The sequence below is a fragment of the Streptomyces sp. NPDC042346 genome (assembly GCF_055581845.1).
The window spans coordinates 1-55,964 of sequence record NZ_JBVJEH010000016.1 but is presented as its reverse complement, the minus strand read 5'-3'; the positions used below and the strand labels follow the sequence as shown (position 1 = coordinate 55,964).

At 69.2% G+C, this 55,964-nt stretch carries 50 protein-coding genes, 1 tRNA gene and 8 pseudogenes (1 of these 59 running past the window's edge); 26 read left to right on the top strand and 33 right to left on the bottom strand.

What is annotated here, in order from left to right; translation table 11 throughout:
- Positions 1–286: the 5' portion of an HIT domain-containing protein gene (locus tag ACZ6K0_RS41655; RefSeq protein WP_469235833.1), read on the bottom strand. It extends 104 nt beyond the left edge of the window; only the first 286 of its 390 coding nucleotides appear in the window; its start codon is at positions 284–286; its stop codon lies off the left edge, out of view.
- A 255-nt stretch (positions 287–541) separates the two neighbouring features.
- Positions 542–1,102: an NUDIX hydrolase gene (locus tag ACZ6K0_RS41650; protein ID WP_469235831.1), complete on the bottom strand. Its 561-nt coding sequence runs from the start codon at positions 1,100–1,102 to the stop codon at positions 542–544.
- Positions 1,103–1,584: 482 nt separating this feature from the next.
- On the opposite strand from ACZ6K0_RS41650, the gene ACZ6K0_RS41645 reads away from it, so the two are divergent.
- The 4 genes from ACZ6K0_RS41645 to ACZ6K0_RS41630 all read left to right on the top strand — a co-directional run bounded on the left by ACZ6K0_RS41645 (position 1,585) and on the right by ACZ6K0_RS41630 (position 5,873).
- Positions 1,585–3,414: an ATP-binding cassette domain-containing protein gene (locus ACZ6K0_RS41645; protein ID WP_469235968.1), complete on the top strand. Its 1,830-nt coding sequence runs from the start codon at positions 1,585–1,587 to the stop codon at positions 3,412–3,414.
- Between the two features lie 165 nt (positions 3,415–3,579).
- Positions 3,580–4,023: an NUDIX domain-containing protein gene (locus tag ACZ6K0_RS41640; RefSeq protein ID WP_469235966.1), complete on the top strand. Its 444-nt coding sequence runs from the start codon at positions 3,580–3,582 to the stop codon at positions 4,021–4,023.
- Between the two features lie 178 nt (positions 4,024–4,201).
- Positions 4,202–4,792, top strand: coding sequence for a class I SAM-dependent methyltransferase (locus ACZ6K0_RS41635; RefSeq protein WP_469235829.1), 591 nt, complete (start codon positions 4,202–4,204; stop codon positions 4,790–4,792).
- Between the two features lie 31 nt (positions 4,793–4,823).
- Complete coding sequence (locus ACZ6K0_RS41630) at positions 4,824–5,873, top strand: bifunctional class I SAM-dependent methyltransferase/NUDIX hydrolase (protein ID WP_469235827.1); 1,050 nt, start codon at positions 4,824–4,826, stop codon at positions 5,871–5,873.
- Positions 5,874–6,153: 280 nt separating this feature from the next.
- Here the strand turns inward: ACZ6K0_RS41630 and ACZ6K0_RS41625 are convergent, their stop codons facing one another.
- The 7 genes from ACZ6K0_RS41625 to ACZ6K0_RS41595 all read right to left on the bottom strand — a co-directional run bounded on the left by ACZ6K0_RS41625 (position 6,154) and on the right by ACZ6K0_RS41595 (position 13,685).
- Positions 6,154–6,387 carry a DUF7683 domain-containing protein gene (locus tag ACZ6K0_RS41625; RefSeq protein WP_469235825.1) on the bottom strand — a complete coding sequence of 78 codons (234 nt, stop codon included), beginning with the start codon at positions 6,385–6,387 and terminating at the stop codon, positions 6,154–6,156.
- The gene (locus tag ACZ6K0_RS41620) at positions 6,384–6,596 is read right to left on the bottom strand and encodes a colicin E3/pyocin S6 family cytotoxin (RefSeq protein WP_469235964.1); all 213 of its coding nucleotides are present in this window, start codon (positions 6,594–6,596) and stop codon (positions 6,384–6,386) included. Before ACZ6K0_RS41620 ends, ACZ6K0_RS41625 begins: the two co-directional genes overlap by 4 nt.
- A gap of 487 nt (positions 6,597–7,083) precedes the next feature.
- Complete coding sequence (locus ACZ6K0_RS41615) at positions 7,084–8,844, bottom strand: ABC transporter ATP-binding protein (RefSeq protein ID WP_469235823.1); 1,761 nt, start codon at positions 8,842–8,844, stop codon at positions 7,084–7,086.
- Entirely contained in the window at positions 8,841–10,457 is a 1,617-nt protein-coding gene (locus ACZ6K0_RS41610; RefSeq protein ID WP_469235821.1) for an ABC transporter transmembrane domain-containing protein, read from the bottom strand. The genes ACZ6K0_RS41615 and ACZ6K0_RS41610 overlap by 4 nt, the downstream gene beginning before the upstream one ends.
- Positions 10,458–11,689: 1,232 nt before the next feature.
- Entirely contained in the window at positions 11,690–12,307 is a 618-nt protein-coding gene (locus tag ACZ6K0_RS41605) for a transposase (RefSeq protein WP_469235819.1), read from the bottom strand.
- Between the two features lie 151 nt (positions 12,308–12,458).
- The gene (locus tag ACZ6K0_RS41600; RefSeq protein ID WP_376410806.1) at positions 12,459–12,806 is read right to left on the bottom strand and encodes a VOC family protein; all 348 of its coding nucleotides are present in this window, start codon (positions 12,804–12,806) and stop codon (positions 12,459–12,461) included.
- Positions 12,807–13,058: 252 nt separating this feature from the next.
- Positions 13,059–13,685, bottom strand: coding sequence for a class I SAM-dependent methyltransferase (locus tag ACZ6K0_RS41595; RefSeq protein WP_376410801.1), 627 nt, complete (start codon positions 13,683–13,685; stop codon positions 13,059–13,061).
- Between the two features lie 604 nt (positions 13,686–14,289).
- Here ACZ6K0_RS41595 and ACZ6K0_RS41590 point away from each other — a divergent pair.
- The gene (locus tag ACZ6K0_RS41590) at positions 14,290–15,090 is read left to right on the top strand and encodes a maleylpyruvate isomerase family mycothiol-dependent enzyme (protein WP_469235817.1); all 801 of its coding nucleotides are present in this window, start codon (positions 14,290–14,292) and stop codon (positions 15,088–15,090) included.
- 432 nt (positions 15,091–15,522) lie between these two features.
- Positions 15,523–16,314 carry an IS5 family transposase gene (locus tag ACZ6K0_RS41585; protein ID WP_469235815.1) on the top strand — a complete coding sequence of 264 codons (792 nt, stop codon included), beginning with the start codon at positions 15,523–15,525 and terminating at the stop codon, positions 16,312–16,314.
- Here ACZ6K0_RS41585 and ACZ6K0_RS41580 read toward each other — a convergent pair.
- Together ACZ6K0_RS41580 and ACZ6K0_RS41575 are read right to left on the bottom strand one after the other, a co-directional pair.
- A pseudogene (locus ACZ6K0_RS41580) lies at positions 16,271–16,816 on the bottom strand (hypothetical protein). The gene ACZ6K0_RS41585 and the pseudogene ACZ6K0_RS41580 overlap by 44 nt on opposite strands.
- A 497-nt stretch (positions 16,817–17,313) precedes the next feature.
- Positions 17,314–18,453 (bottom strand): PucR family transcriptional regulator, encoded by a 1,140-nt coding sequence (locus tag ACZ6K0_RS41575; protein WP_469235813.1) that lies wholly within the window; start codon positions 18,451–18,453, stop codon positions 17,314–17,316.
- 87 nt (positions 18,454–18,540) lie between these two features.
- On the opposite strand from ACZ6K0_RS41575, the gene ACZ6K0_RS41570 reads away from it, so the two are divergent.
- The gene (locus ACZ6K0_RS41570; RefSeq protein ID WP_376410793.1) at positions 18,541–19,596 is read left to right on the top strand and encodes a ferredoxin reductase; all 1,056 of its coding nucleotides are present in this window, start codon (positions 18,541–18,543) and stop codon (positions 19,594–19,596) included.
- 7 nt (positions 19,597–19,603) lie between these two features.
- Positions 19,604–20,722: a fatty acid desaturase family protein gene (locus ACZ6K0_RS41565; RefSeq protein ID WP_376410790.1), complete on the top strand. Its 1,119-nt coding sequence runs from the start codon at positions 19,604–19,606 to the stop codon at positions 20,720–20,722.
- Between the two features lie 98 nt (positions 20,723–20,820).
- On the opposite strand, the gene ACZ6K0_RS41560 is transcribed toward ACZ6K0_RS41565, so the two are convergent.
- From ACZ6K0_RS41560 to ACZ6K0_RS41550, 3 genes are all read right to left on the bottom strand, one after another.
- Complete coding sequence (locus ACZ6K0_RS41560) at positions 20,821–21,180, bottom strand: hypothetical protein (RefSeq protein ID WP_376410787.1); 360 nt, start codon at positions 21,178–21,180, stop codon at positions 20,821–20,823.
- Positions 21,174–21,359, bottom strand: coding sequence for a hypothetical protein (locus ACZ6K0_RS41555; protein WP_376410784.1), 186 nt, complete (start codon positions 21,357–21,359; stop codon positions 21,174–21,176). The genes ACZ6K0_RS41560 and ACZ6K0_RS41555 overlap by 7 nt, the downstream gene beginning before the upstream one ends.
- Positions 21,360–21,608: 249 nt before the next feature.
- Positions 21,609–22,040, bottom strand: coding sequence for a hypothetical protein (locus ACZ6K0_RS41550; protein ID WP_469235962.1), 432 nt, complete (start codon positions 22,038–22,040; stop codon positions 21,609–21,611).
- Here ACZ6K0_RS41550 and ACZ6K0_RS41545 point away from each other — a divergent pair.
- Together ACZ6K0_RS41545 and ACZ6K0_RS41540 are read left to right on the top strand one after the other, a co-directional pair.
- Positions 21,960–22,454: pseudogene (locus tag ACZ6K0_RS41545) on the top strand (ATP-binding protein); the annotation flags it as partial. The gene ACZ6K0_RS41550 and the pseudogene ACZ6K0_RS41545 overlap by 81 nt on opposite strands.
- A gap of 23 nt (positions 22,455–22,477) precedes the next feature.
- On the top strand, positions 22,478–22,801 hold the full coding sequence (locus ACZ6K0_RS41540; protein ID WP_469235811.1) for a hypothetical protein: 324 nt from the start codon (positions 22,478–22,480) through the stop codon (positions 22,799–22,801).
- 534 nt (positions 22,802–23,335) lie between these two features.
- Here the strand turns inward: ACZ6K0_RS41540 and ACZ6K0_RS41535 are convergent.
- Positions 23,336–23,512: an HD domain-containing protein gene (locus tag ACZ6K0_RS41535; RefSeq protein ID WP_469235809.1), complete on the bottom strand. Its 177-nt coding sequence runs from the start codon at positions 23,510–23,512 to the stop codon at positions 23,336–23,338.
- Positions 23,513–23,807: 295 nt separating this feature from the next.
- Here ACZ6K0_RS41535 and ACZ6K0_RS41530 point away from each other — a divergent pair, with 295 nt between their 5' ends.
- Together ACZ6K0_RS41530 and ACZ6K0_RS41525 are read left to right on the top strand one after the other, a co-directional pair.
- Positions 23,808–25,037 (top strand): FUSC family protein, encoded by a 1,230-nt coding sequence (locus ACZ6K0_RS41530; RefSeq protein ID WP_469235807.1) that lies wholly within the window; start codon positions 23,808–23,810, stop codon positions 25,035–25,037.
- 277 nt (positions 25,038–25,314) lie between these two features.
- Complete coding sequence (locus tag ACZ6K0_RS41525; RefSeq protein ID WP_469235805.1) at positions 25,315–25,521, top strand: hypothetical protein; 207 nt, start codon at positions 25,315–25,317, stop codon at positions 25,519–25,521.
- A 153-nt stretch (positions 25,522–25,674) separates the two neighbouring features.
- Here ACZ6K0_RS41525 and ACZ6K0_RS41520 read toward each other — a convergent pair whose 3' ends face one another.
- Positions 25,675–25,953 carry a hypothetical protein gene (locus ACZ6K0_RS41520; RefSeq protein WP_469235803.1) on the bottom strand — a complete coding sequence of 93 codons (279 nt, stop codon included), beginning with the start codon at positions 25,951–25,953 and terminating at the stop codon, positions 25,675–25,677.
- 404 nt (positions 25,954–26,357) lie between these two features.
- On the opposite strand from ACZ6K0_RS41520, the pseudogene ACZ6K0_RS41515 reads away from it, so the two are divergent.
- Positions 26,358–27,233 (top strand): annotated as a pseudogene (locus ACZ6K0_RS41515) (IS5 family transposase).
- A gap of 10 nt (positions 27,234–27,243) precedes the next feature.
- Here the strand turns inward: ACZ6K0_RS41515 and ACZ6K0_RS41510 are convergent.
- Both ACZ6K0_RS41510 and ACZ6K0_RS41505 read right to left on the bottom strand, forming a co-directional pair.
- Positions 27,244–27,708 (bottom strand): hypothetical protein, encoded by a 465-nt coding sequence (locus ACZ6K0_RS41510; protein ID WP_376410766.1) that lies wholly within the window; start codon positions 27,706–27,708, stop codon positions 27,244–27,246.
- A 105-nt stretch (positions 27,709–27,813) separates the two neighbouring features.
- On the bottom strand, positions 27,814–28,092 hold the full coding sequence (locus ACZ6K0_RS41505; protein ID WP_376410763.1) for a hypothetical protein: 279 nt from the start codon (positions 28,090–28,092) through the stop codon (positions 27,814–27,816).
- A 266-nt stretch (positions 28,093–28,358) separates the two neighbouring features.
- Here ACZ6K0_RS41505 and ACZ6K0_RS41500 point away from each other — a divergent pair, with 266 nt between their 5' ends.
- The 3 genes from ACZ6K0_RS41500 to ACZ6K0_RS41490 all read left to right on the top strand — a co-directional run bounded on the left by ACZ6K0_RS41500 (position 28,359) and on the right by ACZ6K0_RS41490 (position 31,996).
- The gene (locus ACZ6K0_RS41500) at positions 28,359–29,327 is read left to right on the top strand and encodes an AraC-like ligand-binding domain-containing protein (RefSeq protein WP_469235801.1); all 969 of its coding nucleotides are present in this window, start codon (positions 28,359–28,361) and stop codon (positions 29,325–29,327) included.
- A gap of 456 nt (positions 29,328–29,783) precedes the next feature.
- Positions 29,784–30,380 (top strand): DUF485 domain-containing protein, encoded by a 597-nt coding sequence (locus ACZ6K0_RS41495; RefSeq protein WP_469235799.1) that lies wholly within the window; start codon positions 29,784–29,786, stop codon positions 30,378–30,380.
- Positions 30,377–31,996 carry a sodium/solute symporter gene (locus tag ACZ6K0_RS41490; protein WP_469235797.1) on the top strand — a complete coding sequence of 540 codons (1,620 nt, stop codon included), beginning with the start codon at positions 30,377–30,379 and terminating at the stop codon, positions 31,994–31,996. Before ACZ6K0_RS41495 ends, ACZ6K0_RS41490 begins: the two co-directional genes overlap by 4 nt.
- A gap of 43 nt (positions 31,997–32,039) precedes the next feature.
- On the opposite strand, the gene ACZ6K0_RS41485 is transcribed toward ACZ6K0_RS41490, so the two are convergent.
- The 6 genes and pseudogenes from ACZ6K0_RS41485 to ACZ6K0_RS41460 all read right to left on the bottom strand — a co-directional run.
- Positions 32,040–32,615: a zinc-binding dehydrogenase gene (locus tag ACZ6K0_RS41485; protein ID WP_469235795.1), complete on the bottom strand. Its 576-nt coding sequence runs from the start codon at positions 32,613–32,615 to the stop codon at positions 32,040–32,042.
- A gap of 32 nt (positions 32,616–32,647) precedes the next feature.
- Positions 32,648–32,899: a hypothetical protein gene (locus ACZ6K0_RS41480; protein WP_469235793.1), complete on the bottom strand. Its 252-nt coding sequence runs from the start codon at positions 32,897–32,899 to the stop codon at positions 32,648–32,650.
- 812 nt (positions 32,900–33,711) lie between these two features.
- A complete protein-coding gene (xdhC, locus tag ACZ6K0_RS41475; RefSeq protein ID WP_469235791.1) occupies positions 33,712–34,521 on the bottom strand; it encodes a xanthine dehydrogenase accessory protein XdhC in 810 nt (269 codons plus the stop codon).
- Between the two features lies 1 nt (position 34,522).
- Positions 34,523–36,950, bottom strand: a pseudogene (gene xdhB / locus ACZ6K0_RS41470) (xanthine dehydrogenase molybdopterin binding subunit).
- A complete protein-coding gene (locus ACZ6K0_RS41465; protein ID WP_469235789.1) occupies positions 36,947–38,410 on the bottom strand; it encodes a xanthine dehydrogenase small subunit in 1,464 nt (487 codons plus the stop codon). Before ACZ6K0_RS41465 ends, xdhB begins: the two are co-directional and overlap by 4 nt.
- A gap of 463 nt (positions 38,411–38,873) precedes the next feature.
- Positions 38,874–39,147 (bottom strand): annotated as a pseudogene (locus ACZ6K0_RS41460) (hypothetical protein); the annotation flags it as partial.
- Between the two features lie 93 nt (positions 39,148–39,240).
- Here ACZ6K0_RS41460 and ACZ6K0_RS41455 point away from each other — a divergent pair.
- Positions 39,241–39,534, top strand: a complete 294-nt coding sequence (locus ACZ6K0_RS41455) for a hypothetical protein (protein ID WP_469235787.1) — start codon at positions 39,241–39,243, stop codon at positions 39,532–39,534.
- Positions 39,535–39,734: 200 nt separating this feature from the next.
- Here ACZ6K0_RS41455 and ACZ6K0_RS41450 read toward each other — a convergent pair whose 3' ends face one another.
- Positions 39,735–40,964 (bottom strand): alpha/beta hydrolase family protein, encoded by a 1,230-nt coding sequence (locus ACZ6K0_RS41450; protein ID WP_469235785.1) that lies wholly within the window; start codon positions 40,962–40,964, stop codon positions 39,735–39,737.
- Positions 40,965–41,283: 319 nt separating this feature from the next.
- Positions 41,284–41,718 (bottom strand): DUF6892 domain-containing protein, encoded by a 435-nt coding sequence (locus ACZ6K0_RS41445; RefSeq protein ID WP_469235783.1) that lies wholly within the window; start codon positions 41,716–41,718, stop codon positions 41,284–41,286.
- Between the two features lie 512 nt (positions 41,719–42,230).
- Here ACZ6K0_RS41445 and ACZ6K0_RS41440 point away from each other — a divergent pair.
- The 3 genes from ACZ6K0_RS41440 to ACZ6K0_RS41430 all read left to right on the top strand — a co-directional run bounded on the left by ACZ6K0_RS41440 (position 42,231) and on the right by ACZ6K0_RS41430 (position 44,118).
- A complete protein-coding gene (locus ACZ6K0_RS41440) occupies positions 42,231–42,989 on the top strand; it encodes a hypothetical protein (protein WP_469578679.1) in 759 nt (252 codons plus the stop codon).
- Between the two features lie 274 nt (positions 42,990–43,263).
- Positions 43,264–43,500, top strand: coding sequence for a hypothetical protein (locus ACZ6K0_RS41435; protein ID WP_469235779.1), 237 nt, complete (start codon positions 43,264–43,266; stop codon positions 43,498–43,500).
- A 540-nt stretch (positions 43,501–44,040) separates the two neighbouring features.
- Positions 44,041–44,118: transfer RNA gene (locus tag ACZ6K0_RS41430), tRNA-OTHER, on the top strand.
- Positions 44,119–44,638: 520 nt separating this feature from the next.
- Here the strand turns inward: ACZ6K0_RS41430 and ACZ6K0_RS41425 are convergent.
- From ACZ6K0_RS41425 to ACZ6K0_RS41415, 3 genes are read right to left on the bottom strand one after another with little or no spacing between them, the layout of a single operon-like run.
- A complete protein-coding gene (locus tag ACZ6K0_RS41425; protein WP_469235777.1) occupies positions 44,639–45,418 on the bottom strand; it encodes an SDR family NAD(P)-dependent oxidoreductase in 780 nt (259 codons plus the stop codon).
- Positions 45,419–45,430: 12 nt separating this feature from the next.
- Entirely contained in the window at positions 45,431–46,003 is a 573-nt protein-coding gene (locus tag ACZ6K0_RS41420) for an SgcJ/EcaC family oxidoreductase (protein WP_469235775.1), read from the bottom strand.
- Positions 46,000–46,719 carry an SgcJ/EcaC family oxidoreductase gene (locus tag ACZ6K0_RS41415; protein WP_469235773.1) on the bottom strand — a complete coding sequence of 240 codons (720 nt, stop codon included), beginning with the start codon at positions 46,717–46,719 and terminating at the stop codon, positions 46,000–46,002. The genes ACZ6K0_RS41420 and ACZ6K0_RS41415 overlap by 4 nt, the downstream gene beginning before the upstream one ends.
- Positions 46,720–46,809: 90 nt before the next feature.
- On the opposite strand from ACZ6K0_RS41415, the gene ACZ6K0_RS41410 reads away from it, so the two are divergent.
- A complete protein-coding gene (locus ACZ6K0_RS41410) occupies positions 46,810–47,271 on the top strand; it encodes a MarR family winged helix-turn-helix transcriptional regulator (protein ID WP_469235771.1) in 462 nt (153 codons plus the stop codon).
- A 348-nt stretch (positions 47,272–47,619) separates the two neighbouring features.
- Positions 47,620–48,129, top strand: coding sequence for a GNAT family N-acetyltransferase (locus ACZ6K0_RS41405; RefSeq protein ID WP_469235769.1), 510 nt, complete (start codon positions 47,620–47,622; stop codon positions 48,127–48,129).
- Here ACZ6K0_RS41405 and ACZ6K0_RS41400 read toward each other — a convergent pair.
- Together ACZ6K0_RS41400 and ACZ6K0_RS41395 are read right to left on the bottom strand one after the other, a co-directional pair.
- Positions 48,101–48,300, bottom strand: a pseudogene (locus ACZ6K0_RS41400) (transposase); the annotation flags it as partial. The gene ACZ6K0_RS41405 and the pseudogene ACZ6K0_RS41400 overlap by 29 nt on opposite strands.
- 19 nt (positions 48,301–48,319) lie before the next feature.
- Positions 48,320–49,540: an FG-GAP repeat domain-containing protein gene (locus ACZ6K0_RS41395; protein ID WP_469235767.1), complete on the bottom strand. Its 1,221-nt coding sequence runs from the start codon at positions 49,538–49,540 to the stop codon at positions 48,320–48,322.
- A gap of 844 nt (positions 49,541–50,384) precedes the next feature.
- On the opposite strand from ACZ6K0_RS41395, the pseudogene ACZ6K0_RS41390 reads away from it, so the two are divergent.
- A pseudogene (locus ACZ6K0_RS41390) lies at positions 50,385–51,151 on the top strand (hypothetical protein); the annotation flags it as partial.
- Positions 51,152–51,191: 40 nt separating this feature from the next.
- On the opposite strand, the gene ACZ6K0_RS41385 reads toward ACZ6K0_RS41390, so the two are convergent.
- On the bottom strand, positions 51,192–51,497 hold the full coding sequence (locus ACZ6K0_RS41385; protein ID WP_376410703.1) for a DUF7677 family protein: 306 nt from the start codon (positions 51,495–51,497) through the stop codon (positions 51,192–51,194).
- A 147-nt stretch (positions 51,498–51,644) separates the two neighbouring features.
- Between ACZ6K0_RS41385 and ACZ6K0_RS41380 the strand changes: the two genes are divergently transcribed.
- A complete protein-coding gene (locus tag ACZ6K0_RS41380; protein ID WP_469235765.1) occupies positions 51,645–53,009 on the top strand; it encodes an outer membrane protein assembly factor BamB family protein in 1,365 nt (454 codons plus the stop codon).
- Positions 53,010–53,404: 395 nt separating this feature from the next.
- Here ACZ6K0_RS41380 and ACZ6K0_RS41375 read toward each other — a convergent pair whose 3' ends face one another.
- Complete coding sequence (locus tag ACZ6K0_RS41375; protein WP_469235763.1) at positions 53,405–53,701, bottom strand: hypothetical protein; 297 nt, start codon at positions 53,699–53,701, stop codon at positions 53,405–53,407.
- Positions 53,702–53,862: 161 nt separating this feature from the next.
- Here ACZ6K0_RS41375 and ku point away from each other — a divergent pair.
- Positions 53,863–54,858, top strand: a pseudogene (ku, locus tag ACZ6K0_RS41370) (non-homologous end joining protein Ku); the annotation flags it as partial.
- A 92-nt stretch (positions 54,859–54,950) separates the two neighbouring features.
- Positions 54,951–55,145 (top strand): hypothetical protein, encoded by a 195-nt coding sequence (locus tag ACZ6K0_RS41365; protein WP_469235975.1) that lies wholly within the window; start codon positions 54,951–54,953, stop codon positions 55,143–55,145.
- Positions 55,146–55,964 lie beyond the last annotated feature (819 nt).

Below are 55,964 nucleotides of genomic sequence, written 5' to 3'. Positions count from 1 at the left end.
TCGTGGTCACCGAGCACGATCCATGCTCCTTCTCGACGTCGGCGGCCACCTCGCGCACCAGGGCGAAGACCTCCGTCAGGAGACCCGGGTCAGCACCGCCCAGATTCGTCAGCGACGATACGTGCTCCTTCGGAATCACCACGATGTGCACCGGGTGCGACGCGTTGGTGTGGTGGAAGGCGAGGGCCCGGTCCGTCTCGGCGACGATCTCGATCGGCACCAGGCCGGACAGCGCCTGGTGGCAGTAGAAATCGGAGACGGCAGCATCATCGGTCGTCACAGTCATTCGCCTTCTGTTTGCGTCGGACGGATCGGACGCCGACCTGCGTGGCGCGGCTCACCGTCCCTCGGGAATCCACTGCACCCGATCACGACCGAACTCACGATAAGCAACGGGTTGTTGCTGGCGGGTCCGATTTCCCAAGCCACCCTCGAACCCGCGCTAACCCCCACCCGATCAGGTGACGCGGCGCAGACGCAGGACCGCTGGCGCCCGGCCCGGCACAAGGCGGGTGGAAGAACGCCGGGCATCGCCTCCGAGTCAGTCGGCCTGTACTGGCGCGCCAATCGCTCGGGCGATACGGCGGCCGACAAGGCGCTCGGCAACGTCCAGCGCATACCAGCCGGCCCCGGTCACCTCGGATTCCTGGATGCGTCCGACCTCACCGCGGATCGTGGTGCAGGCGTATCCGATGTCCAGGTGGTAGCGCTCCGGCTCGTTCTTCTGGGGTCGGGCCGGCACCTTGCCGTACTCGACGTAGACGGGCGTCGGCGAGACCACGGAGACCTGGCGGGGGTCGATGCCGGTCTCCTCCGTCAGCTCGCGGACCGCCGCCTCGACCAGCGCGGCATCGGTCGGCTCAAGGTGGCCGCCGGGCCGATGGGTGATCCCGTAGGCGAGGTGCTCGATGAGCAGGATCTCGGCGTCGTCGCGGACAAGCAGGGTACCGACGGTCACGTGCATGGGGAAGCTACACCGGGAGGCGAAGCCTCGGCCCTGCTCCAGGAGTCGCAGGGCCTCGGACATCTGCTCGGCATCGTCCGGGTAGCGCTGCAGATAGGCATCAAGGGCGTCCGGGATATCGGAATCAGTGATCGCCATGAGTCACCTCCACGATGGCCAGGGAGGAACACTCCTGATGAGCAACTGCCCAGATTCGGGAAACCAGCACGTGCACCGTCAGCTCCGGTGAAGGTGCGCGGTGTACGGGGAAGCCCGCAGCCTACAAGCCGGGCCGGAGTCGCTCCACGCCAACGCGCCCACCGCGACCTCCGTAGCGGCATCGTCGGCGTTTCGGCCAACCACCCTTCAGTGCACTCCTGTTGCGGGAAGCGGGTCGATGCATCGCTCACGCTCCTTCGCCCGCACCATCCCGGGATTTCATGCCCGACCGAAATACACACGTTCGATATCCCGGCCGGCTCGTTGAGCCTCACGAACCGGCCCCGACCACGAGACTGGGGGACAGCTTGACCGTGGAAAGCACATCCAAACAGGCGCACGCAGGCGAAGCTGGGGGAACTCACCCGGAAAACACGAGCAGCGCCCAGGAGGAGGAGTTCCAGTTCCGGGACGAGTCCCGGCTGGGGGCCGGCGCGCAGATGACAGCCGCCACGATGGCACGGCGCCTGCCCTCGTTGGTACGGCGGTCGCTGACGATGGCCTGGCAGGTGGACCGGGGCGCGACGGCCGGGCTGCTCGCGTGCCAGATCGGCTCCGGCGTGCTGGCCGCCCTGGGGCTGTTCGCCGTCACCGGGACGCTCACCGCGCTGATCTCCTCCGGCGACATCACCGAACGACTAAGGGAGGCGGCTCCGCAGCTGGCAGTCGTCGCCGCGGCCACCGGGCTGCGTGCCCTGCTGGGAATCACGGTGACGTGGCTGACCGGTCGGCTGCGGCCCGTGCTGGCCCGGGCCGCGGAGGTGAGCATGGTCGAGGCGGCGCTCGGCGCCGAGGCCGCGGCGAACAACAAGCCCGGCTACAACGACTCCTACGACATCGCCGACCGCGGCGCCCAGGTCACCCCCGACCTCGTCGAGGAAGCCCAGGACGTCCTGGCCTCCACCGCGACCCTCGCCGCCGGAGCGACCGTCCTCGCCGTGATCCACCCCCTTCTCCTTCCCCTCCTGCTCTTGGCGTGCCTGCCGCAGGCCGCCGCGTACGTGCGAGCCGCGCGGGTGGTGTATCTGGCGGGACTGGAGACGTCGGGGCGCCGGCGGATGCTGCACAAACTGCGCTGGCACATGTCCTACATGGAGTCCAGCGAGGAGATGAGAGCCTGCCTCGCGGGCCCCTTCCTCCTCGGCCGCTACCGGCGCCTCGCCGCGGTGGTCAACGCCGCCGAGCGCAAGGCCGCCAGCACCGGGGCCTGGATGGGTCTGGTCGGGGCGGCGGCTGGCGGCGTCGCCTCGGCGGCGGTCTGGGCGACGCTGCTGTGGCTCCTGGTCTCCGGCCGGATGGACCTGGCCGCCGGAGGCGGCGCGGTGTTAGCTCTACAGACGGCGACCAGCTCCGTGCGCGGCATCATCAACGGCGGAGCCCGGCTGGTCCGCACCGGCTGGTACGTGCAGGACTGGCAGCATTTCCTCGACAACGCCCATGGGCAGGCAATGTCAGCCTCGCGCGGTTCCGAGTTGCTGCCGGGGGCGCCGGAGCGGTTCGAGGTCCGCGACGTGACCTACCGGTACGACGGTGCGCAGAAGGACAGTCTCACCGGGGTGTCGCTGCAGGTGCGGCGCGGGGAGATCGTGGCGCTGGTCGGGGAGAACGGATCGGGGAAGACGACGCTGTCCCGGCTGATCTGCGGCCTGCTGCTGCCGACCTCGGGGGAAGTCGCCTGGGACCATGCGACGACTGCGCGGATGGATCCGTGGGAGGCGTGGAAGCACGTCGCGCTGGCGCCGCAGCGGTTCACCTACCTGCCGCTGACCCTCCGCGACAACGTCAGCCTCGGGCAGGGCGACACCAGCGACGCCGCCCTCATGGCTGCCTGCGAGGCGTCCGGCGCCGCGGACATGCTGCCCGACCTGCGGTCCGGGCTCGACACCCTCTTGACGTCCGAGTGGTTCGGGGGCCATCAGCTGTCCGGCGGGCAGTGGCAGCGCGTCGTCCTGACCCGGGCGTTCCACCGGCAGGCGGCCCTGCTCGTGATGGACGAGCCCACGGCCGCCCTCGACGCCCGTGCTGAGCATCATGTCTTCACCGGCCTGCGGCAGTTGGCCAAGGACCGGGCCATCCTCCTGATCACCCACCGGCTCGCCAATGTCGCCGTCGCCGACCGGATCGTCGTCCTCGACCGGGGACGCCTCGTGCAGGAGGGAACGTACGAACAGCTCACTGCTGAACCCGGGCTGTTCCGGACCCTGTGGGAGCTGGAGCAGCGCACCGGCCATGAGGTGAACCGTCCCGCCTGACTCGGTGCCGTCGCCCTGGGCCGCCCCGGCCGGCAACAGCCGGGGCGGCTACCCCGTATCCGCCGATCCGCCGCCTCACCGAGAGGGCTCCCGATGGACGAAGAACCGACCGCCAGCCGGGGCACTACCCCGCCGCAAACGACGTACCGGAGCATCTGCCACGTGATGGTCTTGCTCCAGCGTCCCGGTGATGGCCGGGTGCTCACCCTCCGGCACCAGCTCAGCTCCTGGCACTCGCCCGACTTGCTCACCGTCGTCGGAGGCCGGCTCGAAGCCGGCGAGTTCTTCGACGAGGGCTCGGCGCGCGAACTCGTCGAGGAGACCGGCATCCGTGTTCCACCGGCCCGGCTCGAGTTCTGCCAGCTGGTCCACCTGCACGCCGCGGACGGAGAGCGGGTGGCCGGCGTCGTGTTCCTGGCGCGGGAGTGGGAGGGTGATCCGTACAACCGGGAGCCGGACACGCACACCGAGCTGGTCTGGGTCGATCCCGCCAGCCCGCCGAAGGGCTGTCACCCCTTCACCCATGAGGTCCTGCGCCGCTTCGCCGCCGGGGACCGGTACGCCAACGTGACCGCCCCCGAACTGGCCGGCGGGGGTGGGTCCCGGTGACGGTCGCCGCCGGGGTGCGGAAGTCCACGGCCTGGACGGTCCCGGGCTACCGGTGCCTGCTCGGGAGCGAGGTCGTTCCTCCAGGTCCTGCCGGTCCTCCTGCTTCTGGCGTCCCCCGTACGCGCTCTGCGGACCATGCCCCCCGCCCGGCTGTGCCGCCCGTCCGAGAGGGAGCATCATGACCACCACCACGTCCACCGCGAGCCCCGCCTACTGGGAACCGCTCTGGGCCGACGGCCGCCGCTACCGGAAGCTGTGTGAGACCGAGAAGCAGCTGATGGCCGAGCACCTCGACCTCGGCTGCGGCCGGCCCGCCCTCGACGTCGGTAGCGGCGACGGCGCCCTGGCCCGCTACTTGCAGCACAAACTCGGCTACCGCACGGCGGGGATCGACTGCTCCCCCAGCGCCATCGCGCTCGCCGCCGCCCAGGACACCGGGCCCGGACCGGTGCCGGCCTGGCAGTGCCTGGACTTCGCCACCAGCGACCTCACCACCCTGCCGGATCCTGCCTACGCTCTCATCGCCTGCCGCCTGGTCTACCGGTGGATGGACGACAAGCGGTCCTTCCTCGACCGAGTCCACCGACTCCTCGCACCTGGCGGCACCTTCTGGGTCGTCACCGAGATCGCCGGCCGCCGTACGACCACCGACCCGGCCCTCCTCGGGCTCGGGATCTCGCCCGCGGACGCCGAACTGCTCACGACCGGCTGGTCCGTCGTGCGAACCGCCGACCTCGGCGTCCTGCGCTGCTACGCCCTGCACCCCTGACCACCGCTCTGCGAACGGAAGGAAACCTCTCGTGCTGGACATCGAAAAGCACGCCGGCGAGATCTGGAACCTCTACGGCCTCCACCAGCTCGGCCGGACCTTCGACCTGCCGGAACTGGACGGCTGGGCCTGGGACATCCTGCAGGCCGGCCCCGGCATCGACGTGCTCGGCGAGGTGGCCGGTATGCGCGTCCTGGACCTCGGGGCCGGAGTCGGCCGGCACGCCGCACGTCTCGCCGCCCTCGGCGCCGACGTCACTGCCATTGACGCCTCTTCCATGCAGCACCAGCGTGCCCTCGCCCGCTACCCCGACACCCCCGGCCTGCGCCTGGTATGCGCAGACGCGGTCGACCACCTGCTGGAAGCCGCCCCGTACGACCTGGTCTACTCCGTCAGCGGCGTACCGTTCATGGACCCGCACCGCCTCCTGCCTGCCCTGGCCACCGGCCTCAAGCCAGGCGGGCGGCTGCTGTTCAGCGCGCTGCACACCAACTCGGCCGGCGACGGGCCGTCCGACTCCGTCACCGCGCGCCCCGAGATCCTGCGGCTGCCCGGCACGGATGCCGAGCACCAGATGCACATGTGGGTCCTCGAACCCCAGCTGTGGGAGGACCTCCTCGTCGACCACGGCCTGGTCGTGGACACCGTGACGGCCATGGACTCGCCGCAGGCCGGCCAGCCGCTGTCGTACCGGCTCTACACGGCCCGCCGTCCGGAACGGGTGCCGAGCCGGCCCCGCTCGAACAACCCGCCCCTGCCTCACGCCGCCGTCGGGGTGGGTGTGATCGTGCATGGTCCGGACGGTCTCCTGCTGGGGAAGCATCGACGTGGTACCTGGGAGCTCCCCGGCGGCTCCGTGGAGCCGGGCGAGACCTTCGCCGAGGCCGCGGTACGGGAACTTGCCGAAGAAGCCGGTCTCGTCGCCGTTCCCACCGACGTGCGGGTGCTGGGCACGCTCCTTGACCGCGTCGGCGACGTCGTCCGAGTGACGGTGCCCGTCCTCGTCACCCGGTGGTCCGGCGTCCCGCAGCAGCACGAGGACGCCATCGGCCCCGGCCGAGTGCCGTCGCTGGAGGCGTGAGTCGTAGATCGAGGACGTCGAACTCGACCACGGCGCCTACCGCTTCGAGCTGTCCTGCTGGTGCCACGAGGCGGAGTGGACGAAGGACGTCACCGTCGCCGAGACCTGGACGCTCGCACAGGAACGTGCTCTTGGCCGAGTGCGCTGGCGCGGTATGGGCTGCAGCGCGGCAGTGGGGGCGGGCGCGGTGCGGGTGGGGGCACAGACAGGACGCACATGGCCCGGCGCGGTGCAGGCGACGACGCCGGGCCGTGTGTCGGTGAACTAGTGACTGCTTCGGTCAGTCGGCGGTGGGCTCGAGAAAGTACTCGTAGGTGTCGAGGTCGAAGGTGAGACCGGTGAGCACCGCGAGCTTGGTGGCCTGCTCTTCGGTGACCAGGTATGTGTCCCCGAGATGGTCAGGATGTGCGATGCGGAAGATCTTCGCCAGGGTTTCCTCGCAGAGCGAGCTCACGTCCCACCGGTCGTCGGTGAAGTCCTCGGTCTTGCGATACTGGGCGATTCGGTAGATCACTTCTCCACCTCTCGTGTGGGGTCGCGCGGCGTGGTCTGCTTCCCGGTGCGGTAGTCGTACACCCCGATATGCTTGCCGTTCTTGCTGTACTTCTCGACCGTGTCGTGCTGACGCTCGTGCTCGTAGATGTTGCCCTTGGAATCCTTCCAGCGGGCACGCCCCCCTGGACGGGCGTCTTCGACTTGGTGCGCTGGGTTCCAGGAAGGCAGGCAGGTCCTTCGGGGTAGGCGCGGGACCGGTCTGCACCTTCTGGGAGGCGTTCGTCCTGCCCGTGCGTTGCGGAGCGCGACGTTGAGGCCTTCGTCGATCCGGGGATTGCCGTCCGCGGGCCACGACGGCGCCGCCGACGATCAGTCCGGCGCCAACGGCGATTGCGGGAGCCCCGGCCAGACAGCCGAAGCTGGTGAGGCAGACCGCTCCGCCGCCGACGATGCCGCCGACGCCGGCTTCCATGGCGTAAGTGTTCAGGGCGGTCTCGAAGGCTGCGGTCAGAACGTCGGTGTTGGTGAAGATCTCGGTGGCGTAGATGCCGACCGTGTTGGCCTTCTCCTCCAGCCAGTCGGGGACCCAGCCTTCGTCGACCTCCTGCTCCTCGGCTCCGGCCTCGGCCTCCGCCTCACGCCGGAGCAGGCGGGGAGCAGAAGCGGGTACGCCCCCGGGGAGCGGACTCCCAGGGGCGTGCGCCGTGCCGAAGACTCAGCTTTCGCCGTTCCACGACCGCCACAGGTCCGAGTACGGTCCGCCCGCGCCGACCAACTCGTCGTGGGTGCCCAGCTCGACGATGCGGCCGGACTCCATGACGGCGATGCGATCGGCGTCGTGCGCGGTCTGCAGCCGGTGGGCGATGGCGATGACGGTGCGGTCCGACCGGACGGCGGCCACTGCCCGCTCCGCCTGCCGGGCCGTCGTCGGGTCGAGCAGTGACGTGGCCTCGTCCAGGATCAGGGTGTGCGGGTCCGCCAGATGCACCCTGGCCAGGGTGAGCTGCTGTGCCTGGGCGGCCTCCAGTTCGACTCCGCCTGAGCCCAGCGGGGTGTCCAGGCCCTCCGGCAGTTCGGCCACCCAGTCCGCTTCCACCGACCTCAGGGCCGCGAGGACGGCCTCGTCGTCGGCTTCGGGCGCGGCCATGGTCATGTTGTCGCGAAGGGTGCCCATGAACACGTGGTGTTGTTGCGTGATGAGGACGATGCGGTTGCCCAGTTCGCCCGCCGCGGCCTGGTCGGCGACGGGCACGCCGCCGACCAGGACGTGGCCGGTGTCAGGGACGTCCACACCGGACAGCAACTTGGCGAGGGTGGACTTGCCGGCTCCTGACCGGCCGACCACCGCCAGCCGTTCACCGGGACGGACCAGCAGCTCCACGTCCTTGAGGATCTCGTGCCCGGGGACGTAGGAATACCCCACGCCCTTGACCTCAATGAGGTCGTCCACGGGGGCCGACACAGGAGCGTCAGCTGTGTGCGACACCAGCCCGACACCCTTGATGCGGGCGAACGAGGCGCCGCTGCGCTGCAGTTGTTCGACCCAGATGAGCATCTGGTTGAGCGGTTCGACCAGCTGCCACATGTACAGGCTGCCCGCCACCACGACTCCCAGGGAGATCGCGCCGTTGAGGTAGCCGAACCCGCCCACGAGCAGGATGAGCGCCATGGGCAGCGTGTGCGCGAACTCGGTGACCGGGAACAGCACCGTCCGTAGGGAGAGCGTGCGCATGCCGGCGCGGTAGGTGGTGTCGATGGCCTTGTCGAGGGTGCTGTTCCGCAGTTCGCGCAGCCCGTAGGCCTCGACGGTACGGGCGCCGTGCGCGGTGGAGTTGAGGATCTCGGAGACATCGCCGGCGGCCGCTCCCTCGGCGAGATAGGCGTCGCGGGAGCGCGCGAGGTACCAGCGGCTCACGCCCCACACGAGTGGCAGTCCCACGACCGAGCAGAGACCGAGCAGCGGGTCGAGGAGGAAGACCGCGGCGAAGATGAACACGACCTGGATGCCGGAGATGAACATGTCCGGAGCCGCATTGCGCAGCGTGGCCGCGACGGTCGAGACGTCCAGGGTGGTACGGGTGACCAGATCACCGGTGCTCACCTCGTCCGCGACACGCCCCGGCAGCGAGAGGGTGCGGTCGACGACCTCCTCGCGGAGCCTGGCGAGCGCGCGCTCGCCGAAGCGATGGGAGAGACCTCGCGCATAGCGCGACAACACCAATCGGGCCGCCGAGAAGCCCAGAACCGCCGCGGCCAGTCCGTCGACCGCGGAGACGGACAGGTCACCGGACTCGACCCTGGTCACGATGCGGCCGAGGAGCCAGGGACCGGCCGCGCCGGCAAGCGCGGCAAGGCACGTCAGCAGCAGCATCGCGCAGACGGCGCCCGAGTCGTCCCTCAACAGCTGCCAGCCGGCCTGGCGAACCGTCCTGGCATCGGCGATCGGCAGGCGGGGCGTCTTGTCGGACCTGCTCATCGGGACTGTCCTTCCACGGGCTGTGCCACGGCGGCTTCGCCAGGGATCTCGGAGCTGCCGCGGAACACCAGTGCCGCGTATCCCGGCTGGTCGGCGAGGAGCTCTCCGTGCGAACCGGTCGCCTGCACCCTTCCGTTCACGAGGTAGGCGACTTCGTCGGCCTGGCCGAGCACGAGCGGCGATGTGCTGACGACGAGGGTGGTCCGCCCGTGCCGGTGCGTTGCCACCCGAGCGGCAACGGTTGCCTCCGTGTGCGCGTCCAGTGCCGACGTCGGTTCTACGAGCAGGAGCACTGCCGGATCCGCGAGCAGGGCCCGCGTCAGCTGCAGCCGCTGGCGCTGTCCTCCCGAGACGTTGCGGGCCTGATTCTCCAGGCGGGTGTCGAGCCTGTCGGGGAGCGCGTCGATGATGTCCTCCGCTGCGGCGGCGTGCAGCGCCCGCCGGATGTCCTCGTCGCAGCGGCCGGTGCTGCCGGAGACGACGGAACGCAGGGGGCCCGGGAACATATAGGCATCGTTGTCCGTGAGCAGAATGTGCCGCCTGAGAGCCGTGCGGTCCCAGTCGGACAGCTTGAGGTCCCCCCAGGAGGCCTCGGAGTCCGTGTAGCCGGCCAGCCGGTCCACCACGGCGCGCGGCTCGTCGGGACGGGCACCGACCAGAGCCGTCACTTTCCCCGGGGCCACCACCAGGCCCGATACAGGGTCGTGCAGCAGGCCGGGAGCGGCTGGGGGGTCGAGCCGGGTCCGGTGCTCCTCGGGAGCCGGCGCGAGCGCCAGGATGTCGACCACCCTCCGTGCGGAGACGAGCCCGCGCGGCAGGTCATCCGCCCCTTCGAACAAGGATGAGACGGGTACCAGCAGAGCCGCAACATATCCGTAGACCGCCACCAGCTCACCTACGGTGATGGCCCCACTGGCCGCCATCCGCGCGCTGATCCACGTCACCACGGCAAGGAAGACCATGGGCAGGCACGCGGTGAGTGCCTGGACCCAGCTGGTGATGGCAGCGACGCGGTATCCGAGGGGGACCAGAGCCTGGGAGCGTTCCCGGTACCGCCCGGCGAACAGGGGCTTGCCGCCGATCCCGTTGAGGACGCTCAGGCCGGCCACCATGTCGCCTGCGAGAGAGGTCAGAGCACCCTGGTCCTCCCGGTAGCGGCTTTCGGCGCCGTGCAGCTTTCCCAGCAGAGGGCCGACGGTCAGGGCCAGGGCCGGGACGCCGAGAAGGACCACCACAGCGATGACGGCCGAGATCCGGACCAGCAGGACAGCAGTTGCGGCATACGCGATGCCCGCACCTACGCCGGGTCCGGTGATGGTCAGTGTCTGGGCGATCCTGCTGATGTCGCCGACTTGGAGGTGTGTGAGCTCACCCGCAGACACCTGTCGGGGTAGCGCCGACCCCAGCCGGGTGACGTGGCGCGTGACGACCTGGACCGTCCGGTAGGCCGCGTCCACACGGATGCGCGTCATGGTGCGGTGCCGCAGGATGCCGAGGATCGCTGTCCCGGCCCCGGTGACGACCACGGCTCCGATCCAGAGGAGCAGCATCCCGGTGTCCCGCGCCTTGAGCCCCTCGTCGATCGTCTTCGACAACAGGTACGGCGGAAGCATGAGCGCACACATCCACGTACTGCCCCATAGGGTGCCGACCAGTACCCGCCTGTACTGACTTGTCGTCAGCCACCACAGGAACCGTAGCGGGCTCCGATGATCCGGCAGGCCCGGGGACTCGTAAGGAACCCGGCGCGCGCCTTCGGGCAGGTCTGGTCCATGTATCATCTCGGCCGTCCTTGCGTGGGATCGAGGGGCGTCAGCGAATGATCCGGCTGCGGTACTGCATGCGCCGTACGCAAGAAAATGCCATACGGCCGAAGGGCCATACGCCGTGAGGTCGCAATGCGCCAACGAAGGTGACAACGTCGAGCCCTTCGCCTCGGCGTATCGCCATCCGCTCGGCCTCATCGGGTAAGCCGGAGCGAGGTTCCTGGCCTAGTGCGCCGACTGACTGCAGTCTGTTGGGGAACGATCACTCGCCCCACGGGAAAAGATCTTCAAAGGGGCGAGTAGCTCCTGGTCAGACACACTTCTCCTGGTCAGACACACTCGTGAACGCCCCCGAGCAAGGCCGAAACCGATCACGGCCGGGCGGCGGGGGGCTCACCGCAATTCGGACCCGTGCCGGCAACGGTCCGCGTGCCCCGCATCGGGCCGGCCGCGCGTCCGTCCCGATCGCGTGCGCGCCGGCAAGGCGTACGCCTCCCGCAAAAACCGCGCCTACCTGCGCCGCCGGCGGGATCCGCCACGCACCTCGGCCCTAGCCTCTGCCCCGCCTTGTCCCTCAGGCTGCGTGATTCACATCGTTCGGGGGATCATGAACTTCACGCGATATCGCAGGCCGTCGGCCTTCCTGCTGCTGACGGTGGCAGTCGTCCTCGGCGTCGCGGCCGTAGCCGGACTCGAGTCGGGAGAGGAGGGCGCGCTGATCCTGCTTCTCCGGCTCCGCGAGTATGTCCCTTTGCTGGGATGCCTCTCCCTGGCGGCACTGACGGGCGGTCCTCCTGGGGCTGGCAAAGACCTCGCTACGCGTGCCCCTGGCCATCCTGCTGCTCGTCATCGGGTCCCGACACTGCTAATCGGAGGCTGGGCCTCGGCGGTGTTCGGCGGCTCGGACGAGGCGGTGAAGACCGAGTCGGCCCCCCGCCGCGGCGACCGCCAACTGGTTGTGATGGCACGCAGCGGCTCCCTCGACCCGGTTTGGTGCGTCTACGTCCACCAGGGAAACCCACCACTGGAACGCCGTTGGACCGTCGACTGCTTCAATGGCGACTCCGAAGACAACGCACTCAGCGAAACCGTGTGGACGGCTCCCGACCGGATTCGCAGGACCACCGAGGGAGGCGTAGCCCACCACGTAACCGTTGCCCCAGGTGGACGACCCGACCGGATAATTTCCGTGAGGTGGGTGCCCCGATGCCGGCGCCCTCGGCGAAGACCGGGGCGCGATCGCGGCAGACGACCTCGATCTCCGGGTGCTCGGCCAGCCAGGCCGCGACAGTGGCTGCCTCGCGATCCGGCAGTAGGTCAACCGGCTTGCGGGTCTCGACGTCGACCAGCACGGTCCCGTAGACACGGCCCTTGCGCATCGCGTACTCGTCGACGCCGGCCACACCCGGGACCTGTGGCTGGGGCGCCGGGAGAGCGTCGATCAACCGCAGGACCGCGTTCCGGCTGACTCTCGCCCCGAAGACATCGGCCGGCCGGGCACCAGCGGGACCGGCCAAGTTGAGGCCGACCTCGGCCGGCACCGACCGCATTCGTTCGGTCCGCTGGCTGTATCGCCGGGTCAGACTCGCGACCTGCTCGACGAGAATCCGCCGCCCGCAGGAGCCGTCTTCGCACGTGAAGCGCCGGACACCCCGCCACAGGAAGGTCAGCGGAAACCGCAGGTAGGAACCATGCACGCGCCCGGACCAGCTTCCGTCGAAGTAGCGCGCGACGGCGCGGGCGTCCGCTGTGTGCGCTTCGGGGTGCAGTGCTCTTTCCCACCGCCCTCGTCGCGGCCATCAGCGAGTGGCTGTGATCATCGCTTTTACCAGGGACACGGAAAAGCCGTCAGCGGTGACCCAGCACGTTGACCACCTGCCCGCTCGGGTCACGGACGAAGAACCGCCGCACGCCCCACTCCTCATCCTGCAAAGGGTGAATGATCTCCGCGCCACTCGCCCGTATGACTGCATAAGCCGCATCCACGTCGTCCACCTCGACGCTCATATCGGGGGCGACAGGCGCAGTCTTGTCATTGGTCATGACGCTGATCTGCGCTGCCGGACTGGACGGGGATGCGAGCGTCATGATCCAACCGTGGTTCATGACCTCTTCGAAGCCCAGCAGGCCATAGAATTCCCGGCTCTCCTGCGCTGCCGGCGACTGGATGTTGGGCACCACACGGCGAACGGCCATCGACGACTCCAAACAAGAAGGTGTCTCTGTCTCCCAGGAGTACTACGACACGCCAACCGCCGCACGCACTTTCGACACACGCTTCAGCCCGGGGCGGGGGTCGCCAGAGCCTTCTGTCCCGCCGGGATCGGATTCCGGATCGGATGCGTGGTCGGGTCCGACACCCTGCCGCCCGTCATGGGGCGCAGACGATCAACTCATGAGATCACTCGGGAGCCTGCCCGGGCCGGACCGTCGTACGAAGGCGCGGACTCACGTGGCGGGGCGACAGTGCACGCTGACGGCGTAGCCGCAGCCTTGGTAGTAGGGCTCACCACTCCAGGTGGCGTAGCGCTGCCGCAGGGTCAGTCCGGCCTGGGTGCACCAGTGGTCGAACTCTGTCAGGGTCACTGTGGGTTCCGGCAGCGGCAGGTGTGCTGCGTCCAGTCCCATGCCCGTGACCAGTAGACCGCCAGGGCGCAGTGCGGCGGCCAGCTGCCGAACAACCATGGGTTCGGTGCCCGGGGCCAGCAGGGGGATGACGTTTCCGGCGGCGAGCGCCATGTCAAAACCCTGATCCAGGCCGAGGGTGTCCAGGCGGACCAGGTCACCGAAGAGCCATTCCTGCGTGGGGGCGTCTCGGCGGGCCACCGCGAGCATCGAGGGGTCGACGTCCACGCCGGTGCAGTGGTGGCCTAGCTCCGCGAGTCGGATCGCGATCCGACCGGTGCCGCAGCCGGCATCTAGCACCCGGGCGGCAGGCTTCAGCAATGCGGTGCAGAAGGTGGCCTCGCCGTGGATGTCGTGGCCTGAATCGGCGAGCTGCGCGAAACGCTCAGCGTAGTCCTCTCCGGATTGTCCGCCGGTCAGTTCCGCCCAACGGTCGCGTTGCCCAGTCATGTTCCCAGCGCCTTCCGGTCAGCCTCGCCCAGCAAGCAGGAGCGAAGACGGTGGCATCACCCTACGTGCGGCCGTAGGTGCGCACATCGCGAGGCACCCCGTTCGTCACCCTCGAGCAGTACGCCGGCTCGATGGCGGGAAGGGCTCTGTTGGTGTGGATGTGCGGGCTGGTAGCAGCCGATGCGCCAGCGCGCAGTCGCTCCTGGGCAGCCAGTTGGTCACCCCGTGACAGAGCAGCCAATCCGGTGCTCTCTCTAAGTGGCTGTTGTTGTTCCGAACTTGAGGAGTGCTGGTCGAACGGGAGTCACCTGAACTCCCGACCCGACCGGTCCTCCCCCGCCGTCGTGACCTCCGCGGCCATCACATCGAGCGGCAGCATGACCGCGCGCACCGGGTGGACGTCACGTCGCCGAGGCGCCCGGCCGCACGGCGAGGCCAGAGCACCCACAGGCACGACGCCTGGCGTACCGCCACCACCAGCGTCCTCGCAGCAGTGCGCAGCTTGTCACCCGAGCGGGGGAGGCGAGGACGTCCGCAATGGCCAACCTGCGGCGACTGTGAAAATCGCTGTCCGATCATCGGAGCACGGTGATAGACATCCGGCGTGGAAAAGAATCTTGAGTTCCCTGACCTGTTGCGACTGATCGATGAACGGTCGACCGCCTTCCGCGCCGTGGTCGCCGCCGCGCCCGGTCTCGACGCGCAGGTGCCGACCTGCCCCGGGTGGACGCTGTTCGATCTGGTGAAGCACCTGGGTGGGGGAGACCGTTTCTGGGCCGCCATCGTCGGCGCGGGGTCTGCCGGCGCTCCCCCGGCCGAGGCCGTCGCCGCGCGCGCCGCGCTGGAAGTGCCGCAGGAGCGTGAGGCCCTGCTGGCCTGGCTGGACGCGTCGACGCAGCTTCTGCTGGACGCCCTGCGCGCGGCGGGACCGGAGAGCGGTTGCTGGACGTGGTGGCCCGCGTCGCAGTCACCGCAGACCGCCGGCGGCACCGCCCGGCACCGGGTCCAGGAGACCGCGGTGCACACCTACGACGCCCAGCTCGCCGGGGGCGTCCCGCAGCCGCTGCCGGTCGAGCTGGCACTCGACGGTGTGGAGGAGTTCCTGTTCACCGTCTGCGGAACGCCGAGTGCCTGGCCGCACAAGCCCACGGCCTTCGACTTCCACTCCACCGAGGGCCGCTCCTGGCGCCTCACCGTCGACGGCGACGGCGCACGCACCACCCGCATCCCCGCGCCCACCGCCGCGACCGGCGAAGACTCGGACGCAGCCGGCGCCTCCGTCCACGGCACGGCCAGTGAGCTGGTCCTCTACCTGTACGACCGGATCCAGGCCGACTCCTTGCACGTTGACGGAGACGCAGGGCTGCTCGACCTGCTCCGCGCCTGGGAGCCGGAGGAGAAGTAGGACGTAGCGGGGGCTGTTCGCCGCGCCTCGAGCCGGTAGGACACGACTCTTCGCCAGGTTCGTCAGTCGCGGCACCGGACTCAAACCCGCGAGGCGGCCTCGGGGCGTCACCAAGCCGACCGTCTACCTGGATGGCAGTGCGAATTTGTCCGTCCCAGCGATCACGAGAAGCGACGCGACTGCCGTCGTCCCGATCTCGTCGAGAAGTCAGTCGATCGGGTGACTGCGGCGGCTGCCGTGCATGAGAGCAGGGCCTCTTGGTAACTCGAAGGGTGTCAAAGCCAACGTGCGGTCCAGGAGGCCCTGTTGTCGTATTTCTACGGCAACGCGGGAGTGGGATCCAGTTCAGCCACTCTCGCGTGTGACTGTCTGGCTCACAGGTTCGGGAACGCCAGAGAGCACGGGGCGCGCGAGCGTCGGTATCCCACCGACATGTCGGACGCCGAGTGGGCGGTGGTCCGGCCACTGCTGCCGGTGCCGGGCTGGCTGCGGGGCCGGGGCGGGCAACCGGAGGCTTATTGCCACCGCGCGATGCTGGACGCGATCCGCTACCTGGTCGACAACGGCACGAAGTGGCGGGCCATGCCTGCCGACTTCCCACCGTGGGACCGGGTCTACGCGTTCTTCCGGCGCTGGCGCAACCACGATCTGGTCCGCGAGTTCCACGACCGGCTCCGCCGCCTGGTCCGCGAGCGGGCCGGGTGGGACTCGGAGCCGGGCGCGGGCGTGATCGACTCGCAGTCGGTCAAAGCGGACGCGGTCGTCGGCTCTGACAGCCGCGGCTTCGACGGTGGCAAGCTGATCAACGGGCGCAAGCGGCACGTCGTGGTCGACACCCTTGGCCTGCTGCTCGCGGTGATGGTCACCGCAGCGGATGTGGGCGACCGCGCCGCGGCCCAGGTCCTGCTCACCCAGGTCACTGCCGCGCACCACCTGCTGGCCTTGGTCTGGGCCGACGGCGGATACACCGGCAGCCTCGTCGAGTACTGCCTCGCGGCCCTCGCCCTGGTCCTCGCCATCGTCAAACGCAGCGACGACATGCGCGGCTTCGTCGTGCTGCCCAAGCGGTGGATCGTCGAGCGGTTCTTCGCCCACCTGATGCGAAGTCGCCGTCTCGTGCGCGACTTCGAGCGTTCCATCGCCAGCGCGGAGGCGATGGTCTGCTGGTCGATGACGATGCTCATGACCCGCCGCGTTGCCCGGCCACGTCCTTCGCGAGCGTGAATCGGCCAGGTGCCGGCTCAATCAGCCAGCCGCGCGCCGTCAGCCGCTTGGCCTTCGATCGCAGTGCCTCCACCTTTCCCGGTACGGGGTCCAGGCCGAAGCAGGCGGCCATCTCCTGGCACGTCGACGCTCCTTGACCGAGTCGGTTACGGTCGCTGAGGGCCTACAGGATGCGCTGGTAGTCCACCGACAGCGCCGACCAGGCCAGCCCCGCGCGCCACACCGGCACCACTGTTTTCGGCTTCGCCGCCTCCGCCGGTTCGGGCCGCGCCGGTTGCACACCGGGAGCCGGCAGACCCTCGGAGGCGGCGGGGCCGACGACGGCGTCGTTGCCCGGGGCCAGTACCTCGCCAACGCGTGAGCGGGCGATGACCCACTCGTTCCACTCCCGCTCAGCCAAGGCCGGCTCCGCCTGGAGGCGGTCGGCCTCCTCCCGCAGATCGTCGACACGACGGCGAGCGGTGAGCTCACGACGTTCCAGTAGTCCCACGACCGACGGCATCCTCGACCTCCACCAAAGCAACGACACGACACGTCACCACTGCCACGAGACCGCCGACCTTACGTCTGACCAGCGAGAACGCAGTCCTCAAGCCCGGAAAGACAACAACCTCTAAGAGCCGACCTGAGGGAACCGTCGACCTTGCCCAGGGACGCCGCCTGTTCACGCACCCACGGCGGTGACAGCTGATGCTCGCGCGTGGTGAGGAAGATCGTTCTCGCCTCGTTAGTAGGGCGTTGGTGACGCAGGGCCTCTATGCGGCTTGGGTCAGAGTAGTTGCTGCTGGTTGGAGGTCGTTCTCGTAGGTGATCGGAGACCGCTTGCCGACGCAGGCACTCCGCCAACGGCCACCTCAGCCCCAACGAATACGAACGACGACACCACACCGCTGGGCTCACGCTCGCCGCGTGACCAATATCCGCGTGTCCGCCATCACGGGTGAAGCCCCTCACCCAAGCCGCATAGGCGCGTGTTCAAAGTCCGGGGTCAAGGGCCCTTCAGTCGACCCGAAGACCGACCGCCAGCGTCAGTTCAAGGACCCGGTGTGGCGATGCGAGATCCGGAAACAGCTCCCGCAGCTGCGACATCCGGTACCGGACCGTCTGGGGATGGACGAACAACGCCGCCGCCGCCTCGTCCCGCCTGCCCTGGTGCAGCAGCCACGCCCGCAACGTCTCCTCCAGCCGCCGTGCGGTCGCGACAGGCAAGGTCCGCAGCGGTGCGAGGGCTCGGGCACGCAGGTCTGCGAACGCATCCATGTCGGCGCTCAGCACCAGCTCGGGCAGGTGGTCCTCGGTGTCGCGAATATCAGAGGAGAGGGAGCGCGCGCGTACGGCTCGTGCGTACGAGGCGTACGCGCGCGTCCATGGCCGGGCCGGGCCGACCACGGGGGTGCGGTCGGTGAGCTGCCGCAAGAGATGTGATCGGTCGGCGTCGGGGACGAGCAGCACACCGGTGGCGTCCGGCAGATCGTCGAGGACAAGGGTGCCCGGGTCGAGCGAGCGGTAGGCAGGCCGGGCCTGGGCGGCGGGCAGCAGGACCGCGGTCAGCGAAACCGGGGGCTGCCACCCGGCCCGTTGCACAGAGGCCAGCAGCACGTCCGGGCTCGCGCCGGCGAGGAGGTCGCGGGCCAGGTGTTCCAGGTGACGCTCGTGGGCCCTGCCCCGGGCGGCCAGTTCGTCGGCGTGGCCCGCGGCGCTCGCAGCGGAGAGCTCGTCGATGTAGGCGAAGGTCAGCTCGGCGAACTTGGCGACCTCGGCGGCGGGCAGACCTGCCGGTACGGCACCCGCTGCCAGGCATCGCCAGGCTACACGGGCGCCGACGCGGTAGGCGCTGAGCAGGGCGTCCATCGAACGGCCATCGCGCACTTCGCCGCGGCCCAGCTCGTAAGCCGCGTCGTCGCCGTCGCCGCCCGTGGCGTTCCCGCTCGCGAGGTCCAGGTAGTGCCCCAGGGCGGTGCGGACGGCTCGGCGGATGGTGCCGCCCATGCGGCCCGAAAGGGCGTTGGCGTAGGACGGGACCTCGTCGATGATCGCCTGGACTACCTCGTCGGCGGTGGTCTTCAGCGCGGCCCGAAGTACTGTGACCGTTGTCTCATCCAGGGCCAGCTCGGTGGCCCTTCGGATTGCATGGCTCATATTTTTGTTCCTTGCGAACAATTCGGCCGACCAGATTCACGTCCTACGGACAGGACTTTACGTCCTGAGGCGCATCAAGCTGGAGTCATGACGAGTGCAGCCCTCCGCAGTAGGGCGTGGAAACTGCTGGAGATGGTCACGACGCCGCTGCTGCCGTCGGATTACCTCGACCTGATCAGCCCGCTGCGTGCGAGTGCTGACCTGCGTGGGCGCATCGAGTCCGTGCACCCCGAGACGGGTGACGCCGCGACCATCGTGATCAGGCCGGGGCGGGGCTGGCGCGGCCACACGGCGGGTCAGTACGTGCGGATCGGGGTCGACGTCGACGGGGTGCGCCTGTGGCGTGCCTACTCGGTCACCTCGCCGACAAACCGCCAGGACGGCCGCGTCACGATCACCGTGAAGGCGATCCCGGACGGAAAGGTCAGCAACCACCTGGTCCGCAGGGCGAAACCGGGCACGCTGATCCAGCTCGACCAGCCGACCGGTGACTTCGTGCTGCCGCAAGCCAAGCCCGCCAAAGTGCTCTACCTGACGGCCGGCAGCGGCATCACGCCCGTGATGGGCATGCTGCGCGACGTCGAGTTCGACGACGTCGTCATGGTCCACTCCGCGCCACAGCCGCAAGACGTGATCTTCCGCAGGGAACTGCACGACCTGGTCGCGGACAAGAAGCTGCGTCTCACCGAGTTGCACACCGACACAGACGGCATGCTCGACATCGCCCGTCTCGCCGAACTCGTGCCCGACTGGGCCGAGCGCGAGACCTGGGCCTGCGGGCCCGCGGGCCTGCTCGACGCCGCCGAAGAGCACTGGACCGGGCACGGCGTACGAGAGCGCCTGCACACCGAACGCTTCCGCCCCAGCATCGTCGTCGCCGGCGACGGCGGCGAGGTCACGTTCAGCGCCACCGGCAAGACCGTCGACGCGGACGGCGCCACGCCGTTGCTGGACATCGGCGAGGAGGCCGGCGTGCTCATGCCCTCCGGGTGCCGCATGGGCATCTGCTTCGGCTGCGTCACGCCGCTCAAGGCGGGCGCCGTCCGCGACCTGCGCACCGGCGAGATCACCGAAGCCGAGCCGGGCGTCCTCATCCAGACCTGCGTGTCCGCCGCGGCGGGCCCCTGCGACATCGAACGGTAGGAGCACCTTGACCGCCATCGACCCCACCGCCCACCTGACCGCGGAGCAGATCGAGGAGCTGGGCCGCGAGCTGGACGCGATCCGCGACGAGGTGATCGCCGACCGCGGCGAAAAAGACGCCGCCTACATCCGTAAGGTCATCTCGGCGCAGCGCAAGCTCGAGCTGGTCAGCAGGGGCGTGCTGCTGTTCTCGATCTTCCCGCCCGCGTGGCTGATCGGCACCGCCGGTCTGTCCGTGGCGAAGATCATGGACAACATGGAGATCGGTCACAACATCCTGCATGGCCAGTGGGACTGGATGCGGGACCCGAAGATCCACTCCACCACCTGGGAGTGGGATCACGTCTCGCCGGCCGAGCAGTGGAAGCACTCGCACAACGAGCTGCACCACACGTACACCAACGTGATCGGCAAGGACAACGACCTCGGCTACGGCATCATGCGCGTCGACGAGGACCAGAGGTGGCACCCGTTCCACCTCGGCCAGCCGCTGTGGAACTTCATCAACGCCTGCTTCTTCGAGTACGGCATCGCAGCGTACGACCTGGAGCTCGGCAAGAACCTGCACAAGCGCCGCCGCAAGAACCCGGAATTCCGCGCGCGGGCCAAGGCAGTGGGCCGCAAAATCCGCAAGCAGGTCCTCAAGGACTACGTGATCCACCCGCTGCTGTCCGGCCCGTCATTCCTCACCACGCTCGCCGCCACGTTCACCGCGAACCTGGTCCGCAACATCTGGTCTCACTCGGTGATCATGTGCGGGCATTTCCCCGAGGGCGTGCAGGTCTTCGAGCGCCGGTCGATCAAGGGCGAGACGCGCGGCCAGTGGTACCTGCGCCAGATGATGGGCTCGGCGAACATCAGCGGCAGCAGGGCCATGCACTTCATGACCGGCAACCTGTCACACCAGATCGAGCACCACCTGTTCCCGGACCTGCCGAGCAACCGGTACGCCGAGGTCGCAGTGAAAGTGCGCGCGCTGTTCGAGAAGTACGAGCTGGAGTACGTCACCGGACCGCTGCCCAAGCAGGTGTTCTCCGCGTGGCGCAAGGTCTTCCGGCTCTCGCTGCCGAACAAGAAGCCCAAGGTCAAGAGGCCGGACCGCGAGCAGGAGCTCGTCGCGGCCTGAATCCCGGTATTAAGACGTCGCACCGGTCCACGGACGGCCGGTGCCGGGCGGGGTGAGGTGCTCGGCGAGCACGCGGGCGGCGTCGGCAGGCCGGGGCCTCAGGCTGCGAACCGGTCGGTGTGGCCGGGCAACTGCTGCCCCGGGCGCAGGAACCGCTGGCCGCCCTGTTCGTCACGCACCGCGAGGAACCCGGCGTCCGTCAGGCGCTGTGCGATCTTCCCGCGGCGGATCGCGCCCACCTTGAACGCCACGGTGAAGAGCAGCGCGACCGCCCCGCCTGAGGCGACCGCTTCGACCGACGACCTGTCGATGAGCAGGAGGACGGGCAGGACCACGCAGGCGAGGTAGCCCGTTACCTTCTGTCTCCGGTCGGCGACGTACTGGGCCATGACGTCGAAGGTAATGAGGTCTTTCAGCACGGCCACGGCACCGACCGCTTCGGGCAGCGGCTTCAGCAAGCCCTGCTCCAGCCTGGCACTGTCCCGCCATTGCCCGCCGGCGGATGGGCGGTGATGGTTGCCGCCTCGCGGACGCGCGCGTCGGGCTGCGGGTCCCGGTACATCCGGACCTGGACGAGCGAGTTCTTGAACCCGGTCCTGTACGCCGTGCCGTACGTGTAGCCGTACTGCTCCGCCACGCGCGCCAGGGCGGCCGCCTTCGGCGTGGAGCCCTGGGGGGGCGATCTCGACGATGTCCTGCTGGCGGGCGGTTCGAGAAGAGCGACTCGCTTCTCCTGGGGTGTTGCTCTGATGCGTGGCGTGGCAGCGCGACGGGCGAAGGGGCGGGCATACAGGCATTTCTTGTACGGCCATCCGGCGGCGCGTGCTGAACCGGCGGGAGTGAACGGTGCTGTCGCCAGAGGGCAACCTCTTCAACAAACCCGCAGTCAGCCTTGTCCAGGTGCCCCGTCGGCTGGAAGGGACTCCGCCATGGCTTTGGAGCTGATCCGGCCGACCCACGAATTTGATGTCAGGGGGAACCACACGATGTCGATCTCGACACCATGAAAGGTGTGGGTGAGGTCTGCCAGCGACGTGAAGACTGCAGACTGCACGTCCTCAGGGACCGAGTCGGCGGGCATCCGGATCTTGCCGCATCCGCCACCCGCGTCGTCGGCGATGAACGTGTAGGGCCACTCGTCCCGGCCCGTCAACAGGATGATCTCCCTGGGTATGCCGAAGGGCGGCTTTTTCTTCGTGCTACGTCGTCTAGCCACCACGTCATTCAACCCCACGGACACAACCTCGCCACCTGCGAGTGGATCCGCAAGGGCGAACCTCTCTGCCTGATCGGCGACTCCCGCACCGGCAAGTCCCACCTGGTGATCGGCCTGTGCACAGCCGCCGCCATGGCCGGCTACCTCGTCCGATACGCGCTGGCGGCCAATCTCGTCAACGAGCTCGTGGAGGCAGCCGACGACAAACAGCTGACCAAGACCATCGCCCGATACGGACGCGTCGATCTTTTGTGCATCGATGAGCTGGGCTACCTGGAACTCGACCGGCGGGGCGCCGAGATGCTCTTCCAGGTTTTGACCGAGAGGGAGGAAAAGAACAGTGTGGCCATCGCCTCGAACGAATCGTTCGGAGGCTGGACCAGGACCTTCACCGATCCCCGGCTCTGCGCGGCCATCGTCGAGGGTCTCACCTTCAACGGCGCGATCATCGAGACCGGCACTGAGTCATACCGCCTCGCTCACACCAAGGCCCAGCAGCAGCTCAAGGCAGTCTGAACCAGGTCCGCCAGCGTTTCCAGGTGGGGACGACGGGCCTCGGCGTGATCACGGGCGCCAGCAGCCCCGACGGTCTCACCGGGGCGCTCGCCGCTCCCCGGCTCGTCAGCCGCTACCGGACCGACCCTGTTCCCCTCTGCGCGTGGACCGTGCACGCGCAGATGCACCTACTCGCGCTGCTCACCCGGCCGGGCCCGCCTGGCCGCCTGCGCCTCACAGCGCTCATCAGCGTCCGCGCCGTGATGGACATCGGCGTGATCTTCCTCCTACAACCCGCAGCCATACTGTGGCGCTCACCCGTCCGCCGCCTGACGGCCAAGGACGACTGGGGCGCTCGATGGACCTGACGCACGGCGAGAACCGGCAGGCCCACTGTTCTGAGGCGGAGGCTGCCCCGCGTCGCCGCCACCCGGGGGAGGATTCCGATGGTGTACCGGCGGAAGGGGCTGTGCCAGTCGAGGGCGGGTCAGTGTACGGCCGGTGCACTGAGCAGCGTGCGCTGCCACTGGGCCGGATCCATCGCGGTGGCGGCGTCCGCGAGGCTGCGGGCGGAGTCGGTCTTCAGCGCGGCCCGGCACCTCTCGATCTTGCCGTCAGTGCGGTAGCCGATCGTCCGGTACTCCAGAGCCCGGTAGAGGCAGTCCAGCTTGTCGACGTCGCGGGCACATCTGGCTTCGAGGGTCTCACGTTTCGAACTCCTCGACGGCCGCCGTCACGGCGCTCCCGACGGCCGGGTGGGCGTCGGCTAACTGGTCGACTGTCACCTTGCGCGGGTCTGCGGTCGTGACGTAGCGGCGGGTGACAGGCGTCTGGTCTCCGATACGGGTCTCGTGAAGGTCGTGGAGCGCGCAGAGCAGGGCCGTGTGGGCGGGATCGGCGCCCTACATCGCGGCCAGCGTGACGCCGATGACCGTAGTGCGGTGGCTGTGCTCGGCGACGGTCTCGGTGGCAGAGACGGGAACGCCGTCGTAGGGCCAGCCGGTGCGCGTCTGGTTCCGCAGGGCGCCGGTCTCAAAGAGCAGCGCGGCTGTGGCGGCGGTCTCGGAGTCTGTGGGCATGTGTCCGGGCACATCGTTGCTCCTGGCGGTACGTCAGTTCGTCTGCTGGAGACGGTAGTGGACCGATTCGATGTCTCGCCGCGATACCGGGGACAGAACCCGAGCGTCGAGGAGTTCGACGGCTCGCTCCCGCAGGTGCCGGGCGGCGGAGGGCTCGTCCCTTACGGGGCTGCCTGTCCCCGAAGCGGGGGTGATCCCTCGTCCGCCCGGACGTACCCACGCATGAGGTTGGGGCCGTCCGGGCAGGCAGTCGTCCAGACGGCCCTTGCGGGGCGGCGACGGGACGAGGTGCAGCGTGGCACGCGGCAAAGCACGGCACGACCGGGGCGCCGGGCTGCTCACGCGTCTCCGGCGCGACCCCTTCGCCGTCCAGACAGTACGGTCCACGGCGGCTGCCACCCTCAGCTACGTCGTCGCCCTCAGGCTCAGCAGGGAACCGGTCCCCCTCACCGCACCCCTCACCGCCCTCCTCGTCGTCCAGGTCACGCTCTACTCCACCGTGACCACCAGTCTGCGCCGGGTGACCTCGGTCGTCGTCGGCGTCCTCATCGCCATCGCGTTCAGCGTCGTCGTCGGCCTCTCCTGGTGGAGCCTCGCCCTCGTGATCCTCGCCTCGCTGCTCGTCGGCCGGCTCGTCAGGGTCGAGGAGTTCATCCCCGAGGTCGCGATCAGCGCCATGCTCGTCCTCGGCGTCACCCAGGTCTCCGACACCGCCTGGGACCGCGTCCTGGAGACCCTCATCGGCGCCGTCGTCGGCATGCTCTTCAACTTGCTTCTCGCCCCGCCCGTCTGGGTCGACACCGCAGGCGACTCCATCGAGGACCTCGCCCGACGGATGCGACTGCTGCTCCTCGACGTGGCGGAGGAGTTCACCGGCGCACCCCCCGTCGAGCAGGCCGCCACCCGTCTCCACGAGGCCCGCCGCCTCGACAACGACGTCGCCGGCGTCGACGGGGCACTGCGCACCGCCGAGGACAGCCTGCGGTTCAACCCCCGCATCAAGGAGGGCCTCCTGCACCGGGTGGTGTTGCGCACCGGCCTCGACACCCTGGAGATCTGCGCCGTCGTCCTGCGGGTCCTCGCCCGCACCCTCACCGACCTGGCGAAACATCGTGGTGGGCAACAGCTGCTGCCCGAGGGGGCCGCCCCGGCCATCCGGGAGACCGCCCAGTACACCGCCGACGCCCTCGTCAGCTTCGCCGTCCTGGTCACCACGCGGGGCAGCGAGGGCGCCCAGGCGGCGGAAACCCGGCTTGCCGCCGAGCTGCGGGCGGCCAGGGCCTGCAGGGACCGCGCCGCCGACAGGCTCCTCGCCCTCGCCCTCGCCGATCCCAGCAGTTGGCAGCTGTACGGGGCACTGCTCACGGAGGTCGACCGAATCCTCGACGAACTCGACCCCGAGCACCGGGGCCATCGGCTGATGGAGGAGCTGGACCGGCGGGTCCGCGAGCGCAGTGACCGTCGGCGTCTTCCCGCCCTCCGTGACCGGTGGGACACGCGGCGGACCACCCGCGGCGACGGATGACCGCTCGCGACGGGGTACCGGCACCGGCGGGCCTCTACCTCGCCTGCCTCGACCCGATCGGCAACCGGCTGCTGGACGCCATCCGCGCCGCCATGGCCGGACACGACACCGACGCGCCGCCCACCCCCCTGCGCGTCCGGTACGCCCCTTTCACCGCACTCGACGGGCAGCGCAGGGCCTGGTTCGTCCTCTACGACCCCGCAGTGCCTCCCGGCAGCGACGCCGCCCAACGCGCCGCGCACTACCGCGACGCCATCGACGGCCTCGCCGCGACCCGGTGCCGCCGAACTCCTGCGCACGGCCGGGAACCACCAACCCACTGGACGCCGATGCCCTCAAACACGCCTGGCGCGGCCTGTGCACCGCTCTGGTCCGCTGGTGGATCGACAACCCCGACCAGTCGCCCGAGGCCATGACCCGGCGCTGCACCCGGCTCACCGAGGCCGCCCACACCATCTTCGCCGCTGGCGACGACAACACGTGAGCCGGACCGACGCCCACCTTCTGCTGTCGCATCCCGCATTCCGGAATCCTCGCGAACGGAGTCCGCAGGTTCGCCGCCGGCACCGAGACCGGGGTGAAGACCGTCCAGCAGCACTCCGGCTCACGGCAGACAGCCAGGCCGACTGCCGGGTCGTCAGGGACGATCGCTCCGCTGCTCCCCAATGGTCCTCAGGTCACAGCCGCCCGGTTGTGGCCACAGGGTAGCGACGGCCTCGATGACGGGAAGGTCGGCTTCCCGGACGGCCTTCGGGACCAGGCGGCGCCCCGCGGCGGGTCTGCGGAACCGGTTCTCGGTGCCGTCGATGATCCTGGTCTGCCCGCTCGCGCCGAGATGGTCAATGGCCTCGGCAAGGGTGCGGAGCTGGATGCCGGGCGGGATGGTGCAGCCTCGTTCGGAGAGCAGCGGCCGCACCTCACCGATCGCACGCGTGATGGTGGACCGGTCGGCACCGAACCAGCAGGCAGTACGTCATGGGTGGCACCGTGGCGAAGCTGGACGACAGTGGCCAGCAGCCGATCGACGAAGACCAGCTTGTGCTTCGCCCGGCGCCCACTGCCCGGTGCCGAGCCCGCGAGGCAAGCACGGACTGATGCCGTTCGTGCCATAACGGGCCGACCACGGCAACGAGTTCAGCAATCAACTCGGGCAACAGCCCCGTGATCTGCCGACTCCGGATGATCAGTGCACGTGCCCGGTTCCCCACCATGCAGACGATGCTCAACGATCAGAGGTCCGACGCACCAGCGGCCAATCATGCACGACCTCGTTAGGGCGTGTATCGAAAGTGGATCTTGGGCTGTGAATGATCACGGTTCATGGGTCGGGGAGATCTCACGGACGAGCAGTGGGCAACGCTGGAACCGTTGTTGCCGAGGAGGACGAAAGCAGGGCGGCCGCCCGTCTGGCCTCGGCGGCAACTGATCGACGGCATCCGGTTCCGGGTCCGGACCGGTGTTCCGTGGCGGGACGTGCCCGTCGAGTACGGGCCGTGAGGCCGGGTCTACGACCTGTTCCGCCGGTGGCAGCGGAACGGCACTTGGGGCCGCATCCTCACCCGGCTTCAGGCTCTGGCCGACGCGAAGGGCGCGATCGCGTGGGACCTGAGCGTCGACTCCACGGTGTGCCGCGCCCATCAGCATGCCGCCGGAGCCCGCAAGCGGGGCGATCTGCAGAAGGAACCACCGGGCGGTGTGTTCATCGAGCCCGGAGATCACGCACTGGGGCGCTCGCGCGGCGGGTTCACGACCAAGCTGCACCTGGCTATCGAGCAAGGCCAGAAGCTCATGTCGATCGTGGTCACGGCTGGGCAGCGCGGCGACTCGCCGCAGTTCGAGCCCGTGCTTGAGAAAGTCCGCGTGCCTCGCATCGGGCGGGGCCGGCCACGTGTCCGCCCCAATCGGGTCCGCGCGGACAAGGCGTACGCCTCCCGCAAGAACCGTGCCTACCTGCGTCGCCGCGGAATACGCTGCACCATCCCTGACAAGGCTGATCAGGCCCGCAATCGCCAAAAGCTCGGATCTTACGGCGGCCGGCCACCGCGCTTCGACCCGATTGACTACCGCGAGCGTCACGCGGTCGAGTGCGGGATCAACCGCCTCAAGAGAAACCGCGCTGTCGCCACGAGGTACGACACGCTGGCTGTGCGCTACGAGGCGACTGTACTGGTCGCTGCGATCAACGAGTGGCTGTGAGCCTGCGACGTCAGGCCAGGCTGCGGCGTGCCAGGGCGAGGAACTCCGCCTTGAATGGCTCGAGGCGCTCGGACAGGTTCCCCTCATCACGCTCCTGCCAGACCGCTTGATTGAGAGCGCGGGCGTAGGCGGTCGTCGGTGAGTGAAGGCCAGGAGCACTCAGCAACTCGATGCTCTTCTCGGCTATTCGAAGACCGTCCATCGCGGGCCTGGCCGTCACATACCAGTCATCACCAACCTCCCATTGAGGCGGCCGCGCATGCGCCACGCCCTCGGCCTCCAGCGCGCACCGGATGAACTCCAGCACGGTCCTGATCTGCTCGGTACGACGCTCCTCCGCCCACGCCGCAGCCCGTCTTTGTTCTTCAGCCCGGTCGGCTGCCCGCTGCGTCGTGCGCTGGGTCAGATACGTCAACGCACCACCTACAGCCACACCGACCATCGAAATCACTGGGGTCCACAGGTCTACGGCCACGGCCGACTACTACCAGTACCTGCCCACCGACCGCTACCGATCTTGCGAGAGAGGCATGCCTTCCCAGATACCGAGCCGCTCTAAGACACACTTCCGATACACGCTCTAGTCCCTTTTGCCTCGGCGTACGAGAGCGACGATCGCGCCGGGTGCCAGGACGATCGCCGCGACGAGCATCACGAGGAAGGTGGGGGACTCGCCCTGGTAGGAGTCGCTGACCTCCACCTGCGAGGCGAAGAGGCCGGCAACCAGAACGAGGACAACCGAGACACCCAGAACGATCATGCCCCACGCCCTGCCGGCCGGGATGCTGCGCATCGGGATGAGCGAGATCGACAACCAGACCACCGCGACGACCAACAGCACGGTCAGTGAACCAAACATCGGCACTCCCAAATCATCGTTAAGCCACCTCACATGGCTTCGATGAACTTAGGACGGATGCAGCACGCGCAATGTGTCATGCGTGCAGGGAACCTTGTTGCCTGTGCACTGTTGAATGCAGTCTCTGCGCCTCGACCTCGTTGCGTGGCATGACTGGCCTCTGTCATCCTGGTGCCTGGCTGACTGCGCTGGGGGCGACTTGTGAGGTTAGGAGCCGCGGCGTCACACCGCAGGGCCGACAGCGGGTCCCGACCCGTGCCTGTCCGGTGAGCCCCATCCTGGACACCACCTCTGTTCCACCGCGAGACCGGGAAGAGGTGGTCCGGTACGCCGTGTGGGAGTCCGTCGTTCGGATCGACATCGAACACCATCTGCCGCCCGATGACCTAGCGGTGCACATCGGGCTGGATACCGTAGGGCCCATCGGGGTCTGCTCGGCGCGAGCGACTGCGCTCACTATTCAGCGGACTCCGCGGCTGGCGCGAGAGGACGTTGAGCCGGCCGTCTTCCTTGGCCTTCAGGTGACCGGGACCAGTGTGGTGGTGCAGAACGATCGCGAAGCCCTGCTGAAGCCGGGAGACTTCGCCCTCTACGACACGTCCGCCCCCTACACCCTCCTCTTCAACGAGGGGGTCGACCAGCACTTCCTCCGTTTTCCCCGCGCGGCACTCGCGCTGCCTGAGAGGTCGCTCCGGGATATCACCGCGGTAGCCCTCGCCTCCGACAACCCTCTTGCGCGTCTGGCCTCTGCCTACTTTCGCCAACTGGCCGTCAGTGAGGAGCTGCACCGGGGCCGGCCCGCCGAAGCGGTCGTGCAGCCTAGTGTCGAACTCGTCCGGGCCGTCGTGGCAGCCCAGGCCGGAAAGGGGGACCTGGCCCGGGGACCATTGGCGGAAACACTCGGCCTGCGCATCACGCAATACATACGGGCACACCTCGCAGATCCTGACCTGTCGGCGGCGCGGATCGCAGCCGCGCACGGCATTTCGGTCCGTCATCTCTACACCGTTCTGGCCCGGTCGGGTATCAGCCTCGGAGACTGGATCCGCACGCACCGGCTGGCGGAATGCAAGCGGGAGCTGGCCACCCCACAGGGTCGGCACAAGACCATTGCGGCGATAGGTCGAAGCTGGGGCTTTGCCGACGCGACCCACTTCAGCAAGATGTTCAAACAGGCCTATGGTATCTCGCCCCGGGCCTGGCGCGACCACAACCGCCCCCACCCCTCCGCCTGAAGAAAGGCGTCGTTCCGCCCGTCGCCACACGAATACGTCGTCATCTCCCGCTGGCCCCGGCTCGATCACGCCGCGGGGTGCCGGACGGTGCTGCAGGCGGGCGGAGACCTGGGCGGAGGCGTTCCTGCCGCCGGCGGCAGGCCAGGCCGATCCGGGCCGGAGGGCATCCGAGGGCATCCACCCGACCACATCGTCGGCCCGCCCCGGCACATTCGCCGGACCTGTCGTGCCGAGCGGCCTGCCCGGCCCCAGGGGCGGCCCGAGACTCACCCGTGACCTGCGGAAAGATCCACGACGGGGTTTCCGCCGGTTTAGTCGCCACGCGCACAGGATCGTCACCGAACCGACATACCAAGCGGTCGGAAACCCCCTTACGCAGGAGCTATACCCATGAGTAACGTACGCGGACCACCAGCGCCACCCGCCCGTTTCCCGGGGCGGCAAGGAGCAAGATCGATGTCGTACCACCAGCCTTTCCCCGGCCCACCGCCCGTACCCCAGCACCGGAACGCCGGGCGGCACCGCCAAGAGGCGGCGTCGCAGTCCTGGGAGGGTGGATCGCCGTCCTGGAACACCGATCCACAGGCAGCCTGGGACTCGTCCCCGCGAGCGTGGGACTCCTCGCCACAGGCCCGGGACTCCGCGCAGCAGCCCTGGGACGCGTCCCCGCAGCCGCCCGCCGCCACCGACGATCGTGATGATCTGCACCGGCTCGGATCGGCTTACCGCAGGCTCCGCCGCGTCGCCACCTTCACCGCGCTCGGCTACTTCGTCATCTTCCTTTTCCTGTCCGGCTACGCCCCCTCGATGATGACCAGCAACATCACCGGTGGTCTCACCACCGGTCTGGTCCTGGGGCTCCTCCAGCTGCCCGTGGCACTGGCTGCGATCGCGCTGTACGAGCGGATCGCACGCAAAACCGTCGACCCGCTCGCCGCGGCGATCCGCGAACGCGCCGAGCAGGCGGCCGCGGCAGCCGCGCCCCGGCCAGAACGCCAGAGCCGCTCCGGACGTCCCGTGTGGCAGCAGCCCACCGGAGGTGCGCGCGCATGACCAGCTTCAGCTCCGAGGCCCAGACCATGTCGCTGATGGCGTTCATCGCGGTCATCACTGTCACGCTGCTGCTGTGCGTGATGACCGGACCCGATCGTGACAACCTGGGCGATTTCTACACCGGCTACCGCTCGCTCTCCCCCGTGCAGAGCGGCCTCGCGATCGCCGGCGACTACATCTCCGCCGGCACCGTGCTCGGCACCATCGGCATCATCGCGCTCGTCGGCTACGACGGCGTCACCCTCGCCCTGAGCACCGCGCTCTCGCTGGTCCTGATGATGTTCCTGCTCGCCGAACCGCTGCGTAACGCCGGCCGGTTCACGATCGGCGACGTCTTCACCCGGCGTCTACCCGGCCCCGCCGTGCGGATCACCACGGCCGCGGTCACCCTCGCCGCACTGCTGCCGCTCGTGATCTTCCAGCTCGCGGGCGCCGGCGATCTCCTCTCCGTCGTCCTCGGATTCGACTCCGACGGCTTCAAGACCGGGGCGATCGTGTTCCTGGGCCTGCTCATGATCGCGTACGCGGCGATCGGCGGCATGAAGGGCACCGCCTTCATCCAGATCGTCAAGACCGTCACCCTGCTCGGCGCGTCCCTCGCGATCGCCGCGCTCATTCTCAACCGCTTCGACTTCAGCCTGCCCTCCCTGCTGGACGCCGCCAAGCGCGGCAGCGGGGCGGGAGACGCCTATCTCGCCTCCAGTCTGCAGTTCGGCGGCAACGAGCTCGACATGATCAGCACTCAGTTGACGGTCGTACTCGGCGCCGCGGTGCTGCCGCAGATCACCATGCGCATGTTCACCGCGCGCAGCGCGGCAGCCGTGCGGCGCTCGATGTCCTGGGCCGTGTCCATCGTCGTCGTGACCTGTCTGCTGATCGCCGTCATCGGCTTCGGCGCGGCAGCGATCGTCGGCCACCAGGGGATCGTCGCCGGCGACCCGCAGGGCAAGACAGCGTTCCTCATGGTCAGCCAGGCCGTCATGGGCACCGACCAGACGACCGTCGAGACACTTCTGTTCACGGCTGTGGCAACAGCCATCTTCCTCACCCTGTTGGCCTCGGTCGCCGGGATCACCCTCGCCTGCGCCAACACCCTGGCGCACGACCTCATCACGCACGGGTTGGGCCGCAAGGCGCAACTGAAGGACTCCACAGAGATGGCCATCGCCCGGACCGCCGCGGCGGGCGTCGGGTTCGTGGCGATCGCAATCGCCGCCGGTACACGGCATCTGAACCTTCAGGCACTGCTCACCCTGTCGTTCTGCATCGGCGCGTCCGCGGTCGCACCGGCCCTCGTCTACAGCCTCTTCTGGCGCCGCTACTCCCGTACGGGACTGCTCTGCACCCTCATCGTGGGCAGCGCCTCCGCGTTCATCCTCATGACCGGCAGCAACCTGGTGTCCGGATCGCCCCAGGCGATCTTCCCGGACCAGGACTTCAACTGGTTCCCCTTCACCACATCGGGCATCCTCTCGGCCCCACTGGGCTTCCTCGCAGGCTGGCTCGGCACGGTGCTCCACGAACGCGACCCGGCCGACCAGCGCATGCGATACGAAGCGGTGGAGGAGACGATCCTGGCCGGCACACCCGCGGCAACCAGCGCCTCCGCGTCCTGATCCGCACGCCCTTTCAGCTGTCCCTAGGTGCCTATACCTTGTTTCAACCTCCCGAGTTCGAACGCATGGCGGCATGGCTCTCGAAGGGCGGCCACGTGGGGCTCGTGCACGGGGTGCGCTCCATTCCGAGGACCGGGGTGCACGGGAAGTGGATGTCTCCGGCCCGCAGCCAGTGCCCGAAGCAGGTGTCCCACTCGGCCTCAACGTCCGGGCGGTCCACGCCGTTGTAGCCGGCGATCGTGATGCCTCTGGTCAGCAGACGGTAGGTGTCGAGCACGGCAGGTGCACTCCCACCCGCTCGGTCCGGGGACAGCTGACCGTCCGACGCGCCTACCAGGGCGATCCGGGCGCCACGGTTCGCTGCGTGGACAGCGGCCGTCAGCAACTCACCGCCCACGGTATCCAGGACGACGTCGATGCCGTCCGGCGCCGCCTGGGCGAGTTGCTGGCCGAGAAAACCCGCTCCGCGCAGCAAGGTGGCGTCATAGCCCAGCTCCCGCTCAAGTCGCTGAGCCTTCTGCGGTGAGCCGGCACCGCCGATCACCCGGGTGGCGCCCAACAGTCGGGCGATCTGGCCCGCCATGGTGCCCACGGCTCCGGCGGCGCCGGTCACGAACACGGTGTCTCCCTCCTCGACCTCGGCCAGCCGGGTCAGCGCGCGCCGTACGCCGCGGAGCCCTGGGCGAGATGGGCCACCGGGTCAGGCAGGGCGCCGTCCAGCAGCCGGCACTCGGTGGCGGCGGGCGTCGCGTACTCCCGCCACCCCTGAAGGTGCAGTACCAGCCGCCCCTTCTCCAGCGGCCCGTCGACCACTTCGCCGATCGCGGGGCCGAACAGGGTGTCGCCAGGGCGCAGGGGCGGCAGCGGGACATCGCGTGTCTCGCCCCCGATTAGGGTGCGCAAGCCCGGGAAGACGAGAAAATGGGTGTTCCGGACGAGTACCTGGCCGGCGCTCCCGCAGTGATACCGCGGCACTGGCCGGCAGACGTGTCGCTGACCGTCTACCTGAAAGGGAGATCATCCAACGCTATGCGGCTGTGAGTCGCTGACCGCTCTGGGGCTGCGCTATGGGGTTCACTCCCCGACCATCCGACGGCGCATCCCGCAGGACGTGATCCGTCCCCGCGGGCGGATCTCCCCCCTCGCAGCGCAGAGGGCCACGAGATCTACCGACGGAAGAGATCCGTCAGCGCTACCGAAAGGGCGAGAGCGCCTACAGCCTCGCCAAAGCCTTCGCGGCGTCCCAGACAGCCATTCGCTGCGGATTCCCGATGACCAGTGGCGCGGCCTCCCACTCCGGAAATCCGCCCCACCGCCGCCGCAACCAAACCCCGCACGTCGTTCCCCGGCACGCAGGACGATGTACGCGCCACTGGGCGCGTTGCCGCGCGTCCTGGGCAAGTCACTCGCACCGAATGAGGCGGCCGCGCTGGTGGTGGCCCACCTGCTGCACGACTGTGGGCCGTCATTCGAAGGGCCGTGGCCCCCAGCGGAGAGGCCAACCCCCTGCCCGCCGACGAGGCGAAGCCGGCGGAGGAGATTCTTCGTGCACCCCGAGCTGAACGGCGAGCCGGCGGAACGCTCCGTCTCCGCACTCGTCGCCTGGGCCGCCCCGCCGGACGCCGAGCCCAAGAAGCGAGACCAAAGGGACTGACGGGTGACACGCCGAGCAGACCGGGCTCGCGACGCCCGGCACCGCCCCTCTCCCCCTACCGTCAGTCCCCCTCGGCCTCGAAGGTGCGCAGCAGATCGGCGGCGACGCTCACGGCGATCGTCGCGGGTTCCTTGCTGGTGATGTCGCCCAGCCCGATCGGCGTCTTGATCCGGTCGATGGTGGCGTCGTCGTGACCGCCCTCGGTGACCAGGCGCTTGCGGAACCGCACCCACTTGGCCGCCGAGCCGATCAGCCCGACCGAGCCGAGACGGGATGTGCGCAGGGCGGCGTCGCACAGAGCGGCGTCCTCGGCGTGGTCATGGGTCATGATCAGGACGTGGGTGCCGTGCGGCAGCTCCTCCAGTACCTCCTCGGGCAGCAGCGGCGTGTGATGCACGTGTACCTGCGCCACAGCGTCCGCCAGCACGGCGAGCCGGTCCTTGGTGAGCATGCCGGCGCGGGTGTCGATCAGATGGAGGTCGAGGTCCTGGCGTGCCAGGATGCGCGCCAGTTCCAGCCCGACATGCCCGACGCCGAAGATCGCCACTGCCTGTACCACCGGCAGCGGTTCGAGTAGCACCAGGACCGTCCCGCCGCAGCACTGCACGCCGTGCCGGTTGACCACCTTGTCGTTCAGCGCGAAGTCGATCAGTTCCGGTTCCGGCCCGGCCGCGGCGATCATCTCCCGGGCCCGGTCGATCGCGACGGCCTCGACATTTCCGCCACCGATCGAGCCCCAGGTCTCGGTCTGTCCGACGACGAGTTTCGCACCGGCGTCGCGCGGGGCGTGGCCGCGCACGGTCGCGACGGTCACCAGCACGCCGGACTCCCGGCGTGCCCGCAACCGCGCGACCGCGGCGACCCACGTCATGTCAGGCACCGCTCAGCGCTTCCGCGTCGGTGCGGAGCCGGCCGTCGGCGGCCTGCTCGTCCCCGGTCGGCAGGTCCCCGGCGTGCCCGTTGCGGGACGGATCGCCGTGCCGAGCCGCCTGGATCGCCCAGTACACCGCCTCCGGCGTCGCGGGCGACGCCAGCTCGACACCGACCCCGCCCGGCCCGAACGCGGCCGCGGCCTGCCGCAGTGCCTCGCGCACACAGAACGCGAGCATCAGCGGAGGCTCACCGACCGCCTTGGACCCGTAGACCGCGCCCTCTTCGGTGGCGTTCTCCAGCAGCGTGACGTTGAACTCCTCGGGCATCTCCGAGAAACTCGGCAGCTTGTAAGTGCTCGCGGCCTGGGTCAGCAGCCGGCCGCGGTGCGGGCCATCACCGGAGTCCCAGCGCAGGTCCTCCAGCGTGAGCCAGCCCGCGCCCTGCACGAAACCGCCCTCGACCTGACCGATGTCGATCATCGGGGACAGGCTGTCGCCGACGTCCTGCACGATGTCCACCCGCCGGATGCGGTAGGCGCCCGTGAAACCGTCCACCTCCACCTCGGCTGCGGCAGCCCCATGGGCGAAGTACTTGAACGGTGAGCCCCGGAACGTCTTCGCGTCCCAGTGCAGCCCTTCGGTCCGGTAGAAACCGGCCGCCGACAGCTGGACCCGCTGGAAGTACGCGGTGCGCACCAGGTCGTCCCAGGCCAGCTCCGCGTCGCTGCCCAGAGCGCGCGCGACGCCCTCGACGATCCGGATGTCGGAGGCACTCGTCCCCAACTGGGTGGCGGCCACCTGCAGCAGCCGCTGGCGCAACTGCTCACAGGCGTTCTTCACCGCCGCACCGTTCAGATCGGCCCCTGCACTGGCCGCGGTGGCGGAGGTGTTGGGCACCTTGTCGGTGCGCGTCGGGGCGAGCCGCACCTTGTGCAGCGGGATGCCCAGCGAGGTCGCCGCCACCTGCAGCATCTTGGTGTGAAGGCCCTGGCCCATCTCGGTGCCGCCGTGGTTGATCAGGACCGAGCCGTCCTTGTAGATCAGCACCAGCGCGCCGGCCTGGTTGAAGGCCGTGAGATTGAACGAGATCCCGAACTTGAGGCCGGTGACGGCGAGCGCCCGCTTGGTGTGCGGGTGCTCGCCGTTGAAGGCGGCGATCTCACGCTCGCGCTCGGAGACGCGTGCGTCCGCCTTGACCTGGTCCCAGACGGCGGAGATCCGCTCCGGGTGAACGACCGGCTGTCCGTACGGCGTGGACTGACCCCGCCGGTAGAAGTTGCGCTCGCGGAGCTCTGCCGGGTCCAGGCCGAGCAGCGGCGCGCACCGGCCCATGATGTCCTCGATCACCAGCATGCCCTGCGGGCCGCCGAAGCCGCGGAAGGCGGTGTTGGAGACCTTGTTGGTCCTGGCGATGCGTCCGGTGACGCGCGCGTGCGGAATCCAGTAGGTGTTGTCGATGTGGCACAGCGCACGGGCCACCACCGGCTCGGACAGATCGAGGCTCCAGCCGCCGTCCGCGGTCAGGGTGGCGTCCAGGGCCTGGATGCGGCCGTCGGCGTCGAAACCGATCTTCCAGGCGGCGTGGAAACCGTGCCGCTTACCGGACATGGTCAGATCCTGGGTCCGGTTGAGCCGCAGCCGAACCGGCCGGCCGGTCAGCTTGGCACCGAGCGCGGCGACGGCAGCGAACCCGTGGGGCTGCATCTCCTTGCCGCCGAAGCCGCCACCCATCCGCAGACACTGCACGGTCACCTCGTGACTGCGCAGGCCGAGCACGTGCGCCACGATCTCCTGGGTCTCGGAGGGGTGCTGGGTGCTGCTCTGGACGAACACCTGATCGGCCTCGTCGACATGGGCCAGCGCCGCGTGTGTCTCAAGGTAGAAGTGCTCCTGATCGGAGAACTGGAACTCGCCGGTGAACACGTGGGCGGAGTCGGCGAAGCCGGCGTCCACGTCGCCGGTCACCATCACGGGCCGGGCACCGTGGAAACTGTCCGCCGCGATCGCGTCCCGCAGACTGATCAGGGAGGGCCGCTCGTCGATCTCCACCTCGACGGCCGCCGCACCGAGCCGGGCCCCCTCCAGGGTCTCGGCGAGCACCCAGGCGACCGCGTGGCCGTAGAACATGACCTCGTCGGGGAAGAGCGGTTCATCGTGCTTCATCCCGGCGTCGTTGACGCCGGGCACGTCGGCGCCGGTCAGCACGCGGACCACGCCGGGCACGGCGAGGGCCGGCTCGGTGCGCAGCGCGGTGATCCTTCCATGGGCCTTCATGACCTGGACCGGGTAGGCGTGCAGGACGTCCTTGGTGCGGGTGGACCAGGTCGTCGGTGTAGAGCGCGGTGCCGGTGACGTGCTGGAAGGCACTCTCGTGCGGCATCGAGACGCCGACGACAGGATTCTCGGGGCGCTCGGACAGATGGCTCATGAGGAAACCGCCTCGGTGGTCTGGGCGTACAGCTTGAGCAGGCTCTGGCCGAGCATCGCGGAGCGGTAGAGGGAGCTGGCCCGATGATCGTCCATCGGCGTGCCCTCGCCCCGCAGCACCCCGGCCGCGGCCTCGACGGTCTCGGCCGTCCACGGCTCGCCCTCCAGCGCCGCCTCGGTGGCGAGGGCGCGGATCGGGGTGGCGGCCACACCGCCCAGGCCGATGCGTGCCTTGCGTACGGTCCCGTCCTCGACGTCGAGCGCGAAGGCGGCCGCCACGCTGGAGATGTCGTCGAAGCGCCGCTTGGCGATCTTGTGGAAGGCCGTGACCGACGACAGCGGCAGCGGCACGCGCACGGCCCGGATCAGCTCGCCGGGGCGACGCACGCTCTGCCGGTAGCCGGTGAAGTACTCCGCCAGAGGGATCTCGCGCTCACCGTCGGCGTCGGCGAGCACCACCGAGGCCTCCAGCGCGAGCAGCACCGGCGGGGCGTCACCGATCGGGGAGCCGGTGCCCAGGTTGCCGCCGAGGGTCGCACCGTTGCGGATGAGCCGGGACGCGAACTGCGGGAACAGCTCCGCCAGCAGCGGGACCCTCCCGTCGAGACGGCGCTCGATCTCGGTGAGCGTCAACGCCGCCCCGATCTCGATGTGCCCGGATTCAACGCGCAGCTCGCGGAGTTCGGACAGCCGGTCGATCGCGACCACGCAATCCGCCCGGCGGGAACGGATGTTGACCTCGACACCCCAGTCGGTGGATCCTGCGACCACCACCGCGTCCGGCCGCTCGCGCAGCACCCGCAGCGTCTCGGCGAGGGTGCCCCTCCGGAGGAACACCCCTTCGCCCGGGGCGTATTCGGTGGCGACCGGGGCGGGCGGATCCTGTTCGCGACGCCGTGCCAAGGGGTCCTCGTCGGTCGGCGCGCCGACGGCGAACGCGGCATCGCGAATCGGGCGGTAGCCGGTGCAGCGGCAGAGGTTGCCGCTCAACGCGTGCAGGTCGAAGCCGTTCGGACCGTGCTCGGCGTCGGTGCTCCCGGCCGGGTCCTCGTGCGCGCAGCGGTCGGGCCGGTAGTACTCGGCCGCCATGCTGCAGATGAATCCCGGTGTGCAGTAGCCGCACTGCGAGCCGCCACGGACCGCCATCTCCTCCTGCACCGGGTGCAGGGTGGGCGGCGTTCCGGGTTCGCCGGCGGTGGCGAGTCCCTCGGAGGTGATGATCTCCTGACCGTCGAGTGCCGCGACTGGCACCAGACAGGCATTGACCGCCACCCAGTCGGTGGGCTTGTGCACCCCGGGACGGGCCACCAGGATCGAACAGGCACCGCACTCGCCCTCGGCGCAGCCCTCCTTCGAGCCGGTGAGCGCACGCTCGCGCAGGAAATCCAGCACGGTGGTGTGGGGTGAGGCCGGAGCGAGGGGTGTTTCTTTCCCGTTGACCGTGATCCGCGCCCCTACCATGACGGGCCTTCGTTTCGGTGCGCGATCGGTCGGTTCATCATGTTCGCCAATTTCAGGCAGCTTTCTGTGTTCAGGGGCGCCACATGCCGGAGGCGGGCGCGAAGGAGCACGTGACAGCGACGTGCCAGAAGGTGGTGAAAGGAAGATCAGAAGGTGCCACGGAAGGGCACGTCAGAACGGCGAGTCAGCAGCCGTGCGCGATACGACCCGGCACCCAGATTGTGCTGTGGGCGAGGCGACTCAGATCAGTGGCGGTGTACATCCGCTGGTCGCCTCCTCTCGGTCGTGGTGGGTCCACGTCGACCGCAAGTTAGTTGCTGACACCACCGAGGTCAAGAGGGCACCGCCCGCTGCGGAGGAATCCACCTGACGCGTCCCCCGACCTCAGTGCGGCGACGGCACCCTTGGCGGACCACTCATCGAGGCCTCCGAAGCCGCGGGCACACCCTTGTCGCCCACCTCGCTCCGTACGGCGGCCCGCCCACGTCTCCTGCTTCGCCACGGCCAGCGCAGCGGGCAAGTCCAGGTCCAGGTCCAGGTCCAGGACGGTGATGCCCGGCAAAGCGGCCAAGTGCTCGGCGGTGCCGGGGCGGGTCTCGGTCAGTTTCGACGAGCGCGCACGAGGGGGCGTAGAGGAACCAGCCGGTATCGGCGTGCGCACGGTGGATCAGCCGGAAGGCCAGCACGTTACCCTTCCCGGCCGCCGCCATCGCCGACTCGTCCAGCACGATGTGCATCGCCTCGCTCACGGGCGCTCCACCCGCGCAAGACGCCGGTCCAGCTCATCATCGAGCTCGCTCTGCTCGGCCGAGTCGGCGCGTACCCGTTTCATGGCCGCCGGCGCCTTCCTCGGAGGCATGGGCGGCATCCTGTGGACGGTGAACTCCCGCACCATCGGCCAGCGCCTCGTCCCCGACGCCATGTTCGGCCGCTACAACTCCGCGGCGCGGCTCTTCAGCTGGGGCGCGATGCCGCTCGGCGCCGGCCTGTTCGGCGTACTGGCCGAATGGCTCGGCATCCGCACCGCCTTCGCCGTCTTCACCCTCCTGACCATCGTCCCGTTCCTGCGCACCGTGACCCCACGAGACCTCGCCGCAGTCGACGCGGCTCCCGCCCGCGACTGACCTCCGACGGGGACCGCCAATCCGGGCATTCGACGGACCTGCCTGACGGGTCGGCGTGCGGATGACATGGCTGTTCGTCACTCGTGTCGGCACCAGCCCGTCACGTCACTGCCTGTCGATGTGAACCACGAGGTCGTTGGGGCCGCACCGCCGACGAGCAGAGGACAAGCCTCCGCCGGCACTCCCCCGCAGACCATCGCTCAAGGGAGGTACGTCACTGCCGGGAAGGCCGGGGACGGCCCGTCGAGCAGGTGTCCCCGGCGGTGGCGCAGGTGCTCGTCGAAGAACGCGAGGGGGTAGGCCTGCTGGATCTTCACCGCCTGGTCGGGATCGAGGGTGCCGATCACTTCCTGAAGCTGCTGCCCGCTCCATCCGTACAGCTTCGCCACCTGTGGGAACAGTGCCTCGTTGTCACCGTAGGAGATGTGGGCGGCGCCCTTCGCCTGGATGTTCAGCCGCCAGCCCCGCAGGTGCGACCAGAACGCGGCGGCCTCGGGATCCGTGGCCCGGGTGAACTCGGCGGACATCATCATGAACGGCCGGTGCAGGTCGCCGGTCAAGGGCGGGTTCATCTGCATCGGGGCGTCGAGACTCAGCCCGGCCCGGATACGCTCGTCCGCGAGCGTGGCGCAGGCGGTGGCCGTCCCGCCCTTCGACCAGCCGAACGCACCCATGCGCCGCGGGTCGAGGGAGCCGAGGAGCCCGGCCGGCAGCTCCTTGTGTTCGACGTCGGGATTGCGCCCGGCGGCGAGCTCCTCGACGCAGCCGAGGACGAAACGCAGGTCGGCGGCGAAGTCCCCGGGGAACGTCGGTGCCGGCCTATCGCGGAGCGGGACGGCGACGCGGCCGTCGGGGAACTCGGTGTACGTGTCGTATTGGTGAGCCACCGTCACCACCGCGTACCCGTGGCTGGCGAGCTCCTGGACCATGACGGTGTGGTCGCCCTGGTGGCTGCGCGCGCCGTGCGAGAACACGACGACGGGCAGCCGCCGGCCCGACCGCCGTACCGGAGCACCCACGTGACCGGCGGTGAGCGGTCCCAGGGAGGCCAGTTCGCTGAACCCCACGTCGGCGAGGAACGCCTGGAATGCGCCGGCCGGCATCCAGGGCGCCACCGGGTACCGCTCGACGTTACGGGCGGGGTACCAGAGGGTGGCCATCAGCTCGCGGAAGTGCCCCGGGCCCGCGATGCCGTCCGGACGCGACCGGTCGACAAGGTGCAGCTGGACCATGCCCACCGGGTACGGCCCGGTCGGCCCGGGCAACACGAGCCGCGACGCGGCGGGGGTGGGGGCGGGGGCGGCCTGGTCGGCCCACGCGGGGCCGGCAGCGGCGGCAAGCGGCAGAGCGGCACCGGCGGCCAGCGCGGCTCCCAGTATGCCGCGGCGTGTCATGCCCTTACTGCTGATGAACGACGTGGTGGTGGTCATGGAGCCTCCCGTGGTGACGGATCGTCAACCGTGCCGCGACGGGGTGTCCGTGGGCACACAGGAACGCTGTCACGCGACCCTCCCGCGCAGCATCCGCCCACCGTTTGATTGCGACGTGAGGGCATTGGCCCACGGGTTTACACCCTGGGGCTGACGCAGTCACCGCTCGAGGCCGTCGGGGCGCCGGCGCAGACGTAAGCGCTGGAAGCGTCCGCGTGACGGCAGTGCGCGGCCCTCCCCACCCCGGCAGGCCCCTGAAGACCCCGCCGGGGCGGCGGGCGACGACACGGGTACCGGGGCGGCGGAGGGGTGCCGGGGATCAGTCGGTGTCGATGCCACGCGCGGCGAAGACCTCCGCCGCGTCCAGCACCGCCAGGACGCCGTCCTCCACGAAGGTGACCTCCCGCAGGTTGGGCAGCAGGGCGAGGTCGTCGAGCGAGCGGACGTCGAACAGGTCGTCCTCGCCGTCCCAGGCGGGGGCACAGTGCCTAAAGACGTCCGCCCCGGCGTCGAAGCACAGCTCCTCGACGCGGGCGAGGAGCTCGGCCGGGATCTCCAGGGCCTCGAAATGGGCCCGGGACTCCGCCAGCGCCTCCGCATGGAGGCCGTTTGCCAGGACGTAGGACGCGGGGTCGCCGATCCCCCGCTCGGCCAGCCGCGCGGGCAGGTCGTAGACCGGGAGGAGCGGCTCGGGGCCGTACATGAGCTCCTCGATGACAAGCAGCTTGAAGTTGAAGTCGCGGAACTGGCTCATGAGGCATGAGTACCACGGAGGTACGACACGGCTCCTCCGCCCGGCCCCCGCCGGTCCCCCGGCCCCCGCCGGTCCCCCGGCCCGGCCCTGCCCCGCTCGGCCTGAGCGGGGCCGGGCCAGCCCCGCTCGGGCCGCCGTGACGGTCAACCCTGCACAAGCGCATGTCGTGGCGGACGTGGAGGCGGTGCAGCTCCAAGGCAGCGACCTGAGTGGTGGCGAGTGGTGGTGGCGAGGGCGCCGTCGAGGCTGCCAGGGCGGGGACGTACGGGCAGTCGTTCAGCGGGGAGACAGGTGTCCCGCGGGGCGAGTTTCCCAGCAAGGGCCACCGTGATCAGGACGGGGAGCGCTGAGAACTCCTCACGGAATGACTCTTTGGGGTCGGTTCCTCGTCGTGGGGTGGTGTCGGGCAGCAGGCCGTCCGTCATGCTGATGACGGCTGGGATCCTGGCCCGGTAGGCTCGTGATCTTCGGCTGGCGCAAGCTCCCGGAGTCCCCAAAGGCGAACGCCCGTGATGAACCTCGATCAGTCCCGCGCACGACTTCGTCTCGGGGCCGCGCTGGGCGGCCTGGCCGTCACCTTCCGCGGGATGACTGCTCACCCCGATGAGTTCAACTGCGAGTGCCACTGGGGCAGCGCGGAAGACCTCGCGCAACTCAAGGTGGCGGACGCGGAGCTGGACCTTGATCTCCTGCAACGCGCATGGCAGGCCACCGACTGGACAGACAAGGCATCCGTGCTGCGCCGGATCCTGCCCCAGTTCGCCTCGGCCCTCGTCAGCGGCGTCATCGAGCCCCACTTCGGCATGGAGAGGGTCGGACTCTCGTTCGCACTCGCCTCCTGGCAGGGGTGGCCTGCCGAGCAGACCGCCGCAGTGGACGAATTCCTCAATGCCTGGTGGGCGTACACGCTCACGGATCCGGATCCCGTCGTACCCGCGCATGACCTCCTCGTCCTGAATGCGGAGGCCACGGGCACCCTGAGCCCGTGGCTCAACACCTGGGAAGCGCTGAGCGGCCCTGTGGCCGACCGACACCTGGCCGCGGCGGCAGCCCACTGGGAGTACGAACTGCTCGGCGACCAACTTCCCTGGCGAGCCTGGGAGAACGAGGAGGAAATGCGCGCCGAGCTGACTTCCTGGCTCGTCCGCCACGCGCCTGCCCGGCTCCGTGCCCATGGCGCACCGGAGGACCTCCTTCACCGGATACGGCTGCTCGGTGTCACCGGACCCGACCGCTGGGAGGACCCGCACTGGCCCGGCCACCACTACTGACCCAGCAAAGCGCACGATGCTCCCCGGTCACCGCCCAGATACGTGGGCCTGAACAGGCAGCGTCACAAGATCTGCGAGAGAGCCCCTTCGCGTGCCTGACCCGCCTCAGTCGCCCCACCTGGATCGAGACAAGGTCTGCCCGCCGTCTCACTCAATCCGAGGCACACCCGGTCACAGGCCCCGTCCTGCCTCACATCGGCTGAGACAGGACAGGTCAGCTGTGACAAGCGTCGCCAGCAGATGACTGCGCGCATCCCAGGACGAGGAAGGCTCCGTGAATGTCGTCGCGGATCTCCCAACGGATCCGCGGGCGGCGGAACCCGTGCAGGAGGGCGAAGGCACGCTCGACGCGGGCGGCCTACTGCGCCTGTCGCCAGGGCGCTCCCTCAGCCGTCCGTGCGGGCAGCGCCAGTGGTTCGTGCCGGAGATCCCGTTCAGCTGGAACAGGATCTGGCAGCGGGCGCACATGACCGATGACAGCATGCCGAATCCACACTTGCCTGCGGACTAGCAGCTACGTCGAACCTGTCAGCCATGCCGTCGACCCTACGCGGCCGCCACCCTTCGGCCAGACGGCACAGTGGCCTCACGAAGCATCCGACGCAGCCTTGAAACGGCCCGTTCACGGAGCACCGCTCTGGCCTCGGGGACCTCTGGACACCCGAGGGCAAGGATCCACGCCCCGCCGGCTCTGACGTCGGGGTGCGCATCTTCGAGAGCACACCTCCCTACCTCGTACACCTCGCTTTCGGAGATGGCGGCAGCCCACTCCTGAAATGCCCCTGGACGCAGTGCCGGTTCAGGTTCACTCCGGGCCCGATCCTGAAGGACCGCAGGAGTCTTAGACGAGTCGAGAAACGCCTGCGCCAGCAGCTGGAGCGCAGCCCGACGGGGGTCTTCGTGGGGGTCGGTGGCGGCGCGGTCGGTCAGGAGCGGGAGCGTGCCCGGCGATCAGCAGCGGGGCACAGTACGAGCTCTGGGTCCGCGTCACCGGCCCCTGACACAGGAACCCTGGTGCGCCGTTTCAGCCCGGCCCGTACGGCACATCCTTCGTCGTCCAGCGGCCAAGGACACCGGTCTCCGGTTCGCCCGGAATCGGAAACCCGGGTTCGAATCCCGGCGAGGCCCACCGCGCACCCCTTCCCGCGCGCAGCCAGGAGTGCGATCACGAGCCGGGGCTGCATAGCCTGGGACTGTAGATCTAGCGGCTGGCGGCACACGTCACCGCTGTGACCTGGGGCTCCCGGATCTGTCTCACCACCTGTCGGGGTTGATCAGTCTCACCACGGTGGCGGATCCCCAGAGCTGGGCTCGTCACTCGTTTTCGCCATCGAAGTCGTAGGGCGGGATGGTCCATCGCAACACCATCCCGCCCGCCTCGTCAGCTTCGAGCGTGACTGGATGGACCTGTCCGGGGTCCCGTTCACCGCGGTGTCTGATCGAGCGATCGCCTTGGTCCCATTCGATGCCGAGCAGCGCCGGCCAGCGGGCTCGCCGACGTCACATACTGGGGCGACCGGTACGAGGACAGCGGCAGGGGAGCGCCTTGGGATGGTGCCGTCGCCTCCGCGGCGGCCTGCCGGACTACCGCTCGGCCGATGTCTTGGGCTGCTCGGAGATCCGGCCTGTTTCTCGTGTGTGCGGGTGGTTCAGGTGCGGGCGAGAGCGGTGAGGATGCGATGGCGGGGGAGGGTGCGGGCGGCGACGAGGAGGAGGCGGTTGGCCGTGCCGGGCACGACCGTGGGGCGGCTGCGGCGGCGCAGGGCGCGTAGGGCGGTGGCGACGACCTGTTCGGGGGTCTGCACCAAGGCGGCCGGTGCGTCGTCGTGCGACTGCGACTCGGTGGCGGTCATGCCCGGGCAGAGCGCGAGGACGTGGATGCCGGATGCCCGGTGCTCGGACCAGAGCGCCTCGGAGAAGGCGGTGACGAACGCCTTGGTGGCGCTGTAGACGGCGAGGTCCGGCAGCGGGGTGTGGGCAAGGGTGGAGGAGACGTTCAGCAGGGCGTCGCCGGGGCGGGCCTGGGCGAGGAAGGCGTGGGAGAGGGTGACGAGGGCCTCACAGTTGAGGCGCAGCATCTCGTGGGCGTGGGTGAGTGGGGTCGTGGCGAAAGGGCCGGTGGTGGCGGTTCCCACGTTGTTGACCAGGAGGTGGACGCGTCGGTCGGCGAGGAGTTGGGCGGCCTTGTGGAGGCCGTCGGGGTCGCCGAGGTCGGCGGCCAGGTGGTCGTGGCCGGGGCCGAGTTCGGCCATCAGTGCTTGGAGTCGCTCCTCGTTCCGGGCGACGGCGACCACCCGGTGGCCGATCGCGGCCAGGTGGTGGGCGAAGGCGCGGCCGATGCCGGCGCTGGCTCCGGTGACCAGGGCGGTGGGGCGGTGGGCGGTGTCGGACGGCCGGGGTGTCGCGGCGGTCGGCCGGGTGGTGGTCATGACGGCTGCGTCTCAGTTCGCGGCGGGTCGGGTGGCCGGCTGGAAGCGGAAGGAGACGGCCTCCGTCAGGGGCTTGCGCTGGGTCTTCTGGACGGCGGCGATCCGCCACCGGCCGTCGGCCTCGCGCACCACCGTGTACGTGGCGAGCTTGCCGAGCTTGCCCTGCTTGCCGTCCTGCTCCGGGGTGCCGCCCTTGCGGACGTCGCCGCGGGTGACGACCACGGCCGCGTCGGTGCCGCAGAAGCGCAGGTCGGTGATGTCGAGGATCAGCCGGGTGCCCTTCAGGAAGCTGTCGAACAGGGCCTGGTGAGCGCGGCCGATCTCCTCGCCGCCGTGGTAGACGGTGCCGACGTAGGTGACGTCGGTGGCGTCCTCGGTGAAGCAGGCGCCGTACGCGGTGCCGTCGCCGTAGGCCCAGGCTGCGGCGCCGCGCTCCAGCAGGGCGCGGATCGCGGCCGCGTCGGTCGCGCGGGAGTCGGTGGTGTGGTGGTTGGCGGTCATCGTGCCGTCCTCCGGGGTGGGGTGTGCGGTGGTGGTGGCGTGCAGGCGCGGGGTGCCGGTGTGCGGGCGGATCCGGTCGGTCACTTCTCGGCCTCGGGCATGGTCGCCGAGTCCCAGAGGAAGGAGAGCCGCTCCATCACGTTCTGGCGCTGGGTGTTGTGGAAGGCGGCGATGCGCCAGCTGTGGTCGCTCTGACGGACCAGCGTGTAGGACTGCGTCTTGGTCAGCTCGGACGGCTTCTTGGGCGTACTGCCCTTGTAGGTGTCGCCGCGGCTGGTGACGACGGCGGTGTCCGGCCCGTAGAAGCGGATGCCGAGGACGGAGTCGGCGAGCTTGGTGTCCTTGACGAATCCGTCGAACAGGGCGCGGTGGGCGTCGGCGATGTCGCGGCGGCCCTGGTAGTGGGTGCCGACGTAGGTGGTGTAGGTGGCGTCGACGGTGAACTGCTCGCCGTACGTGGTGGCGTCGCCCCGGCCCCAGGCGTCGGTGAGAGCGCGGATGGTGTCGCAGACGGCACGGTGATCGTCGGTGGTGGGCGTGCCGGCCGGGGTGGCGGTGACGGCGGGAGTGACGGCGGTGCAGTCGGTCTGACCGAGGTTGCGGACGTCGGACGTGGCGTCCAGCCAGAAGTACCCGCCGGCCGCGGCGACGGCGAGGGTGAGGGCGGTGATGCCGAGGGCGCGCTTGACGGTGCGCCGACGGTTGGTGCGCCGGCCGTTCCCGGTGCTCGTCGGGGCGCTCTTCAGGTCGGTCGGCTCGCCCGTCGGGTCGGTCGCCTCGGTGGTGGTGACGGTGCTCATGGTCTCCCCTTCCATGATAACTTCTTTGAAGAAGTTACTTCTTTGAGGATTTCTCTTCTCTGAGGAAGAGATTAGGGAGTGGAGGAGCCCGTGTCAACGCCTGCCGTGCCATCCGATGCGAGTGAGGTCTACCGCCGGTACCTGAGCGCCGTGATGCTGCACGGCCATGCCAGCGCCAAGGCCTGCGAGCTCGGCGCCACCGACCTCTACGCGCTGAACATCCTTCAACTGACCGGCCCGATGACCCCCGGCGAGCTCGGCACCCGCACCGGCCTCACCACCGGGCCGACCACCCGCCTCATCGACCGCCTCGAACAGGCCGGCTACGTGCGCCGGGCCCCGGACCCCGGAGACCGCCGCAAGGTGATCGTCGAACCGATCGGCAAGCCCGCCGACCTCGACCGGGTCATGGCCCCGGCCCGGCAGCGGATCGGCCAGCTCCTCGGGGGCTACTCACCCGAGCAGCTCGAAGTCCTCTTCGACTACTTCGCCCGCGCAACCGACGCCTACCAGGAAGCCGCCGAGCAGCTGCGCACCCACAACGCCGACTGAAACGCCGACGCGGCGCCGTTGCGCTCTGCCAAGAGCGGCGGGCGCGACCGGGCGGTGTTGGTTGGTGGGCATGACGGCGTGCGGCGTCTCCTTCGGAGGCGGCTCACAACTGACCCAGATGCCTCCGGGGCATCCGGCTCGCGGAAGCCCGATCGACCGCGCTCTTTCAGCTCGCCACCGAGCTGCCCGCCGCCGCCCTCGCCCGCACCCTCGGCATCGACATCGGCATCGACATCACCGTCGCCGTGAAATGGCAGCGAGCCGCCGCCGGGGACTGGGGGCCTACGCGGCCGAAGTCAGCCGCCGCCACCATGACGTCTGAAATCCGAAGACAAGGGAGCAACACAGATGCTGCTACGTGATGTTGAAGACAACGACGTCGACGCATACGTCCGGATGCGATGCGACCCGGTCATGATGGCCGAGCTGGGCGGACCGCTGCCCCGCGAAGGCATGGAGGCAAAGGTCCGACGTGATGTTCAACGGGTGGCAGCGGACACCGACTGGACAAAGATGATCGTGCCCGAGGAGGCCGAGCTGGACGTGGTCGCGGGAACCGTGACCTTGTGGCCCCACGACACAGACGGCGAGCGCATCTCCGAGATCGGCTGGATGGTGCTGCCGGAGTACCAGGGACGGGGACTCGGAAAGCAGGGCGTCCGCACGCTGCTTGAGCTGGCCCGCGACGACGGCCGGTGGGGGCTGATACACGCATTCCCCGCAACAGCCAACGCCCCGTCCAACGGCATCTGCCGCACCCTCGGCTTCCGATTCCTCGGCAAGCAAGACGTGCCCTTCGCCGGTCGAGTCCTGCAGACCAACCACTGGGCTATCGACCCTTGCACCGACCTGCCCTGAGGCGGACGAGTCGCTTGTAGCAGCAGATGGCGGCAGCGAGGCCGAGGAAGGCCAGGCAGTTGCGGGGGTGGCGTTCGTAGCTGTGGTTGAGCGGGCGGTAGCCGGTCAGCCAGGCATGATCCGCTCGATGACCCACCGGCGGCGCCCAAGTCGCTCTCAGGACTCGACACCGCGTGATTCAGCGCGCCGGTCAGACAGCGTGGTCGAATCCGAACCCGATGCTGTAGGACCAGACAGTTTGGGCGCTGAGGAGTGGGGCCTTCCAATTGCCGGTGCCCCGGTAGAGCGACATGTCGCCGTTGCTGCGGATGGCGAGCAGGTCGGGGCGGCCGTCCTTGGAGACGTCTCCGCTGGCGATGAGGTGACTGTAGGTGTTCCAGCCGCCGCCTACGCGCGTGCGAGGGGCGAACGTGCCGTCGCCCTTGCCCAGGTAGCTCCACAGAACGCCCGCGGTGTCGCGTGCGAGGAGATCTCCAGCCGGGCCTCCTGCGATGTTTCCGACGGCGGTGATGTCGTTGTAGACGCCCCAGCCGGCGCCGAGCTTCTTGCGGGCGGTGAAGGGGCTGGTGGCGTTGCCGGTTCCGGGGTGGAGCCAGAGAACGCCCCCCTTGTCAGCGGCGAGGACGTCCGGCCTGCCGTCTCCGGTCAGGTCGCCGCCTCCGGTGATCCGGCTGTAGATCTGCCAGCCGGTGCCTACCCTGATGCGGCTGTAGAAGCCGCCCTTGCCGTTGCCGGCGTGGAACCACAGCGCCCCGGAGATGTCTCGGGCCAGGACGTCGCTCACGGCCGAGCCTCCGAGGTTGCCGACCGCCTCGATCCGGTCGTAGGCCTGCCATCCCGGGCCGATGTACTCACGACGGTAAGCGGCCATCTCCAGCTCGCCGCTGTAGTACGTGCTGTCGGTGCGGTACAGGCGGCCGTCTTCGGTCCGCTGGAGGAGGTCGAAGGCGCCGTTGACGTTGAGGTCGTGCGCAGCGGGCCGGCGGACGAGCTTGAAGGAACCAGATGCCTTGAAGTTCAGCGGGGTGCCGTCAGCCGTTTCCGTCGTGATCGTCCAGGTGTAGTCCCCGTCGGGGACGTCGCCCCTCTCGGCGTCGAATGTGTCCCAGGAGAGACGGAACGTGCTCGAACCCGAGGCCGTCCCTATGTGGTCGGTGGTCGTGTGACCTGTGCGGATGTTGCGGATGACGATCTTGGCCCACGTACCGCCCGACAGCTCCCAGTCCAGCCAGATGTACTGGCGGTTGGTCATGTCGATGACGGGCGGCACGCTGTGCCGGATGAGCGTGACATCGCCCTCGGCGGAGGCGGCCACGGCTGCCGGGCTGCTCACGGCGCTCGCGCCGGACGTGACGGCCAGGATGGTGGCGAGGGCAGTGACGAAGCGCCGGGTGGCACCGGGACAGGGCAATTCGCTTCCCCCTCAGACGTATCTGGTGCACCGTGCACCACACTCCTATGACGCATGAGAAGTCGAAAGGTTGTACAGACCTGCACGGCCAATCGGCTTGCACTGTCGTTCACCTGGCCAGCGGGTCGACCGGTGGCCATGGAGAGCCCAGTTGCTCGGCATCATGCGAACTCCCCGCCTCCCAAGGGCCGGCTTCATGTGCCCGCCCGGCAGGAGGTGGTGCGGCGTTCAGGCCGCCCTCGTCGATCTCTTGCCTGGGCGCGAGCCACCCGACCGGCCACCAGCTCGCCTTTGCGCGGCTCGCGTTCTCTCTGCAGGGCAGTGGCCAGCACTACACGCCGCCCGGCCTTGTCGAGGAGCTCCTGCACAAGCCGATCGGGGCGGAGCCAGATCCCCGTCAGGTGGCGATCTGGCGCCGGTTGACCCGCATGGGAATCTCGGACCGACCGCCGGCACCGGCGGCCAGCTGACGGAGGCCGCCAGGTGGCTTCAGCTGACTGCTGTGTCCGCAGGATGACATCGCGCCGTCCCGGTGAGCTCCCTCGCCGGGACGGCCCCGCAGACCTGTTGGAACCACGAGGGGTGACCGTGGTTGCGTAGCAATGCGAAGGCCCTCGGTTCACCGTCGAACCGGGCGCCGCCATCGACATCGCCGTGACCCGCGGCCTCCACAAGGCCGGTAGCTGGTATGCCTCCCATGTGCTCCACACCTCCGGCTGTGGAGCACAGCCCTTCCTGTGGCCGTGAGCGCCAGGACCTGTCGTCAAAGTGATCTTGGATTGTGGATCATGGTGGGGATACGCTGCCATGAACTGTCCGATGCCGGGGGGAACTTGTGCAGCCGATGCTGCCAAGAACCTTGCTGAGGCGGCCGCGTCTCCATGACCGGATGGTGCTCAACGGGATCGCGTGGAAGTTCCGCACCGGGATCGCCTGGCGGGACGTGCTCGAGCGATACGCGTCGTGGGCCAGTCTCCACACCCGATTCCGCCGGTGGGCGGCGGACGGCACGTTCGAGCGGATGCTCCAGACCGCGCAAGCGCAGGCCGACGCGGCCGGTGACATCGACTGGCTGGTGTCGGTCGACTTCACCATCGACAGCGCCCACCAGCACACCGCCGGAGCCCGAAAAGAGGGGGGGGCTCGGAGCCCTGCCCTCGGACGGTACCGAGATGGTCTGACCAGCAAGATTCACCTGGCCTGCGACGGCTCGGGCCGTCCGCTCGCGTTCGTACTGACGGGTGGGAACACCAACGACTGCACCCAGTTCACCGCTGTGATGGATGCCATCCGGGTCCCCTGAATCGGGCCGGGACGACCCCGGATGCAGCCGCACCACGTCATCAGCGACAAGGGCTACAGATCCAAGGCGATCCGCACTTGGCTATGGAGGCGGGCATCGCGCACACCATCCCCGAGCGGCCGATCTGGCCGCGAACCGCCACCGTCGGGGAAGCGGCGGCGGCCGCCCGCCGGCGTTCGATCGGGACTTGTACATGCGGCGCAACGTGGTGGAGCGGTGCTTCAACCGGCTGAAGCAATGGCGCGGCCTCGCCCCGCTACGACAAGACCGCCGAGTCCTACCAGGCAGCCGTTGCTCTCGCCGCGCTCTTGATGCGGGCGCGATGTCCCGACGACGAGCGCCTGGCCCTCAGAGATGAAGTTCGGTCTCCCAGGCTTCGAACGGCGGCTCGACCCGATAGCTGCGGTCGCAGCGCGCCCGAATCCACTGCGCGGCCCGGTACTGCGCATCCCCGTCATTCAGCACCATGCCGTTTGCGTCAACCTGCAGCACATTGCCATAGATCGCGAAGACCATCTCCAACGATGAGCCGGAATGAAAAACGGTCGAGCGGTAGTCGAACCCATCGAGCAACTCAAGGTCGATGGTGCCGTTCGCCAGGTAGAAGGCGAACAGTCGAAGCGAAGCGCGCACGTCGACAGGAAGATGTTCCACGCACGCATCATGCATGACTTCCGCACCGTCTCGGCAAGATCTTTTGACGACAAGACCTAGCGGGCCGGAGGCTTCCCGCGCTGCGTTGATCAGGGGTGCCCTACCCTGACGGAGCTTCGACCGTTCGAGCCAGGGGTGGGGATCCATATGGCAACGCGCACGACCGACGACACGGAGCCGGGGCGGGAGCGGCGACTGTCGGGCCGTCAGGGAACGGGGCGGCTCCGCCCCCTCCTCTCACCCGTCACCGCGCTCCTCATCGTCGGCCTCGCTGCGGGCTGCTCCGCCCTGGGGAGCTCGCTGCGCGTCGTCTGGGAGGCCCCTGTCGACAGCAGCGCCATGAACTACGGCAACGGGGCCTGGCTCGTCGGCGACATGCTCGTACGCAGCCGTTATGACGCAGTCACCGCCTTCGACGCAAAAACGGGGAAGGGCCGCTGGGAGTACGCCACACCCGGACAGGAGCACATCTGCGCCGTCAGCCGCCGGACGGCTGACTCCGTCTTGCTGATCGCCCGGGGGCGCATGACGGACGCAGGCTGCTCGACCGTCGCCGCACTGGACCTCACAACCGGTCGCGAGCGATGGCACACGCCCCGTACCCCGGGAGGGGACCTGACCGAGACGTTCACCGACATGGTCGCCGTCGGTGGCGGGATCGCCGTCCTGCGCGACGCCGACGACATGTGGGCCCTCGACGACGACCTGCGAACCCCCAACGCCCGGCCCGCCGTCTCCGGAACAAAGGCCCTGCGCGCCTTCGACCTGCGGACCGGCGCCCCGCGCTGGACAGCGGCCGTACCCGAGATCTGCGTGCCCGAGCAGGTCGCCGCCGGCGAGCGGCAGGTCGTCGCCGTACTCGCCTGTGGCCGCAGCGAGTTGCGACTCGCCGCGTTCGACCCGGCCGATGGCCGCCAGCGGTGGACCGCGTCCCTCGGCGGCCGGACGATGCCCGCAGCGGACGGGCAGTTGACCCTGCTGTCCGCCGAGCCGGCGGTCGTGCAGACCGGCGGGACGACGGAGGGCCAGCCAGGCGCCTTCCTCGCCTTCGCCGCGGACGGGAAGGCCGCCGGCCGGATCGAGACCACCGGCGTATACGGAACGGTCCAGGCACACACGCCGGCCCTCGTGGCCGTCGTGGACGGGCGGCTCTATCTCGGTGCCGAGAGCAGGGAGCGCGAGGCGTACCGGGACCGTGTGGTCGCCTTCGACCTCACGAGCGGCAGCCAAGTCTGGCTGGAGGACGTGGCCATCGCGGGCGGTCTGCGCGCCCTCGACGTGACCAGCGGCCGGGTGACCGTTCTCGCCGACCGCGGCTCCCGGCACGACGGCCTCGATGAACTGCGGGTACTCGACGCCGCCACCGGCGACGAGAAGGAGAGCATCGACACCGGTGTCGACGTGGACCGGGCACAGGGCGAGCTGGCAAACCTGCTTGTATACGAGGACCTGGTCGTCGCCGTGCGGCAAGATTCAGGGGCGCGCCCCTTCTCGGTGTACGCGCGCAAGTAACGGATCAGCCAGGACGAGGCGGGATCGCTTCCTCCACGATTGTCCGGGTAACGATCGTTCCGCAGGCGTATCCGGGCGGACATCTCTCCCGCGCGGTGCGGCGACGCACCATGCTCTTGGGAACCGGCGCCGCGCTGCTGACCGCCGTCACCCCTTCCGCAACGTGAGCTCGGCTTTGTCCCCGAGGAGCCCTTCCGCGGGTACCACCTTCCATGGACGGTGGCCTGCCGGTTCTGCCACGAGGATGTCCGACGCATCCGCCTCAGCCGAGCAGTAGCCGTCCTCAACCGGCCGCCAGACGTCTGTCCGGTGTGGCGGCCCGGGTGGGGTATGTGATCACACGATCCGCTCGTTCTCCGCCTTGGACAGGGCGTGGCGGGTGCGGTCGATTTCCGTCACCGCGCGCCCCGCAGCTGCTTCAGCATCTGCGCGGACTCGCCGGTGACCGTGTCCACTCCCGCTCGGTCCTCCGGGATCAGGCTCTTGCGCCGGGCGGCCCACGCGCCCTGCGCGGCGGTCAGTTCCGCGACTCGGGCGGTGTCGCCCGCCTCCTCAGCCCGGGCGATCAGCCCGGAGTAGGCACCCACCACGTGGCTGATGCCCTCCAGGGCCACCTCGTACGCCGTGCCGTCCTCAGCCGACCACGAGGCCGTCCCCATATCGGCCAGTACCGCTTTCTGCTCCGTCACCATGCTCCCCTGTCCCTGTCGGTCACACACGGGCCGTGACGGTCGACCACCACGGGACGAACGCCCCGACTCTGCCAGAAAGCGCCGACAACGCCCGCGCACTCTTCGCGCCCTCTCCCCCGGACAAGGCCCGAGGCGGGCCCGGATGATCGACGCAGAGCCGCATGAACCGGGCGAGCGGGCACTCCTGGTGCGCCTCGGTTCCGTCACCTCGTGCTCGACCCCACGAGCACATACGGCGCCCCCTCCCAACGCCCTATGCCGAGCTCGCCGTCTCACACCGCGGCTGGCCGGTCGCCGAGATCGTGCCGCTGCTCCGCGCGTCCGCCGACCGTACGCTCCACGGCTTCACCGACGCCGACCTCGCCGAGCAGGCGGAGGCGATCAGCAGTGGCGCACCGTACGAGCTCCGGGTCCGCGTCACCCCGCAGGTCAACAGGAGGTGCGGTTTCGCATGGACAGCATCGATGCATGGTGGGCCAACCAGTACGTCTCCTGGAGGAGTAGGGATGCCCCGGCCCCGGTGGTCCAGAGCGGTGTCGTTTGGCCTGGTCACGGCGCCTATCAAGCTCGAAGCTGCTACGGATGGGCACGACGTGTCCCTACGCCAGGTGCACGTCGAGTACGGCGGCCGGATCCGGTACCGCAAGACGTGCGAGATCGACGGCCAGGAGCTCCGCGAGGACGAGATCGGCAAGGACTACGAGGCCAGCAAGGGCCACGTCATCCTGATCACGGAGCAGGACCTGGCGGAGATGCCGCTGCCCACCGCGAAGGCCATCGAGATCGTGGCGTTCATCGATCGGGCCTCCGTCGACCCTGTCCAGTACGGCGCCGGCTCGTACTACCTGACCGCCGACGGACAGGTAGCCGCGAAGCCGTACGTCCTTCTCCGCCGCGCGCTCGAGCGCAACGAGAAGGTGGCGGTCGCCACGGTCGCCAAGTTCGCGCTCCGCGGGCGCGAGCGCCTCGGTCTGCTCCGCCCTCTCGGCGATGCGCTGCTGCTGTCCCGTCTGCACTGGGGTGACGAGATCCGCTCCCCCGCCGAGCTCACCCTGCCGGAGACCGAGCTGACCGACGACAAGGTGGAGGGCGCGCTCGCGCCGATGGGCACGATGGCCGTCGAATCGATCGACGAGCTGGACGTCACCGACCACTACACCGAGGCGCTCCACGGGGTCATCGAGGCCAAGGCCGAGCACCGAAGCCCGCCGAGGTCGAGGAGGCGCCGGCAGGGCAGGTCGTCGACCCGATGGCCGCGCTGCGGGCGTCCGTCGCCAAGGCCAAGAAGTCGCGCGGCGAGACGGGGGCGCATGCCACCGTCCACGAGATGCCCGCGCCCAAGAAGAAGGCCGCAGCGTCCAAGAAGACCGCCGCGAAGAAGACAGCGACGGCCAAGAAGGCGGCTCCGAAGAAGGCGGCGTCGCGGCGCCGGAAGTCCGCCTGAGAGGGCGAGGCGAGGATCATGGCAGCGAAGCAGACTGTGTACCACGTGACACCGTCCGGCGAGCGGGCGGCCGCCGCGGGCGTGAAGTGGCAGGTCGAGGGTCGAGAAGGCCCGCCGGATGCTGCAAGAGCCGCACCGGACGCAGAAGGACGCGCTCGACACCGCACGCCGGCGGGCCAAGGAGCATACCCCTCGCAGGTCATCGTCCACGCCCAGGACGGACACATCCGCACCGCGTACACCTACGGCGCCCCCTACGGCATCCCCAGGCGAACGCGGTCGCCAGGCAGGACGCGGAGGCCTCTTCTAGGCCTTGTCCGGGCGATCACGAAGGCCGGGCATTCGAGGGCTAGAGAGGACCGCTTCACCGCTTCTGCGGCGGCAGGACACTCCTGCCCCGGCGTGCTGGTGTGCCACGATGGCCTCCAGGAGGCGGGATGCAGTATGTGGGGCTGGGGGCGCTCATCGCGGTTTCTCTGGCGGTATCGATATGTGGTGTGGTCGAGCTTCTCACCGGGTGGATTCATCCCTGGGAGCGAGGCCGGGTCGTGCGCTCTGTGCCCCATGGGCTTGGTCAGGTGCTGACGGGGAGCGGTCTCTGCTGTTTCTTCGGTGTTTTCACCCTCACTCCGTCAGGGAACGCCCTCCCCACGGTCACGGCAGTGGGCGCTGGGCTCTTCCTCACCGGAACCGTCCTGGTCGGTGTGTCCCGTGTTCCAAGCCGCTAGGGGGTGTCCGGAAAGTCATGGGAGCCAGAGTCGGAGGCAGGCGAGGGTGACCATGGCTTGGTAGTGGACGGCTCGTTTGTCGTAGCGGGTG

Excerpts from the sequence above, each read along its gene's own strand:
- ACZ6K0_RS41635 (WP_469235829.1), top strand. The coding sequence starts at position 4,202 with ATGACCACCACCACGTCCACCGCGAGCCCCGCCTACTGGGAACCGCTC.
- ACZ6K0_RS41640 (WP_469235966.1), top strand. The coding sequence starts at position 3,580 with ATGGTCTTGCTCCAGCGTCCCGGTGATGGCCGGGTGCTCACCCTCCGG.
- ACZ6K0_RS41570 (WP_376410793.1), top strand. The coding sequence starts at position 18,541 with ATGACGAGTGCAGCCCTCCGCAGTAGGGCGTGGAAACTGCTGGAGATG.
- ACZ6K0_RS41615 (WP_469235823.1), bottom strand. The coding sequence starts at position 8,844 with ATGAGCAGGTCCGACAAGACGCCCCGCCTGCCGATCGCCGATGCCAGG.
- ACZ6K0_RS41505 (WP_376410763.1), bottom strand. The coding sequence starts at position 28,092 with ATGTTTGGTTCACTGACCGTGCTGTTGGTCGTCGCGGTGGTCTGGTTG.
- ACZ6K0_RS41465 (WP_469235789.1), bottom strand. The coding sequence starts at position 38,410 with ATGGTAGGGGCGCGGATCACGGTCAACGGGAAAGAAACACCCCTCGCT.
- ACZ6K0_RS41450 (WP_469235785.1), bottom strand. The coding sequence starts at position 40,964 with ATGACCACCACCACGTCGTTCATCAGCAGTAAGGGCATGACACGCCGC.
- ACZ6K0_RS41575 (WP_469235813.1), bottom strand. The coding sequence starts at position 18,453 with ATGAGCCATGCAATCCGAAGGGCCACCGAGCTGGCCCTGGATGAGACA.
- xdhC (WP_469235791.1), bottom strand. The coding sequence starts at position 34,521 with ATGACGTGGGTCGCCGCGGTCGCGCGGTTGCGGGCACGCCGGGAGTCC.
- ACZ6K0_RS41455 (WP_469235787.1), top strand. The coding sequence starts at position 39,241 with ATGGCCGCCGGCGCCTTCCTCGGAGGCATGGGCGGCATCCTGTGGACG.
- ACZ6K0_RS41440 (WP_469578679.1), top strand. The coding sequence starts at position 42,231 with ATGAACCTCGATCAGTCCCGCGCACGACTTCGTCTCGGGGCCGCGCTG.
- ACZ6K0_RS41380 (WP_469235765.1), top strand. The coding sequence starts at position 51,645 with ATGGCAACGCGCACGACCGACGACACGGAGCCGGGGCGGGAGCGGCGA.
- ACZ6K0_RS41495 (WP_469235799.1), top strand. The coding sequence starts at position 29,784 with ATGTCGTACCACCAGCCTTTCCCCGGCCCACCGCCCGTACCCCAGCAC.
- ACZ6K0_RS41375 (WP_469235763.1), bottom strand. The coding sequence starts at position 53,701 with ATGGTGACGGAGCAGAAAGCGGTACTGGCCGATATGGGGACGGCCTCG.
- ACZ6K0_RS41585 (WP_469235815.1), top strand. The coding sequence starts at position 15,523 with ATGTCGGACGCCGAGTGGGCGGTGGTCCGGCCACTGCTGCCGGTGCCG.
- ACZ6K0_RS41650 (WP_469235831.1), bottom strand. The coding sequence starts at position 1,102 with ATGGCGATCACTGATTCCGATATCCCGGACGCCCTTGATGCCTATCTG.
- ACZ6K0_RS41490 (WP_469235797.1), top strand. The coding sequence starts at position 30,377 with ATGACCAGCTTCAGCTCCGAGGCCCAGACCATGTCGCTGATGGCGTTC.
- ACZ6K0_RS41415 (WP_469235773.1), bottom strand. The coding sequence starts at position 46,719 with ATGAGCACCGTCACCACCACCGAGGCGACCGACCCGACGGGCGAGCCG.
- ACZ6K0_RS41600 (WP_376410806.1), bottom strand. The coding sequence starts at position 12,806 with ATGGCCGTTCGCCGTGTGGTGCCCAACATCCAGTCGCCGGCAGCGCAG.
- ACZ6K0_RS41405 (WP_469235769.1), top strand. The coding sequence starts at position 47,620 with ATGCTGCTACGTGATGTTGAAGACAACGACGTCGACGCATACGTCCGG.
- ACZ6K0_RS41595 (WP_376410801.1), bottom strand. The coding sequence starts at position 13,685 with ATGACTGGGCAACGCGACCGTTGGGCGGAACTGACCGGCGGACAATCC.
- ACZ6K0_RS41535 (WP_469235809.1), bottom strand. The coding sequence starts at position 23,512 with ATGCCCACAGACTCCGAGACCGCCGCCACAGCCGCGCTGCTCTTTGAG.
- ACZ6K0_RS41425 (WP_469235777.1), bottom strand. The coding sequence starts at position 45,418 with ATGACCACCACCCGGCCGACCGCCGCGACACCCCGGCCGTCCGACACC.
- ACZ6K0_RS41445 (WP_469235783.1), bottom strand. The coding sequence starts at position 41,718 with ATGAGCCAGTTCCGCGACTTCAACTTCAAGCTGCTTGTCATCGAGGAG.
- ACZ6K0_RS41365 (WP_469235975.1), top strand. The coding sequence starts at position 54,951 with ATGGCCGCGCTGCGGGCGTCCGTCGCCAAGGCCAAGAAGTCGCGCGGC.
- ACZ6K0_RS41610 (WP_469235821.1), bottom strand. The coding sequence starts at position 10,457 with ATGCTTCCGCCGTACCTGTTGTCGAAGACGATCGACGAGGGGCTCAAG.